General features: G+C 35.7%; 57 protein-coding genes and 1 pseudogene (1 of these 58 only partly in view). 31 read left to right on the top strand and 27 right to left on the bottom strand.

The features are described 5' to 3' along the window. The 5 genes from RTX21_RS16945 to RTX21_RS16925 form a co-directional block, all read left to right on the top strand. On the top strand, positions 1–624 hold the 3' portion of the coding sequence (locus RTX21_RS16945; RefSeq protein ID WP_312769555.1) for a PspA/IM30 family protein. It extends 69 nt beyond the left edge of the window; 624 of the gene's 693 nt are visible here — the last part of the coding sequence; the start codon falls outside the window, past its left edge; its stop codon occupies positions 622–624. A 17-nt stretch (positions 625–641) separates the two neighbouring features. After that, positions 642–848 carry a DUF4177 domain-containing protein gene (locus RTX21_RS16940; RefSeq protein ID WP_312769552.1) on the top strand — a complete coding sequence of 69 codons (207 nt, stop codon included), beginning with the start codon at positions 642–644 and terminating at the stop codon, positions 846–848. Positions 849–867: 19 nt separating this feature from the next. Next, complete coding sequence (locus RTX21_RS16935; RefSeq protein ID WP_312769549.1) at positions 868–1,542, top strand: hypothetical protein; 675 nt, start codon at positions 868–870, stop codon at positions 1,540–1,542. Between the two features lie 54 nt (positions 1,543–1,596). Then, positions 1,597–3,711 carry a flotillin family protein gene (locus RTX21_RS16930; protein ID WP_312769548.1) on the top strand — a complete coding sequence of 705 codons (2,115 nt, stop codon included), beginning with the start codon at positions 1,597–1,599 and terminating at the stop codon, positions 3,709–3,711. Between the two features lie 120 nt (positions 3,712–3,831). Continuing rightward, positions 3,832–8,667 (top strand): DNA repair ATPase, encoded by a 4,836-nt coding sequence (locus tag RTX21_RS16925; protein ID WP_312769547.1) that lies wholly within the window; start codon positions 3,832–3,834, stop codon positions 8,665–8,667. Between the two features lie 58 nt (positions 8,668–8,725). Here the strand turns inward: RTX21_RS16925 and RTX21_RS16920 are convergent, their stop codons facing one another. The 4 genes from RTX21_RS16920 to RTX21_RS16905 form a co-directional block, all read right to left on the bottom strand. Beyond that, the gene (locus RTX21_RS16920; RefSeq protein WP_312769545.1) at positions 8,726–9,316 is read right to left on the bottom strand and encodes a hypothetical protein; all 591 of its coding nucleotides are present in this window, start codon (positions 9,314–9,316) and stop codon (positions 8,726–8,728) included. Next, the gene (locus tag RTX21_RS16915; protein WP_312769542.1) at positions 9,300–9,797 is read right to left on the bottom strand and encodes a sigma-70 family RNA polymerase sigma factor; all 498 of its coding nucleotides are present in this window, start codon (positions 9,795–9,797) and stop codon (positions 9,300–9,302) included. Before RTX21_RS16915 ends, RTX21_RS16920 begins: the two co-directional genes overlap by 17 nt. A gap of 107 nt (positions 9,798–9,904) precedes the next feature. Next, on the bottom strand, positions 9,905–12,196 hold the full coding sequence (locus RTX21_RS16910; protein ID WP_312769541.1) for a T9SS type A sorting domain-containing protein: 2,292 nt from the start codon (positions 12,194–12,196) through the stop codon (positions 9,905–9,907). A gap of 101 nt (positions 12,197–12,297) precedes the next feature. Then, on the bottom strand, positions 12,298–13,854 hold the full coding sequence (locus RTX21_RS16905; protein WP_312769540.1) for a tetratricopeptide repeat protein: 1,557 nt from the start codon (positions 13,852–13,854) through the stop codon (positions 12,298–12,300). Positions 13,855–14,223: 369 nt separating this feature from the next. On the opposite strand from RTX21_RS16905, the gene RTX21_RS16900 reads away from it, so the two are divergent. Then, positions 14,224–15,237 carry a quinone-dependent dihydroorotate dehydrogenase gene (locus RTX21_RS16900; protein ID WP_312769539.1) on the top strand — a complete coding sequence of 338 codons (1,014 nt, stop codon included), beginning with the start codon at positions 14,224–14,226 and terminating at the stop codon, positions 15,235–15,237. Positions 15,238–15,386: 149 nt separating this feature from the next. Next, a complete protein-coding gene (locus RTX21_RS16895) occupies positions 15,387–15,614 on the top strand; it encodes a putative signal transducing protein (protein ID WP_312769538.1) in 228 nt (75 codons plus the stop codon). On the opposite strand, the gene RTX21_RS16890 is transcribed toward RTX21_RS16895, so the two are convergent. Continuing rightward, positions 15,609–15,932: a helix-turn-helix transcriptional regulator gene (locus RTX21_RS16890; RefSeq protein ID WP_312769535.1), complete on the bottom strand. Its 324-nt coding sequence runs from the start codon at positions 15,930–15,932 to the stop codon at positions 15,609–15,611. The genes RTX21_RS16895 and RTX21_RS16890 overlap by 6 nt on opposite strands. A gap of 67 nt (positions 15,933–15,999) precedes the next feature. Between RTX21_RS16890 and RTX21_RS16885 the strand changes: the two genes are divergently transcribed. The 3 genes and pseudogenes from RTX21_RS16885 to RTX21_RS16880 all read left to right on the top strand — a co-directional run bounded on the left by RTX21_RS16885 (position 16,000) and on the right by RTX21_RS16880 (position 16,913). Continuing rightward, positions 16,000–16,356: a hypothetical protein gene (locus RTX21_RS16885; protein ID WP_312769532.1), complete on the top strand. Its 357-nt coding sequence runs from the start codon at positions 16,000–16,002 to the stop codon at positions 16,354–16,356. A 14-nt stretch (positions 16,357–16,370) separates the two neighbouring features. After that, a pseudogene (locus RTX21_RS18035) lies at positions 16,371–16,484 on the top strand (hypothetical protein); the annotation flags it as partial. 93 nt (positions 16,485–16,577) lie between these two features. Then, positions 16,578–16,913, top strand: coding sequence for a hypothetical protein (locus tag RTX21_RS16880; RefSeq protein WP_312769530.1), 336 nt, complete (start codon positions 16,578–16,580; stop codon positions 16,911–16,913). Positions 16,914–16,978: 65 nt separating this feature from the next. Here RTX21_RS16880 and RTX21_RS16875 read toward each other — a convergent pair whose 3' ends face one another. From RTX21_RS16875 to RTX21_RS16865, 3 genes are all read right to left on the bottom strand, one after another. Continuing rightward, a complete protein-coding gene (locus RTX21_RS16875; RefSeq protein WP_312769587.1) occupies positions 16,979–19,300 on the bottom strand; it encodes a TonB-dependent receptor domain-containing protein in 2,322 nt (773 codons plus the stop codon). A gap of 43 nt (positions 19,301–19,343) precedes the next feature. Continuing rightward, positions 19,344–19,736: a heavy-metal-associated domain-containing protein gene (locus RTX21_RS16870; RefSeq protein WP_312769527.1), complete on the bottom strand. Its 393-nt coding sequence runs from the start codon at positions 19,734–19,736 to the stop codon at positions 19,344–19,346. Between the two features lie 601 nt (positions 19,737–20,337). After that, the gene (locus RTX21_RS16865; protein WP_312769524.1) at positions 20,338–21,219 is read right to left on the bottom strand and encodes a DUF4349 domain-containing protein; all 882 of its coding nucleotides are present in this window, start codon (positions 21,217–21,219) and stop codon (positions 20,338–20,340) included. Between the two features lie 385 nt (positions 21,220–21,604). On the opposite strand from RTX21_RS16865, the gene RTX21_RS16860 reads away from it, so the two are divergent. Next, complete coding sequence (locus RTX21_RS16860) at positions 21,605–22,963, top strand: acyl-CoA dehydrogenase family protein (protein WP_312769521.1); 1,359 nt, start codon at positions 21,605–21,607, stop codon at positions 22,961–22,963. Positions 22,964–22,966: 3 nt separating this feature from the next. Here RTX21_RS16860 and RTX21_RS16855 read toward each other — a convergent pair whose 3' ends face one another. After that, positions 22,967–23,848 carry a hypothetical protein gene (locus RTX21_RS16855; RefSeq protein WP_312769518.1) on the bottom strand — a complete coding sequence of 294 codons (882 nt, stop codon included), beginning with the start codon at positions 23,846–23,848 and terminating at the stop codon, positions 22,967–22,969. Positions 23,849–24,070: 222 nt separating this feature from the next. Here RTX21_RS16855 and msrB point away from each other — a divergent pair, with 222 nt between their 5' ends. The 5 genes from msrB to tsaB all read left to right on the top strand — a co-directional run bounded on the left by msrB (position 24,071) and on the right by tsaB (position 27,219). Further along, positions 24,071–24,514, top strand: coding sequence for a peptide-methionine (R)-S-oxide reductase MsrB (gene msrB / locus RTX21_RS16850; RefSeq protein ID WP_312082029.1), 444 nt, complete (start codon positions 24,071–24,073; stop codon positions 24,512–24,514). Positions 24,515–24,586: 72 nt separating this feature from the next. Further along, a complete protein-coding gene (locus tag RTX21_RS16845) occupies positions 24,587–25,336 on the top strand; it encodes an SDR family NAD(P)-dependent oxidoreductase (protein ID WP_312769516.1) in 750 nt (249 codons plus the stop codon). Between the two features lie 130 nt (positions 25,337–25,466). Then, on the top strand, positions 25,467–25,898 hold the full coding sequence (locus tag RTX21_RS16840; protein WP_312769514.1) for a nuclear transport factor 2 family protein: 432 nt from the start codon (positions 25,467–25,469) through the stop codon (positions 25,896–25,898). 20 nt (positions 25,899–25,918) lie between these two features. Beyond that, positions 25,919–26,485 (top strand): hypothetical protein, encoded by a 567-nt coding sequence (locus tag RTX21_RS16835; RefSeq protein WP_312769512.1) that lies wholly within the window; start codon positions 25,919–25,921, stop codon positions 26,483–26,485. Positions 26,486–26,532: 47 nt separating this feature from the next. Then, complete coding sequence (tsaB, locus tag RTX21_RS16830) at positions 26,533–27,219, top strand: tRNA (adenosine(37)-N6)-threonylcarbamoyltransferase complex dimerization subunit type 1 TsaB (RefSeq protein WP_312769509.1); 687 nt, start codon at positions 26,533–26,535, stop codon at positions 27,217–27,219. On the opposite strand, the gene RTX21_RS16825 is transcribed toward tsaB, so the two are convergent. Continuing rightward, on the bottom strand, positions 27,220–28,419 hold the full coding sequence (locus RTX21_RS16825; protein ID WP_312769506.1) for a PQQ-dependent sugar dehydrogenase: 1,200 nt from the start codon (positions 28,417–28,419) through the stop codon (positions 27,220–27,222). Between the two features lie 100 nt (positions 28,420–28,519). Between RTX21_RS16825 and RTX21_RS16820 the strand changes: the two genes are divergently transcribed. From RTX21_RS16820 to uvrB, 3 genes are all read left to right on the top strand, one after another. After that, complete coding sequence (locus tag RTX21_RS16820; protein WP_312769503.1) at positions 28,520–28,891, top strand: BlaI/MecI/CopY family transcriptional regulator; 372 nt, start codon at positions 28,520–28,522, stop codon at positions 28,889–28,891. Positions 28,892–28,973: 82 nt separating this feature from the next. Continuing rightward, entirely contained in the window at positions 28,974–30,242 is a 1,269-nt protein-coding gene (locus tag RTX21_RS16815) for a M56 family metallopeptidase (RefSeq protein ID WP_312769501.1), read from the top strand. A gap of 67 nt (positions 30,243–30,309) precedes the next feature. Beyond that, positions 30,310–32,301 (top strand): excinuclease ABC subunit UvrB, encoded by a 1,992-nt coding sequence (gene uvrB / locus RTX21_RS16810; RefSeq protein ID WP_312769499.1) that lies wholly within the window; start codon positions 30,310–30,312, stop codon positions 32,299–32,301. A gap of 1 nt (position 32,302) precedes the next feature. Here the strand turns inward: uvrB and RTX21_RS16805 are convergent, their stop codons facing one another. From RTX21_RS16805 to RTX21_RS16780, 6 genes are all read right to left on the bottom strand, one after another. Further along, positions 32,303–33,064, bottom strand: a complete 762-nt coding sequence (locus RTX21_RS16805) for a lipopolysaccharide kinase InaA family protein (RefSeq protein WP_312769498.1) — start codon at positions 33,062–33,064, stop codon at positions 32,303–32,305. Positions 33,065–33,103: 39 nt separating this feature from the next. Further along, on the bottom strand, positions 33,104–34,138 hold the full coding sequence (locus RTX21_RS16800; RefSeq protein ID WP_312769496.1) for a glycosyltransferase family 9 protein: 1,035 nt from the start codon (positions 34,136–34,138) through the stop codon (positions 33,104–33,106). 32 nt (positions 34,139–34,170) lie between these two features. Then, entirely contained in the window at positions 34,171–34,383 is a 213-nt protein-coding gene (locus RTX21_RS16795) for a DUF3820 family protein (RefSeq protein ID WP_312769585.1), read from the bottom strand. Positions 34,384–34,393: 10 nt separating this feature from the next. Further along, positions 34,394–35,485 carry an AI-2E family transporter gene (locus RTX21_RS16790; protein ID WP_312769493.1) on the bottom strand — a complete coding sequence of 364 codons (1,092 nt, stop codon included), beginning with the start codon at positions 35,483–35,485 and terminating at the stop codon, positions 34,394–34,396. Positions 35,486–35,498: 13 nt separating this feature from the next. Continuing rightward, positions 35,499–36,227, bottom strand: a complete 729-nt coding sequence (locus RTX21_RS16785) for a beta-carotene 15,15'-monooxygenase (protein ID WP_312769490.1) — start codon at positions 36,225–36,227, stop codon at positions 35,499–35,501. 70 nt (positions 36,228–36,297) lie between these two features. After that, positions 36,298–37,005 carry a hypothetical protein gene (locus RTX21_RS16780; protein WP_312769487.1) on the bottom strand — a complete coding sequence of 236 codons (708 nt, stop codon included), beginning with the start codon at positions 37,003–37,005 and terminating at the stop codon, positions 36,298–36,300. 246 nt (positions 37,006–37,251) lie between these two features. Between RTX21_RS16780 and RTX21_RS16775 the strand changes: the two genes are divergently transcribed. Further along, positions 37,252–38,223, top strand: coding sequence for an aminodeoxychorismate synthase component I (locus RTX21_RS16775; protein WP_312769485.1), 972 nt, complete (start codon positions 37,252–37,254; stop codon positions 38,221–38,223). Next, positions 38,207–38,833, top strand: a complete 627-nt coding sequence (locus tag RTX21_RS16770; RefSeq protein ID WP_312769482.1) for an aminotransferase class IV — start codon at positions 38,207–38,209, stop codon at positions 38,831–38,833. The genes RTX21_RS16775 and RTX21_RS16770 overlap by 17 nt, the downstream gene beginning before the upstream one ends. A 95-nt stretch (positions 38,834–38,928) precedes the next feature. Here RTX21_RS16770 and menD read toward each other — a convergent pair whose 3' ends face one another. The 3 genes from menD to RTX21_RS16755 form a co-directional block, all read right to left on the bottom strand. Beyond that, positions 38,929–40,593 (bottom strand): 2-succinyl-5-enolpyruvyl-6-hydroxy-3-cyclohexene-1-carboxylic-acid synthase, encoded by a 1,665-nt coding sequence (menD, locus tag RTX21_RS16765; protein WP_312769479.1) that lies wholly within the window; start codon positions 40,591–40,593, stop codon positions 38,929–38,931. Positions 40,594–40,735: 142 nt separating this feature from the next. Continuing rightward, a complete protein-coding gene (locus RTX21_RS16760) occupies positions 40,736–41,776 on the bottom strand; it encodes a PA0069 family radical SAM protein (RefSeq protein ID WP_312769476.1) in 1,041 nt (346 codons plus the stop codon). 228 nt (positions 41,777–42,004) lie between these two features. Next, entirely contained in the window at positions 42,005–42,199 is a 195-nt protein-coding gene (locus RTX21_RS16755) for a hypothetical protein (protein ID WP_312769474.1), read from the bottom strand. 152 nt (positions 42,200–42,351) lie between these two features. Here RTX21_RS16755 and RTX21_RS16750 point away from each other — a divergent pair, with 152 nt between their 5' ends. From RTX21_RS16750 to RTX21_RS16730, 5 genes are read left to right on the top strand one after another with little or no spacing between them, the layout of a single operon-like run. Next, a complete protein-coding gene (locus RTX21_RS16750) occupies positions 42,352–43,677 on the top strand; it encodes a 2TM domain-containing protein (RefSeq protein ID WP_312769471.1) in 1,326 nt (441 codons plus the stop codon). A 12-nt stretch (positions 43,678–43,689) separates the two neighbouring features. Next, a complete protein-coding gene (locus RTX21_RS16745; RefSeq protein ID WP_312769468.1) occupies positions 43,690–43,989 on the top strand; it encodes a 2TM domain-containing protein in 300 nt (99 codons plus the stop codon). Then, positions 43,976–44,278: a 2TM domain-containing protein gene (locus tag RTX21_RS16740; protein ID WP_312769466.1), complete on the top strand. Its 303-nt coding sequence runs from the start codon at positions 43,976–43,978 to the stop codon at positions 44,276–44,278. The genes RTX21_RS16745 and RTX21_RS16740 overlap by 14 nt, the downstream gene beginning before the upstream one ends. Position 44,279: 1 nt before the next feature. After that, complete coding sequence (locus RTX21_RS16735) at positions 44,280–44,855, top strand: isoprenylcysteine carboxylmethyltransferase family protein (protein ID WP_312769464.1); 576 nt, start codon at positions 44,280–44,282, stop codon at positions 44,853–44,855. Between the two features lie 4 nt (positions 44,856–44,859). Then, positions 44,860–45,609 carry a LytTR family DNA-binding domain-containing protein gene (locus tag RTX21_RS16730; RefSeq protein WP_312769462.1) on the top strand — a complete coding sequence of 250 codons (750 nt, stop codon included), beginning with the start codon at positions 44,860–44,862 and terminating at the stop codon, positions 45,607–45,609. Positions 45,610–45,670: 61 nt separating this feature from the next. On the opposite strand, the gene RTX21_RS16725 is transcribed toward RTX21_RS16730, so the two are convergent. After that, positions 45,671–45,979 carry a hypothetical protein gene (locus RTX21_RS16725; RefSeq protein WP_312769460.1) on the bottom strand — a complete coding sequence of 103 codons (309 nt, stop codon included), beginning with the start codon at positions 45,977–45,979 and terminating at the stop codon, positions 45,671–45,673. Between the two features lie 215 nt (positions 45,980–46,194). Further along, the gene (gene mnmA, locus RTX21_RS16720; protein ID WP_312769458.1) at positions 46,195–47,382 is read right to left on the bottom strand and encodes a tRNA 2-thiouridine(34) synthase MnmA; all 1,188 of its coding nucleotides are present in this window, start codon (positions 47,380–47,382) and stop codon (positions 46,195–46,197) included. Between the two features lie 113 nt (positions 47,383–47,495). On the opposite strand from mnmA, the gene RTX21_RS16715 reads away from it, so the two are divergent. Then, on the top strand, positions 47,496–48,020 hold the full coding sequence (locus tag RTX21_RS16715) for a hypothetical protein (protein WP_312769456.1): 525 nt from the start codon (positions 47,496–47,498) through the stop codon (positions 48,018–48,020). Positions 48,021–48,131: 111 nt separating this feature from the next. Here the strand turns inward: RTX21_RS16715 and RTX21_RS16710 are convergent, their stop codons facing one another. Both RTX21_RS16710 and RTX21_RS16705 read right to left on the bottom strand, forming a co-directional pair. Beyond that, the gene (locus tag RTX21_RS16710) at positions 48,132–48,749 is read right to left on the bottom strand and encodes a Crp/Fnr family transcriptional regulator (RefSeq protein WP_312769454.1); all 618 of its coding nucleotides are present in this window, start codon (positions 48,747–48,749) and stop codon (positions 48,132–48,134) included. Positions 48,750–48,765: 16 nt separating this feature from the next. Next, positions 48,766–51,291, bottom strand: coding sequence for an ATP-dependent Clp protease ATP-binding subunit (locus RTX21_RS16705; RefSeq protein WP_312769452.1), 2,526 nt, complete (start codon positions 51,289–51,291; stop codon positions 48,766–48,768). Positions 51,292–51,463: 172 nt separating this feature from the next. On the opposite strand from RTX21_RS16705, the gene RTX21_RS16700 reads away from it, so the two are divergent. From RTX21_RS16700 to RTX21_RS16690, 3 genes are all read left to right on the top strand, one after another. Further along, complete coding sequence (locus tag RTX21_RS16700; protein ID WP_312769450.1) at positions 51,464–51,679, top strand: uroporphyrinogen decarboxylase; 216 nt, start codon at positions 51,464–51,466, stop codon at positions 51,677–51,679. Between the two features lies 1 nt (position 51,680). After that, positions 51,681–52,787, top strand: coding sequence for a glycosyltransferase (locus RTX21_RS16695; RefSeq protein ID WP_312769448.1), 1,107 nt, complete (start codon positions 51,681–51,683; stop codon positions 52,785–52,787). A 69-nt stretch (positions 52,788–52,856) separates the two neighbouring features. Next, a complete protein-coding gene (locus RTX21_RS16690) occupies positions 52,857–53,372 on the top strand; it encodes a DUF4251 domain-containing protein (RefSeq protein ID WP_312769447.1) in 516 nt (171 codons plus the stop codon). On the opposite strand, the gene meaB is transcribed toward RTX21_RS16690, so the two are convergent. Further along, complete coding sequence (meaB, locus tag RTX21_RS16685; protein ID WP_312769446.1) at positions 53,373–54,359, bottom strand: methylmalonyl Co-A mutase-associated GTPase MeaB; 987 nt, start codon at positions 54,357–54,359, stop codon at positions 53,373–53,375. An 81-nt stretch (positions 54,360–54,440) separates the two neighbouring features. On the opposite strand from meaB, the gene RTX21_RS16680 reads away from it, so the two are divergent. Then, entirely contained in the window at positions 54,441–54,731 is a 291-nt protein-coding gene (locus tag RTX21_RS16680; protein WP_312769445.1) for a cytochrome c, read from the top strand. Positions 54,732–54,758: 27 nt separating this feature from the next. Here the strand turns inward: RTX21_RS16680 and RTX21_RS16675 are convergent, their stop codons facing one another. The 3 genes from RTX21_RS16675 to RTX21_RS16665 all read right to left on the bottom strand — a co-directional run bounded on the left by RTX21_RS16675 (position 54,759) and on the right by RTX21_RS16665 (position 57,472). Further along, complete coding sequence (locus RTX21_RS16675) at positions 54,759–55,298, bottom strand: hypothetical protein (protein WP_312769443.1); 540 nt, start codon at positions 55,296–55,298, stop codon at positions 54,759–54,761. Further along, complete coding sequence (gene prfH, locus RTX21_RS16670) at positions 55,285–55,983, bottom strand: peptide chain release factor H (RefSeq protein ID WP_312769442.1); 699 nt, start codon at positions 55,981–55,983, stop codon at positions 55,285–55,287. The genes RTX21_RS16675 and prfH overlap by 14 nt, the downstream gene beginning before the upstream one ends. Before the next feature lie 97 nt (positions 55,984–56,080). Next, positions 56,081–57,472 carry an RtcB family protein gene (locus RTX21_RS16665; protein WP_312769440.1) on the bottom strand — a complete coding sequence of 464 codons (1,392 nt, stop codon included), beginning with the start codon at positions 57,470–57,472 and terminating at the stop codon, positions 56,081–56,083. Positions 57,473–57,671 lie beyond the last annotated feature (199 nt).

Genomic DNA, 57,671 nt, shown 5'->3' with positions numbered 1-57,671 from the left:
GATCCGATCAAGATGACGGAACAAGGTATCCGAGAAATGAGAGAGGATCTTGACCAATCTTTAGAAGCTTATGCAAAAGTGAAAGCTTTGGCAATTCGAACCAAAAACAATGCAAATAAAAAAGAAGAAGAATCCGGCGAATTTGCAAACAAAGCGGTTTTGCTTTTACAAAAATTGCAGAATAATGAGCTGGATGCTGACAAAGCAGAATCACTAGCAAAAGAAGCATTGATGTTGAAAAAACAACTTATAGCAGAATCTGTAGAGCTTAATAAACAAGCTATTGTTCATGAAAATTCTGTTTTGGAATTGCAGAAGAATATTGATGTTCTGAAATTTAATATCAATAAGTGGGAAAATGAGCTTTCTACTCTTAAAGCAAGAGTAAAAGTTTCTAATGCTACAAAGGAAGTGAACCGCCAAATGGCAAAAATAGATTCCAATTCCACGATCAGCATGCTGGAAAGGATGAAAGAAAAAGTGGAAGAAGATGAAGCACTTTCACAGGCTTACGGGACGATGGCTTTAGGAAGTAAAAGTGTGACGGATGAGATAGATGAAGCATTGGGAACCCATTCTGTAGATAAAGATCTGGAAGAACTCAAAAAACAATTGGGAATGTAAATTCTAAAAACAAAAAAATGAAAAAGAGATTTGAATACAAAACATTGGTAATAGAGCCAAAAGGATTCTGGTCAACCCGATTCGAGCCTTCGGATATTGATAATGATCTCAATAAGCTGGGAATGGAAGGCTGGGAATTGGTAAGTGTTGAGAGCAGAAATTGGGGGCAAGGTTCTACGAGCAGTTTTTCTATACTTTTAAAAGAGAGATTTAAAATTGTGTAATCATTTAAAACAATAACTAATGGTAGAAATCTTTGATCTATTATTCAATCCACTCCCGAATGGAGTCATGACGGTGCTTACAGGCGTATCATTATTGTATTGGGTATTTGTACTGTTTTCTGGAGATGGCTTAGACTTTGGCCTAGATGGAGATTTGGATGCTGACGCAATTGGAGATATAAGCGATGCGGATGGAGATGCTGACGCAGGAGATGCTCAACCTGGATTTTTTTCTAAAGCATTAGATTTTATCAATATAGGAAAAGCGCCAATAATGGTAATTATTACCTTGTTCAAATTTATTGGATGGATCATTACCATTACAACATCATTGTTTATTTCTGTTGGCAGGTTCGGATATTGGTCACTTTTGATACTGATTCCTATTTTCATCGTCACTTATTTTTTGATGCATTGGATCACAAAACCAATTGCTAAGTTTTATGAAAATGTCGGTTATCACGGAGAAGAACCCTTGGACTTTTTAGGAAGGACGGGCGTGATGAAATCTTCTGTGGACGGAAGTAAAATTGGTTCCGCCGAGTTCAAGATCAACAAAGACGTTATCCGCTTGAATGTCAAAAGCGTTGATGGGGAGGCTATTGCTTACAACGATGAGATTATTGTGGTGGACGAAGATAAAAATCAAAAGATATATTGGGTAAAAAAAGAGATCAACATCAGGAATTTCTAATCAAAATATTAAAAACAAATCATTAATAATTAACAAATTAAATAATCATAAACTATGACACAGATGACTATTTTAGCGATTGGTGGAACCAACCTTATTTTCATTGCAATTGGAGTAATTGTATTTTTATTCTTCGCCTTCTTGGTGGTTTTGAGTTCTTTTTATAAAAAGATTCCTCAAGGTAAAGCAATCGTAAGAACGGGTTTTGGTGGAACCAAAGTGGCCTTTAACAAAGGGATGTATGTTGTCCCTATTTTTCACAAAATGGAAATCATGGATATTTCTGTTAAAAAGATAGATATTGCCCGTATGGAGAACGACGGATTGATCTGTAAAGACAACATTCGTGCAGATATCAAGGTTGCATTTTTCGTTAGAGTAAATAAGTCGGTTGATGACGTGATCAGCGTTGCGCAAAACTTGGGAACAGAAAGAGCAAGCGATCCGGATACATTGAAAAGTATTTTCGAGGCTAAGTTTTCCGAAGCTTTGAAAACAGTAGGTAAAAAATTTGATTTTATAGAATTGTACGAAGCTCGTAGAGAATTTCGTGATGAGATCCTTAATATCATCGGAACCGATCTTAACGGATATATCCTCGATGACTGTGCGATAGATTATCTTGAACAGACAGAACTAAAATTCTTAAGTCCTGATAACATTCTTGATTCTGAAGGAATCAAAAAGATTACCGAATTGACAGCTCAACAAAATATGAATGCCAACCTGATCCGAAGAGCAGAAGAAAAAACAATCAAAAAACAAGATGTAGAAGCCCGTGAAGCAATATTGGAATTGGAACGTCAGTTGGCAGAAAAAGAAGAACGCCAAAAACGTGAGATAGAAAATATTAAAGCACGTGAAAATGCAGAGATTTTGAAGGTCAATGAAGAAGAACGGCTTAAAGCTGAAACGGTAAGGATCTCCACTGAAGAATCTTTGGCGATCCAAGAAGAGAATAAGCTTCGTCAAATCATCATCGCTGAAAAAAACAAATTGAGAACCGATGCTGTGGAAACCGAAAGAGTGGAAAAAGACCGCGCTTTGGAACAGACGGAAAGAGAGAGAATCGTTACACTGGCTCAGATCGAGAAAGAAAGAACTATCGAAACGGAGAAGAAATCGATTCAGAATGTGATCAAAGAGCGCGTTCAGCTGGAAAAAGGCGTTGTGGAAGAACAGCAAAATATAAAAGATGTTGAGACTTACAGAGATGCAGAACGTAAAAAACAAGCGGGCGTAATTGCTGCAAGTCAAGAAGCGGAAGAAAAATTGGTTTCTACGGTCAAAGCTGCAGAAGCTGCAAGAATTGCTGCCGAGCAGGAAAAAGAGAAAAAAGTGATCGATGCAGACGCCCAGAAGCTAATTGCAGAGCGTAAAGCACAAGAGTTGCTGATAGATGCTGAAGCTAAAAAAGAAGCAGCAACAAAAGAAGCCGAAGCCAGAAAGATCATTGCAGAAGCTCAGGCAAAAGAAGAAGCGGCAATAGGTCTGTCAGAAGCGGAAGTGATGATTGCAAAAGCAGAGGCCGTAGAGATCCAAGGTACAAAAGAAGCCATCATTATAGAGAAAAAAGCTGAAGCCGTTCGTAAGGAAGGCTTGGCGCAAGCAGAAGTGGTTCGTGAAAAAGCACTTGCAGAAGCAAAAGGTATCGAAGAAAAAGCTGCTGCAATGAAGATTCTTAACGAAGCAGGACAATCTCACGAAGAGTTCAAACTACAGTTGCAGAAAGAGAAAGATGTAGAATTGGCTCAAATCAATATCCAAAAAGATATTGCTTCTGCTCAGGCTAATGTTCTTTCAGAAGCACTCAAAAATGCTAAGATCGATATTGTAGGTGGGGAAACAATGTTCTTCGAGAATATTGTAAAACAGATTTCCAATGCCAAAGGATTCGATCATTTGATCAATAATTCCCAGCACGCTTTGGATATCAAAGACTCACTTTTAGGGCCTGATGGAAAAGGAGATTTAGCTGAAAAGATCAAAGGTTTGGCGGATCGTTACGGAATATCATCCAATGATATCAAAAACCTGACTATTACAGCAGCTTTGATCAAGCTACAACAAGCGGCTGTATCTGCTGAGAATTCCGATGATACAAATTTTGTCAATTCACTTTTCGGGATGGCAAAAAATCTTGGGATCTCTAATAAAAAATTAGGATAATTTTCATTTAGATTGTTATACGATTGTCATTTTGAAATTTAGAGCTTGTTAAATTTTAAACTCTTAACAAAATGACAATCTGTATAATGGATTTCAAAACGCATTAATACATAAAATTAAATGCAAGAAGAAACAAAAAATCAAAATAATCAGTTGGATTCCGGAACTTACGACATCATCAAAAAACGTCTTCAGACGCAGAAAGACGAATTGATCCACCGTTTGCAGGATCTTAATGAAGCTCGAAAAGAAGTTTTCAGCTCTACAAGTTTTGTTCTGAAGGCCAACCAAAGAATTGATACGGAAAATACAGGCGTTGCAAGAGGAATCATTGCGATAGAGGATCTGTGTATTTTTGGCTACAATGTTCATTTCGGGCTTCGGACAGAGATTCAGTTGGAGGATGTTTTCAGCATCTATCAATTTGATGGAGGACAGTTTATTCCGCAATCTTTGGATCTGATCGATGACGCGAACTTCGTTACAGATTATCAGAATTTATACAAATATTACAGAGATTCTATATTCTCAAAATTCAGAAAGACAGAGAATTATCTCTATATGATCTTCCAGATCAGCAAAAATGCAGATGACCTCAAAGCATTCAAATGGCTGATAAAAAACGGGAAGTTGATCTATCAGGATGACAGAAGTATCCACGAAGTCAAAACGCCGCCGCAGTTGGATTTCGAATGGATAAAAACCTCTTTGGAAGATCGCCGCCTTGGTAAACATCCGCATGTTTCTATTCTGGATAAAGTTTTTATTGAGGCCATTGGTGGTGATATTACCTTCAAGATAGAAGATAATACAGATACCGGAAAAGGAATCTACTCAGAAAAAGTTGCGAACGTCGATCAGCAATTGGATGATGCCGAATACTATTACGCTGATCTCGGTAATCTGATTGCGATCAGGATAAAACCTTATCAGGAAAATTTCCGTGCTTTTGTTTTCAATGTCAGGACAAAAGAAGTGGTCAATCTTCCTGCGATGAATGAGGCTGCTATTTTGCTTCCGGATAATCAGGGAATTATTTTTTCCAATGGATATTATCTCCAGAACGGAACTAATAAGATTTTTGATGCACAACTGGAAAACATTCAGTTTATAAGAAAAGTAGCATCACCGAATGGAGAGGATTTTCTCTATATTTTTACGCAAAGGGAGACCAATACTTACATTTTGATGTCGTATAATATCATTCAGCAATTGGTAGAAACCCCGATCATCTGTAATGGATTTACGATTTTCAATGACGGAAGCATGATCTATTTCCGAACAGAGCCAGAAGCAAACAGGCATCATCAGGTTCAGATCTGGGAAACACCTTATATGGAACGTCTCATAGAGAATGATGAAAAAAAGGATGATCCTTTATACAAAGTAGGGAACAAACAGATAGTGCAGGCAATGGCAGAAGCACAGGAAGTCGTTTTACTCATCAACAAAGAAGATAGCTACGAAGGTCTGTATGAAGATATTTTAAGAAAATCCGGGTCGTTGATCGATTCTTATTTTTGGATAAATGACTCTTCACTTAAAAATTTAGGTGAACCTTTAAAACATATAAAAGAAGTTGCCAATACTGCTATTGATGAGTTTGTAAAAGTACAGACACAAAGGAAGTTTGCTCTGGAGATACTTCAGAAAACAGACAAGAAGCTGGAAGGTCTGATGTTCAGTATCAACAGTACATTGGTGGAAACATTGGATCAGATGGTACATCAACTAGCTGATACAAGACGTTTGCAAGGTGAAGTTATCGATTTGAAGAACATTCGGTATGTAGATGTTGAAAAGGCTGATGAGCTTTTGGAAAAGCTAGAGAAGCTTAATGCAGAGCTTTCTGCGAAAACAATTGCTTTTCTTCTGAGGGATGAAGCGCTGATTCCATACGAGAAAAAAGTAACCGAACAAAAGGAGAAAGTTGAGCAAATAACCAAAGTTTTTGATGCAAAGGAAATTGAGGAAACGAATTCTGCGATATCTTCTGAACTCGAATTGTTGATCGATATTCTCAATAGTTTGAAGATAGAAGATGCGACTCAAACGACAAAAATTGTTGAAAAGATTTCCTTGATCTTTTCTTCTTTGAATGAAGTTCGTGCGCAACTCACAAGAAAACTGAACTCTCTCAAAAGCAGTGAGGCCATTGCAGAATTTTCGGCTCAATTGACTTTACTGGAACAATCGGTAACCAATTATCTCGAGCTTTCTACTTCGGCAGAAAAAGTGGATGAGTATTATACAAAGATCATTGTCCAGCTTGAGGAATTGGAAAGTAAATTTTCAGAATTCGATGATTTTGCTTTGAAGATCGCTGACAAACGAGATGAGATCATCAAGGCTTTCAACACGAGAAGAGAACAGATCATTGAGCAGATCAATAAACGGACTTCTTCATTGGAACAAATTGGTTTGCGAGTCCTGAAAAACATCGAGAACAAGTCCAAAACTTTTACTACCAGAGAAGATGTACTGAGTTTTTATGCTTCGGATTTGATGGTGGATAAGATTCGCCAGTTGGTTTCTGAATTGAAATCGTTGAATGATGTTTCCAAAGCCGAAAACTTAGAAAATCTCATCAAAAAATCCCAGGAAGATGCACTGAGAATCCTGCGAGATAAAACCGAACTATATGTTGACGGTCAAAACATCATCGCATTAGGGAAACACAGGTTTACCGTTAATAATCAGTCTTTGAGCTTAACACTTCTCAACAGAAACGGAGAAATGTTTTATCATCTTACGGGAACGAGTTTTTATCAGAAGGTTAAAAACAACGAGATTACGACTTTTCAGGATATTTGGGAACAGGAATTGGTTTCTGAGAACAAAGAAGTTTATCGTGCAGAATATTTGGCTTACAAGACTTTTCTGGCTTCAAAGGGTGTGAAGGATTTTAATGCTGAGCAATTTATCACACAAACCGTTGAGCAGAATTATTCTGAAAATTACATCAAAGGCGTTCATAACTTCGATGCGTTGCAGATCTATAATGCGATAAAATCGATGGATGAGAAATTGGATCTGCTTAGATACAAAGGTGATCTTCGTGCAACGGCGCAATTATTTTGGCATCATTTGTCCGAGGAAAGAAGAAACAAAATCAATGCTTTAATCCATTCCACACATTTGATTTTAAAGACATTCCCAAACTCAAATCGGTATGCATCTGTCATTAATGAAATCACTACTGAGTTTTCTAATTGGAAAACGACTTTGGATTGTACAGGAATTGATTCGAGAGAAATTGCAACTTATTTATTTCAGACATTCACCAAATATGGGAAATTTTCTTTAAGTGAAATTTCTGATCATCTGAAACAAGAATTCATCAGATTATTAGAATCCAAAAAGGCATTGAAGGATTTCCAGACCGATTTGGAAAATGAGCAATTCTCTTTGGTTGACAGATATTACTTGGTTCTGAATTGGCTCAATTCCTTTATCGATGAGAATGAAAGTCTGGAACATTCCAGAAATTATATCGAAGAAACGGCAACATCTTTACTATTTCCAAAAGATGATTACGAATTGATTTTCGGGAAAGATGAAGCGGAAGTTTCTGACCTAAAAGGGAATCATACGATTTTAATTAACGGAACTCTCAAAATCAACTATTATGCTTTTATTCATAAGTTATCTTTTTTTGCGATTGTTAGCGTTCCTCGTTTCGATTCTTTCCTAAAGCTGAAAGAACAATTGAGTAAGAACTATGAGAAAGAACTTAAAATCAATGAGTTTGAACCAAAAGTTCTCACTTCTTTTGTCCGAAATAAATTAATAAACGAAGTTTACTTTCCATTAATCGGAAATAATTTGGCAAAACAATTAGGTGCTGCCGGAGACAACAAAAGAACGGCAAGAATGGGAATGTTGCTTCTAATCTCGCCGCCAGGTTACGGAAAAACAACTTTGATGGAATATCTAGCCAAAACAATGGGATTGCATTTTGTGAAAGTGAATGGACCAACAATCGGACATTCTATCACATCCATTGACCCGATTGAAGCGAAGACTTCCGGAGAAAGGGAAGAGTTGAAAAAAATCAATCTGTCATTTGAGATGGCGGATAATGTGATGTTGTATCTGGATGATATTCAGCATTTGAATTCGGAGTTTTTGCAGAAATTCATTTCCTTGGCTGATGGACAAAGAAAAATCGATGGAATCTTTGATGGTGAAAGCAAAACTTACGATTTGAGAGGAAAACGTTTTTGTATCGTAATGGCTGGAAATCCTTACACTGAAAGTGGTTCCAAATTCCAGATTCCGGATATGTTGGCAAACCGTGCTGATGTGTATAATCTGGGAGATGTGATTGGTGATACGGAACATCTGTTCAAACTCAGTTTGATAGAAAATGCAGCAATAGAAAATACGCATTTGGAAAAAATAGCTAGCAAATCGTTTAAAGATTTTTATGCCTTGATAGATTTTGTAGAATCCGGAGCAGAACAATTACCCGATTTGGAAGGCAATTATCTTAAACAGGAAGTTGACGGTTTTATGGCTGTTCTAAAGCATATTCTTAAAATCAGAAATGTCGTGGTGAAGGTCAATCAGAATTATATTCTGTCTGCAGCAATGCAAGATGCGTATAGAACCGAACCGTCTTTCAAGATGCAAGGTTCTTACAGAAATATGAGCAAACTGGTAACGCAAGTGGTTCCGATGATGAATGATAAGGAGATTGATGAACTGTTGTTAGCACATTACGAAAGCGAGTCTCAAACTTTGACGGCTGACACAGAAAGCAATTTGTTGAAACTTAAAGAAATTGCAGGATTGATTTCAGAAGACGAAACAAAACGTTGGGAGGAGATCAAAGAGATTTTCAGGAAAAACAACAAACACGGCGGACTCGGAAAAGACGACAAAGTCTTTGCAGAAATAATGAACCTTAATGAAAATCTGGAAGGTATTATCAATGCGATAAAAGGAAACTAATAACCATTAAACATATCAACAGAAAGTGCAGATATTGGTCTGCACTTTTGTTATAAAGCTATTCTTCAAAACCTTTTTCCAGACTTTCCAGAGAATTTATGACGTCCGCAATTTTTTCCTTTTGTTTTCTCACTTGTTTTGGACGAATGAAAAACCAAGTGACAGCCATCCAAAAAAATGTCAATCCATAAGATAAAACCACACCTAATAAAGACATTCGCAAAGCAAATTCATAAAAGTAAAAAACAAAGCCTACTCCCAGCAAAATGTAATAAATGCTGATTCCTCTCGTCTGCATATAAATTTGCTGCTTTTCCAGTTTTTTTATCGCTGATAAATATTCTTGGTTGCTTGTGGAAGGATTGATTTTACTGATGACATTGATATTTTGAGTAAATAGATAGGCATACATTCCAATCGCAATGAGAATTAGAATTATTCCTAGTCGTGTTGTGAACATTTGGAAATCAATCAAATTCCAGATGACGATGATTCCAGCAGCAGTTGCCAACATACAAGCTAGCATTCTGATATCAATCAAGAGCCGTTTTCTTTTGTAATTATTAGCTTTTTTGATGATAGATTGGCTGTCAGGAGCTATAGTTTCTTTCTGTTTCCAGATGTCCTGAAAATTATAATTGGTTTCCATACTTTCTGAATTGTTCTGTTAATTTTTCTTTGATTCGGTGGATTTTGACTCTTACATTGGCTGGCGAAATTCCTACGACTTCGGCAATCTCTGCTTGTTTCATTTCTTCGAGTTCTAGCGAAATAATGATTCTTTCGAGTTCGGGCAATTCTGAGATACATTCATAAAGAAAATCCGTCATTTTATCTTTTTCCAGCTTGTTATCTTTTTCTGAATTATCTTTGATCTGATAAGGTAATTCGCTTTTAGGCATTCGTTTTTCAAGATTGATTTGCCTAAGGCAGATATTCGTAGCGATTCTGTAGATCCAGGTTCCAACCGCTGCTTCCTGCCGGAATTTTGGCAATTGTTGAAACACGGCGACAAATGTTTCCTGACAGAGATCCTTCGCCAGATCATCATCATTCACATAACCCATACAAAGCCGAAATATCTTCTTCCAGTAATCGTGATAAATGTCTTCGAAGCTTAAGTTCTGCATTGGACCTTTTTAAAGTTTAGAGAAAGTTGAATGGAAAATGTTACAAATTAAAAATAAAAAAAGCTTCTCAAATTCTGAGAAGCCTTTCTGATCATTTTTATTAACTATTACTTTTTGATGATTTTTTTGCTGACAATATTGTTGTCAGAAGTTACGATTCTAAGAATATAAACACCATTTGGTAATTTAGAAACATTCATTTCGTTGGTCTTCGTTTCCAATAGTTTTTTTCCTTCCATATTGTAAAGAACAACAGATTTCAAATTTTTATCATCTATGTGAAGAACATCAACAACAGGATTCGGATAAACCAGGACTTTTGCCTTGTCTCCGGAAACTTCTCCGGTTGCTAAAACATCAAGGTTCAAGCTATAACCTAGCAATCCCAAGTCGGCAGATGCGATATAGATGTAAGCATTTTTGTCTGAGAAATCTATCGCTACAGAACTGGTTTCTGAGTACAAAAGGTCTTTTCTGTCGACACCTTCCCAATTGGCGCCATTATCCACAGAATAATAAACATTGAATTGAGTATATTGAGAAGAATAAGTTGTCGCAATCAGAACACCGGAATTGACATCAGAATAAGCCACTTTGTTGGCTACAAATTCTCCAGTAAGTGTCCAAGTTGCGCCTTTGTCATTCGAAACATAAACACCGCTCGATGTTCCAAGAGCTAATTGATCAGCATTTTTTGGATTCTGAACAATATCGAAAACAGCTGCTTCAAAAGGGAAAGAATTGTCTAAAGATACTGGCGTCCAATCTGTTCCGCCATTGTTTGTTTTATAAATTTCTGAACCAATAAGAATAAAAAATTCTTCAGAGATATTATTTGGATGCAAAATTTTGTAAACACTTGCTTGCGCAGGCAATGCAATATTAGTTGTCACAATATTATTTTGGTCGTTGAAATTGATTTTATCCAATTCGCCTTGTCCCCAATTATCGAAAGTGGCAAAGATCTGATTAGTCACCTGAGGGTCAGGAATAATATTGGTCAAACCACTCGTAAACGTTTCGAAAATAGTATCAGACGTCGCTCCGAAATCATCACTTACGGATAATGTTGACCCCATAAATCCGCCTTGGAAAGTATAGATTCTTCCTTCTTTCTTAGAGTCAGAAATATATGCTGGTCCACCATTGACGCTAAAAATATTAAGCGGTTGGATGTTATAGGCATTTTCTGCATTATCCGCCAAATTTCTATGAACAAAACCATTCTGAACACTGTAAAACAAATGTTTAGCGGTTGAACTTTCAAACAAATTCACTCTTCCTGTTGAGCTGAAAAAAGGTGTTTGTAATTGCGTTAAAGTTGCACCGTTATCTGTGGAAAACAAAGGTTTGTAATTCGCTGTAATAAACAATTCTCCAGCTTTGAAAGGATTAAAAGTCGCCTTAATTCCGTAATAATAACTGTCCAGATTGTCGTAAGGATATTCAACACTTTGCCAAGTTGCACCGCCATCTTTTGTAGAAACAATCTCGTCTTCTTCCAAAACAATCACGTGATTATTGTCCAACGGATTGAATCTGATATCGATAATGTCATTCAGGATTCCATTGGTTCCCCAAGTGATATTTTTATTTTCCCAAGTTTCTCCGCCGTCGGATGAATGATGAAGGTTCTCTGGTGCCATTCCAAAACTAATTCCCGTTCCAACATAGATATCGTTTGGGTTATTCGGATTGAAAGCCATAGTGCTCAAAACACTTCCAGCCAGTTTTTCTGTGAAAGTATCGCCACCATCAGTAGAAATTAATAAACCACCGTCGCGGTCTGTACTTCCGTTGCCGTTTGCGATGTAGATTTTGTTTTTATCAGTTGGGCTAAATGCTACATAACTTGTAATAATGTTATCGTTATCATCTACGGAATAATAGATTTCTTTCCAATTATTTCCGCCATCATTCGTCGTATAAACTCGGTTTGCTGTTCCAAAACCGAAAGGAAATTGTGAACTCACGATCAGGTTATCTTTGTCATCACCAAAGAAATTATAAGCCGAAACGTAAGCACCTTCGGAATAATTCGGCATCGAAAAGGTTTTCGTAATCGTTTTGGTGGCAATATCAAAAATATGAACTTCACCAATCCCGTTCTTCAAAGTAGAAAATGTTAGGAATGAGCCATTTTTGCTGATGTTCAGTTTGGTAATATTCCCGATTTCTGTTGGAACCGAATAAAATACTTCCCAGAAAACGCCATTATTCTTGGAAACCAAAATGTGATTGGTAATTGTTGTGGCGTAAACAGTATTTTGTTCTGTTGTACTGTATGTAACTTCGAAGATTCTTCCGAATTCGTTCTTGCCCAACACCTCAACTTGAGCATTCATTTTATTGGTAAAAAGAGCGAATAGTAATCCCGCAAAAAAAGTAATTTTCTTCATATATCTAATTTTAAAACCAAATGTTGTGATAAAAATTAGCAATACAAAAAAAACATGCGGAAATAGTAGGACGCAGTTTCAGAAATAAAGTGACATTTTCTCTAAATACTTGTAATATAATTATATAGGTCTAAGTTTTCATCATGTCCCATTTTCTTTTCGATACGTTCTTTCCTCTTGCGACAAGCCTCGGGAGTGATGTTAAAGATGGTAGAAATCTCTTTCATCGACAGATTCATATATACATAAGAAAGGAATCGAATATCGTTTGAGTTAAGGTCTGGATGAAGTTGTTTTAACTTAGACAAAAAACCTTGATTCACTTCTTCAAAATGGACGAGAAAACTCTCTTCTTCGTGCGTTTGTTTTTGAATGATTTTGAATTGTTTGATGATATTACTAATGTCCACATTCTGCAAATCATCAGATTCACGGGAAAGCGTTCTGATGAGGTCGTCTATCAATTCAATTTTTGTGGAAAGTTGTAAAGCTTTGGTCGTGAGTTTTCTGTTCTTGGCCTCGATTTCATTTTTGAATTTTTCTTGTTCCAAAAGTGCCAGAACTTCTTTTTCTTTTAACTGATTTTCAAGAATTTCCTTATTCTTTTTCTCTTTTTCAAGTTCCAGTTTGGCGATTTCCGCATTACTTTGTTCGATGATTTTCTGCTGTTTATTTTTGACAATGCTGTTTCGCAAAGCCCAGAAAATAATCAGAACAATGAAAATAGCGAGCAGAATTCCCTTGATGAAAAAAGACCGCTGAGTTGTCAATTTTCCTTGACTTTCCGCCAAATCTTTCTGAGAATTCTGAAGTTCGAATTTGATTTTACTATTCTCGAAAAGTTGTCCATTTTTTATTCTGTTCACCGAATCTTTCACCGCCATTATCGAATCTTTGTAAGACACAGCGCGGTCGATATTATTTGCTTTCTGGTAAAGTTTACTGAATCTCTCGAAAAGATTTTCCTTAAAATCGAAGTTGAGATTGTTTTTCTCGGCCAGTTGCAAAAATTGAAACGCTTTCTGAAGGTCATTTCTTTGCTCGGCTATCGTCGAAAGGTTATAGTAAACCTGCGTTCTATACTCGGCATATTCCACACCAGTCAGTTTCGGAAGTAGCTCTTTGGCTATTTTTTCAGCTGCATCATATTGTTTTAGATTCACCAACGTTTCCATATACGTGGATTTTGCCAATATATAATAAGGTGAATCAGCTGTGAGTTTCAGCGCTTCATCGATATATTTCTTGGCAGTTTTGTAATCGCCTTTTTCATTATAGACAATTGTGAGATTAATGGCGTATAAACCTTTGGAAGTGTTGTTGTTAACCTTTCCAGCCAATTCATAAGCTTTGGAAAAATAATCTTTGGCTTTATCAATTTTATTGTCACGGGAATAGAGAATCGCAATGTTGTTCAGAACTGTCATTTCCGATTTTTCATCCAAATGGGCTACTGCAATTTTGTAAGCATCCAAATAATTATTCAGCGCTTCGCCGTAATCCAGCATCATATAGTAATTGGCGCCAATGTTATTAACGGCTAGAAATTCCTCACGGTAAAATTTGTTGTCCTGAGCGATTTTTTTCGTTTTGAAAAGGATTTGAAGTGACTTTGCAAAATCCTTTTTATTCATCGCTTCCACACCTTCAATAATCATTTTTTCGCAATCTTTTGGTGTGATTGCAAATGCTTGAAAAGGCAGAAACAGAAAGAAAAATATATAAATTAAACTTTTATAAAAAGTATGTGGAATCATTTAAAATTTCGGATAAAATCTAAGTAAAGATATAAAGATTTTGGATTATTTTTCCTGAATTCTGAAATGTTATTGAAACCACAAAAGTCACAAAAGATTTTCCGCGAATTCCTTTTGTGACTTTTGTGGTAAAAATTTTTTAGAATTGCTTGAGTCTTTAAAGTACAATCAATTTTAAATTTACTTGTGCCTTTGCGTTTAACTCGTTATTAAATGATTTTTTTAATCAATTATCCTCGCAAAAACGTAAATTTGTAAAACTTTACTCCGATGTACAAAAGCCTAATTCGTCCACTTCTTTTCAAATTCGACCCCGAAGAAGTTCATTATTTTACCTTTTCTATTCTGAAGAATTTCGGATTTCTTGCCAAATTATTTTTACCAAAACCAATCGAAGATAAACGTCTCGAGCGTGAAGTTTTTGGATTGAAATTCAAAAATCCGGTTGGATTGGCCGCGGGTTTCGATAAAGACGCCAAACTCTTCAATGAGTTGTCTGACCTCGGATTCGGGTTCATAGAAATTGGAACTTTGACACCGAAACCTCAGCCAGGAAATGATAAAAAACGATTATTCAGACTGAAAGAGGATTCTGCCATTATCAACCGAATGGGTTTTAATAATGGTGGTGTTGATGAAGCGATTGAACGTCTGAAGAAAAATAAAAACGTTCTGATTGGCGGAAACATCGGAAAGAATAAAGTGACCCCAAACGAAGAAGCTGTCAATGATTACAAAATCTGTTTCGAGAAATTATTTCCTTACGTTGATTATTTTGTGGTCAATGTCAGTTCGCCAAACACGCCAAATCTCCGCGAACTTCAGGATAAAAAACCTTTGACAGAATTATTATCAACGCTTCAAAACTTAAATCTCGAAAAGCCAAAACCGAAACCAATTCTTCTGAAAATTGCACCAGATTTGACTGATTCTCAGCTTTTGGATATTATTGGTATCATTAATGAAACAAAAATAGCAGGCGTTATTGCAACCAACACGACTTTGTCAAGAGAAAATTTAACGTCAGAAAATAAATCCGAAACTGGCGGACTTTCCGGAAAACCTTTGACGAAACGTTCGACAGAAGTTATCCGATTTTTGTCTGAAGAAAGCGGGAAATCGTTCTCAATAATCGGCGTTGGCGGGATTCATACGGCACAAGATGCGTTGGAAAAACTGGAAGCTGGCGCGAGTCTCGTTCAGCTTTACACAGGATTCATTTACGAAGGTCCGGAATTGATTAGTGAAATCAACAAAGCTATTCTTCGTCAGAAGAAAAATTAAAATCAACACTTAAGTTTTTAAGAATTAACCACAAAAGTCACGAAAGAACACCTAAGTATTCAAAATCGAAGATTTTTTTTAACTCAAGTGAACTTTATCCTTATTATGATGATACTTAAGTGACTAAGGTGTTATACAAATGTCGACATATGGAATTAATTACACTGAAGATTTTCAATACAGAAATCGAAGCGGAAATGTTAAGAATTTTCTTAGAAACAAATGAAATTGAAGCATTTGTTTTCGGAAATGTTTTAGCAAATACTTACAATTTATTCAATAATACAAGCGGTGGTGTTCAGCTGAAAGTCTCAGAAAATGATTTCGAAAAAGCGAATGAATTGATGACTGAATTTTATAAAAAAGACAATTTATAAATTAATTTTTAATACTTCAGCTAATCTATCAATACTTTCCTTATCAGTCAGAACAAAAACAACCCCATTAATAGAATTATCTTTATTTTCTTTGCTCTCTTGATTGATTTGAATACTGCTTTTTGAATCCGAAAACAATTCTTTAATTTCTACATCAAAAATTTTTGCAAGTTTGGGAATATATTCAGATTTCACATCATTTTCTTCGTTTTCCCACTTAATATAAGTACGACGGTCTATTTCCAAGATATCTGCAATGTCTTGCTGAGACTTTTTAGATTTTATTCTAAGTCTTCTTAAGTTATTTCCAACTATCATCAGTTATGTTTTAAAACAAAGTTAAGGTTTTTGTGTAAAAATATACACCGATTTTGTGAATTTTTTTGTGAATATTATCAATGAAAACTTTGATAAGTTTGTAATTATTAATATTAAAATTTTATATGAAATTATTACTTTTATCACGTTGTTTTCACTTTTGGCAATTCAATCTTGTCGTTCATCATCGGATGAAAAAATGGACAATTATCGTGAAGAATTGCAATTAAAGACTGAACCAGCGCAAAAAGAAGCTTTTAGAAATCTTAGTACAGAAAATAAAGTAAGAATTTGGCAAAGTAAACTGAATCAAATTTTGAAACAGGACATAAGTGATAATCAGAGAGGATTAATTATTATTTTAAAAAACGAAATTGGAAATGCAACTTCACCGAATTATGATGGAGTAAAACTAATGAACTAAATAAATTACCTCCTTGTAATTGTCGCTGGACTTGTGGAATGTCTTATGGTCACACTGACTCTTGTACTCCCACAGAAGATGGTTGCGGATTTTTCGGATATCAATCTTGCACAGGCACTACTCTTTAAAATAAGATATTACGAAATCGCCATTAACAAATTTGCAAACAAACAAAGATTTGGTGATTCCAGATGACCTTTAAAAAAAACAACTATCTAAATATGAAAATTAAAATTTTAAAAATTCTATTAACCACAATTACTTATAATATCATTTATGTAATGTTTGGTTATAGAGATAATATTCAAGACACATTGATGCCTACATTTATGGTACTTTTTGTAGTAATCAATATTTTTATGATGGATAAAAACAAAGGATTCATTGAAAATTTTTTAACACTCTCTGGAGTTTTGTGTTTAGGTTTTATCATTGGATTTTTTCTAAAAGATTCTTATAAACCTGTTATTTTCCAATATTTAGGACTTATTTTTATAAGTAGTTGCCTAGGATATTATTTAAAAAAGAATTATAACTTAATTAATTCTCAAGAATAAGAAAAAATCAATAAAACAAAACCTCGTCAATCTGACGAGGTTTTGTTTTATTGATTTTTAAAAACTTAAAACTTAAAATCCACGCCAACATAGAAATTCTGTTTCATAATCGGAGCATAAACCATTCCGCCGTCAAAATAATTTCCAAACGGATTAGCTGCATCAAGAATTGCCACTTTTTGCTGATAACCGGTCAAATTTTCTCCACCCAAATAAACTCTGATTTTCTCAGAAAAGTTTCTGGAAATCTGAGCATTCAATGTAGAATAACTTGGCGAATAATCTCCAATCTGGAATTCTGCCGGATTTGATTTGGTGTTTGGAAGTCTTTGTTTTCCGACTAAATTTAAAGTTGTGTCAAAGCTCCAAAATCTACCTTTCTCCGTTTTATTGGTTGAATAAGCCAAGTTTGCAAATCCACGATGTTTTGCCATAAAAGGCACTTTTTTCAATCCACTTAAGTAATTCAAAGCCACATCATAATATTTGTAAGCCACTCGGAATTCCAAATTTTTCACAGGCTGGAAATCCCATTGCGTCTGGAAACTATTTGCAAAAGATTTTCCTTCAAGATTATAGAATAAAATTTTCTGTGCAGATTCATCCAAATCTGTCACAACCTGATTCTGGAAATCGGTTCTGAAAAAATCTGCCAAAATGATTGATTTTCTTCCAAACAATTTGAATTCCTGCTGAAGACTCACACCATAATTCCAAGCGATTTCCGGCTTCAAACCATAGATTTCGCCACCATTATCGATGATTTGGATTTGACGATTGGATGCAAAATAAGACTGACTTTCTGCAAAGATATTCGCAGTTCGGAAACCTCTTCCGGCTGAAATTCTGAAAATTGTTTTCGGAGTCAAATCATATTTGAAATTCATTCTCGGCGTAAACTGTGTTCCTGCAAGATTATGAAAATCAACACGAGCACCTGTTACCAAAGTGTATTTTTCGCCTGTCAAAGTATATTCTGCAAACAATCCCGGAACTGTTTCGGTTCTTTTGTAATTGTCCAAAAGATAATCTTCATCGTATTTGTCATAAAGGAAACTCGCTCCAACTTTATATTTGTTGTTTGTATTTCCGATGATACTTTCGAAAATCAAATTAGAATAATAAGAGGTTTCTTTCCCAAAATAATTTCTCAATCCAAAAAAGCTATCTTGCTGATGATAAGTCAATTGATTCATCCAGCCGAGACTTTGATAAGGTTTCCCTTTGAAAACATAACCTGTTTTGTTCCATAACTGAAATCTTGAGATATCAATTCCAACCCCATAAAGCGATTGGTCTTTCTGCGGAATCCTTTTATTGAATCCGATTTGCCCTGCTGTTCTTTCGTCTTTCAGATAATTAATCCCAAAATGCGAAGCAAAACCTGAGCTCTCCAAATCATTGTAATTCAGCAAATAAGCTACATTGAGCTGACTTCCTTTGGGTCTGTCAAGAAAACCGTCATCATTCATATCCGTATCGCCAAAAGTGCCGTTGCCGTGGAGCAAAACACTTTGATTCCACTTGTCGGAAATTGGAGAGGTACTTGTCACATTAGCTTCAACACGACCGTTGTTATCAGAAAACAAATTGATTTCCGTTTCCGATTTTTTATCATCGTCGTGGGACTTCAAAAGTTCAGTATTAATTTGTCCCGTGATACTTTCGTAACCGTTAACAACCGTACTTCCGCCTTTTGTCAATTGGATTCCGCCAATCCATTTTCCTGGAATGAAATTCAATCCATAAGGTGAAGCTAATCCACGGATTTCAGGCAATTGTTCCTTAGTCAAAAGTGTATATTTCTGGTCAAGTCCAAGCATTTTCAGCTGCTTAGTTCCAGTCACAGCATTGCTGAATGAAACATCAACAGTCGCATTGGTTTCAAAACTTTCGGAAAGATTACAACACGCCGCTTTCAGCAATTCTTTGGAACTAATTTTAAAAATCAATCCTGCTTCTTTTTTACTGATAGCCGTTGCTTCTTTTTCTCTCGTCAGCTTTACGCCTTCAATCTGATTGGTTTTTTTATCAGAATCTGAGTGATGTTCAAGCGTGTCATTTGGTTTTTCAAAATCAGAACCTCTTGTGTATAAACAACAAGGAGGTAGATTTTTGTAAGCATCTTCAGGCGCTTTGAATTTCTCGTTATCGTGACCAACTTCAGCAATTTGTTTCAGGATATCATCACATTTCACTTTCGATTCGTCAAGCGTCATCGTCAAAGTCTGATTTTCTGCGGTCCAGTTGGCAGTTTGTGCGCCTGCTTTCAAGGCTGCTTTTTCTATTCTGGCTTTGCATTGTCCGCAATTTCCTTTAACCAAAAACTGTTCTGTTACGGTTTGTGCAAAAGAGAATACGGAACAAACGAGCAGCACAGAAAACATAAGTTTTCTACTTAAATAATTCATCGTCAAAAAATTTAATTAATTACTTAAGCTCGCAGACTTGTTTTGTATTAGCGTTTTTTGCCAATTTTTTACTGTTGTCAGGACGGTCGTATTGACAGCAAGCATCTAAATCATCATAAACTTTGTCAGAAGCACGGAACATTTCGTTGTCGTGACCAACTTCTGCAACACTTTTCAGGATAGATTTTTTGTCAGTTTTAGACGCGTCATAACTTACAGTCAAGACTTTTTTGTTCATACTCCAAACCGCTGACTTTACGTTTTTGTCAGATTTAGCAGCAGTTTCGATGCGTTCTTTGCACATTCCGCAATTGCCTTCTACTTTGGCTTTAAAGGTTTTGGTTTGAGCAGAAAAATTGGAGAATAGAAATATAGAAAGGAATAGGATTCCTGATTTTATGATTGTATTCATTTTGATTAATTTTAATTGTTTGAATTAAGATTTTATAAAAATCTTGAAGTTTTACATTCTCGCAGATTTTACGGATTAGCAGATTAATTTTCAGAAAAAATCTGCAAGATTTGCTTAATCAGCGAGAGATTACTAATTAAAATTAACCAAGTTTAGGCGGCTGCCAAATATTGAAAGTTCGCGCAAGAGGCGATTGTGAATAGTAAGAAAATTGATTGTTGATTGTGAAAATCGGTGTTTTCAATTTGTTGTCGAAGTTATTCAAAACAACCGAAAAAACGAATCCAGAACTGCAGGTTTTGCAAGTCGTGCAATTGTCTTTGCAGTCTTTTTCTTTTTTGGAATCATGATGACAGGAATCTGTTTTTTTCTCTTCTTTTTTGCAACAATCAGAATTTGATTTCTGAGCTTCACAACAAGAACTCTGAGCAACTTGAACATTAAAATTCTGCTTCGGAAATACAAAAATTCCCAAACAGAAAATCATTAATATCAATTGAAACTTTCTCAACATCGTTTTGCAAAATTATGAAATAAAAATAACATACAATTTGTCATTCCGTAGGAATCTCAACGGCTAGATTCCTACGGAATGACAAAATTATGGTTTGATAGTCATTTTTCTTCTTCTCAAAAAATAAAATACCAAACCTCCAATCAAAACAATCGGCCAAATAGAAATCAGAAAAACAAATATTTGCTGAATCAAATAGAATCCTTCCACAAAAGCATTTTTCACATCATAGAAGAAACTGTATTTGTACTCGTTGTCAATATTTTTGGTGTTTATGATAGGGATTTTTGCTACACTCATTTTCGGTTCTTTTATGAAAATATCAACGGTTGAGAATTTTAAATTATCGGCAAGAATTTCGTCAGAATATTTCTGCATATTCGCTTCCGACATATTGTTGTCATCAAGATTCACTTTGTCTTTTCCGGCTTTCAATTGAGAAATATTGGATTGAGTTTTAGCCTGTCTTTCAGATTCCATTTTTGCCAATCGGATACCGGCAGAAACATCTTCCGCAGAAATAATTCTGGAATTGAGGAACACTTTTTTGTCATTAATAAAATCCAAAAATTCTCCTAATTTCTGAGTCGGAACTCTAACCTGCATTCTGTTTTGATTCTGGAATTTTCTAATCAACATCGCCGATTCATCCGACGTATTGTAAGTATCTTCCGACAAAGTTTGGGCTTCCATTCTACTTTTGGTAACAAATCCGCCAATTGTCTGCAACTGTTTCTCAATCGAGATTGTCGCGTCATAAACATCCTTCACTTCCATATCCACTTCCGCCGTTCTCACAAATTGTCGGTCTTTCACATTTTGTGTCGCAGCCATAGAAATGCTGTCGGAAACTGATGCGCTGTCAACAGCATAATCTGAAGAAGCGTACGCAGATTCTACCCCTTCTCCTTTTTTACATCCGATTAAAAGTAAAGCGAGTAAACTGATTGATAAGAATTTAGTTTTCATGATGTTTTTTTTAAGATATTAATTATTGATATTAATTTGGGCAGCTTAATCCGCCTTCCGCTCCCAATCTTTTTTGCAGACGATTTCAGTTTAAATAGAACTTGAAGGTTGGCAAAAAAGGATTTCCGCTCAAGTCGGGCTGCAATCGTATGACGTTCCAAAAAACTGGTTAAAATATCTTTTGTTTCTGTCTGACTCAAAATTGATAATTAAGATGAAAGCTATTTTGCAAATCAATCCGAAACTCTTTGTAAACAAAATTGAAGTTTTAACTAATTGATTTTTAATTTTTTGTAAAATTAATTTTCAAAAAAAAAGTAGATGATTAGCTATTTGTAAAAGCGTTTTAGGAATATTAATTGCATTCTACAAGAAAACAGAATCTATGAATAGCACTATTTCCAAAATCAAAGGAATTTTCAATCTCCTGAAACATATCGATATAGACCAAATCGCAAAAATTTCTGAAAAAGTTGACCTTCCAAAACTGATGAATCAGTTCTCAAAATTGGACGAAAATCAAATCAAAGGTTTGACGAAAATGCTGGATTCTTCCGCAAAGAAAAGAGAATTGCCGCCCATCAACGGCGATTTTTATGAGCTGCATTTGAAACTGACGGATGAGCAGAGAGCAATTCAGCTAAAAGTCCGTGAGTTTATGGAAAAAGAAGCAAAACCTTTGGTCAACGATTATTGGCTTCACGATGATTTCCCACACGAACTCATCCCAAAATTCAAAAAACTGAATCTCTGCGGTGTCACTTACGAAGGTTACGGCTGCCCAAATTTACCATTCCTAATGGAAGGCGTTATTGCAATGGAAATCGCCAGAGTGGATGCGTCATTGGCGACATTTTTCGGAGTTCAGTCCGGATTGTCAATGGGTTCGATTTATATATGCGGTTCCGAAGAACAGAAACAAAAATATTTGCCGGGAATGCAGCAATTCGATTTGATTGGTGCTTTTGGATTGACTGAGCCGGAAGTTGGTTCCGGAGCAGCTGGCGGATTAACGACAACTTGCAAAAAAGTAGAAGGCGGTTGGATTCTGAACGGACAAAAGAAATGGATTGGAAATGCCACTTTTGCTGATGTCATTATCATTTGGGCAAGAGATTTAGATGATAATCAGGTCAAAGGTTTTATTGTTGAAAAAGATACTCCCGGATTTTCTGTCGAAAAAATAAAGGGAAAAATGGCACTCAGAATTGTGCAAAACGGACTCATCACAATGAAAGATTGTTTCGTTGCCGATTCGCAGAAAATGGAACATGCCAACAGTTTCAAAGACACCGCAAAAGTCCTTCAAATCACAAGAGCCGGCGTTGCTTGGATGGCGACAGGCTGTGCAAGAGGTGCTTATGAAAGTGCACTGGATTACACAAGGAAACGTAAACAATTCGGAAAGCCGATTGCAGCTTTTCAGTTAATTCAAGGACATTTAGTAGAAATGTTATCAAATCTTACGGCAATGCAAACTTTAGTTTTTAGATTGTCCGAGATGCAGGATGCCGGTATTTTGAAAGACGAACATGCATCTTTAGCAAAAGTTTTCTGTAGCTTAAGAACTCGTGATGTTGTTGCACAGGCAAGGGAAGTGATGGGCGGAAACGGTATTCTTTTAGAACACGATGTTGCCCGCTTTGTTGCGGATGCAGAAGCCATTTATTCTTATGAAGGAACCAAGGAAATCAACTCTCTTATTGTCGGTCGTTCAATTACCGGAATGAGTGCGTTTGTTTAAAAATTATTCCAAAATAATTTTACCAGAATACATTTTATCATCGGTTATCTTATAGAACAAAAGGCCTTTAAAATCTCGATTTAAATAAAATAACTGATTTGTTTTTGTATCAACTTTCTTGATTAATTGTCCTGCAGAATCAAAAAACTCAACATTAATATTCTTATTTTCTGGTGTAATTACTTTGAAAGATTTATCAGATTTGGAAAAATATAATTTTGGATTTGAAGATTTAAAAACAGATTCAGAATTCGCTAAAATACTATTGCAGGAAATTCCAGAAGAAGTTTCGAAACAATTCAACCAATGACCAGATTCGAAAGGTTGCTGTCTTGGCGCTTCCAACAAACCGTTGGACGAACCGATTCCTTCATAGATGTAACCATCATTAACAGCAAATGCTTTTACGTTTTTATTGAAAACGTCACCAGTTACAATAGATGTAACAGTTGGCTCTCCATAGGCATCAAAATCATAGCCTAGATTAGGGATTGGATTATTTATGTTTAGTGAAAAATCGTACAATACTGTTTCATCATTGGTTCCATTAATATTTCTGTAAACTTTTTTTTCATTGATGTCTTCTCTTAAAATTGCGGCCAAAGTATTTGGTTTAATAACCCAAGGCTCGCCACATGCTCTGATAGGTGGATATCCAATAAAATTAAAAACAATTTTTTTGTAAGTTTTACCGTTCACGATGCTGTCTCCATCTATCTTGTAAGCATAAGATGTTTGTTGGGTGATATTGAGACAATTAGAATTGATTTCACCATCGTAAAATCCAACTTGCCACTTGTTTCCCTCAACGAGCAAAGGCGAATAATTTTGAGCAAAAAGATAACTTGTAAAAATGACTAGAATAAAAAGATAGAATTTCGGCATAGTTTTTTGTTTAAAGTTACAAATTAATATCATATGCTAATGTAATTCAACATTAAGTTTTGTAATTTTACTCAGATGAAACGCTTACGTTCTATCTGACCTTTTAAACAATAAAATGTACAGATGAAAAATGTATTTTTTTTAATATTAATCAGCTTATTTTTGCAGCAATGTGCGCAGAAAAAAGTGGATTTAACCAAATCTCAACAACCTAAAACAGCAATGGAAGATAACACACACGCCAACAATCCGTACTATTCAAGAACCGACAAAACCAAACTGAATGTTTCTAACGAGGAATGGAAAAAAATCCTTCCTCCTGAAGTTTATGCCATTGCGCGAGAAGCGAATACAGAATACCCATTCACTGGGAAATATAATGATTTTGATGAGGTCGGTGAATATTATTGTGCGGTTTGCGGGAATCATTTGTTCCGTTCAAGCTCCAAATTTGCAAGCACTTGCGGCTGGCCGAGTTTCTTTGAAGCAGACAAAGATGGCGTGATTTACAAACGAGATTCTTCTCACGGAATGGAACGCATCGAGGTTCTATGCAAACGTTGCGATTCGCATTTGGGGCACGTTTTCAACGACGGACCGCCGCCAACAGGAACCAGATATTGTATGAATTCAGTTAGTCTGGATTTTCAACGAGATAAGAAATAAATCAGTCCCGAATTATTCGGGATTTTTCTTTGATATCGATTAAATTTGTAAGAGACTAAATCTAATTTAAAATTGAAAACAATATTCATCACCGGAGCAACTTCAGGAATAGGGAAAGCCACAGCAATTATATTAGCACAACAAAAAAACAGATTGATTCTTTGCGGGAGAAATAAAAATGTTCTCGAAGAACTCAAAACCGAACTATCAAAAGAAACTGAAGTGTTTACATTGAGTTTCGATGTCAGAAATTCTGATGAGGTTTTTTCAGCGATTGATTCACTTCCTGAAAATTTGAAAAATATTGATGTTTTGATCAATAATGCCGGAAATGCGCACGGACTCGACCCTATTTCTGATGGAAATATCAATGACTGGAACGCCATGATGGACGGCAATGTAAAAGGCTTGCTGTATGTTTCTCAGCCAATCATTAAATTAATGAAAGAAAAACAAAACGGACAGATCATCAATATCAGCTCCGTTGCAGCAAGGCAGACTTATGCGAATGGCGTTGTTTATTGCGCCTCAAAAAAAGCAGTCGATGTGATTTCTGAAGGAATGAGAATCGAGCTGACAGAATTTGGAATCCGTGTTACAAATATTCAGCCGGGCGCTGTGGAAACCGATTTTTCAAAGGTTAGATTCAAAGGTGATTCTGAAAGAGCTGCAAAGGTTTACACTGGTTATGAAGCTTTGAAAGCAGAAGATATTGCGGATACGATCGCTTATTGCATTAATGTTCCGGAAAGAGTTTCAATTGCAGAAATTGCTATTTATCCAAAAGCTCAGGCAGAACCAAGAACAATCTACAGAAAGTAAAAAAGATATTTTATTTTCGTTAAAAAAACAAAATATCTTTGATTTTATGATAATAATCAATCCCGACCTGTTCGGGATTTTTCAATTTTAAGGTGTATTTTTGTAAAAATAATATTTCATAATTATTGTAATGAGATTGTTGCAGGCTCTATTGTTCTTCGGTTTTGTGCTGGGATTTTCGCAGAAATATTCTAAGACAGAGAAAGCATTATTAATGCAGGTTTCAAAGTTGGATTCGTTGATGCAAAATAACAATTCCAAGATATTAGAATTATTTTGTGATGATATTTCTTTTGGACATTCCAATGGCTGGGTCCAGAATTATGAAGATTTCAAAAAGGATTTCGAATCTGGAAAAGTGAAATACGAATCGGTAAAACAAACTGAACTTAAAGAATTGAAAATCAAGAGTAGATTTGCTAACGTCAGAAGAGTCATTGCTGTGAAAGGACTTTATAAAAATGATTTATTTGAAATGAAGCTTTCCGTTCTCGAATTCTGGATTCGGCAAAAAGGAATTTGGAAATTATGGAGCCGGCAAGCTGTGACATCAAAATTGTAACCCATCATAAAACAAAACATATGGAACGCTTTTTTCTCAGATCAAAACATTGGAATGTCTTTCTATTGTTTTTTATAACTTTTATCGTAGTTATCGGCCTTTTTTATCTTGCATTGACTTATTCTCAAGATACAATATATACCGGATTTGCGATGGCAATAGGATGCGCAGGTTCTTTGAGCTTGTTATTAAGCTGGTATTACTTTCTGAATCATGGCATGAATCAGAAAATAAAAGACCAAAACCTGAAATCTTCTTCTAACGGTATTTGGTTTTTCATGATCTTTCCTGTAGTATATATGTTTTTGGCATTTCTCGTTTTCCCGACAGGATTTGTTTTGACTACAACCGAACGCAATTTCCATATTTGGTGGATAGTTCTGATTTTTCCGATACATCTGTTTGCTGTTTTTAGTTTTTTCTATGTTGTGTTTATCACGGCAAGATCGATCAAAACGGCCGAATTGCAAAAAGATGCAATGTTTGTAGACTTTGCGGGTGAGTTTTTTCTTCTTTGGTTCTTCCCGATTGGTATTTGGTTTCTACAACCGAAGATCAATAGAATAATAGAGAAAAATAATTATTAGATAATTCTAAATTTTAGAAAGGATTTTTTAATTCATAACTTTGGCAAATGAAAATCCTTCACATAGAAACCTCGTCCAAAAACTGTTCTGTCGCCATTTCTCATGGCGAAAAATTATTATGCCTTTGCGAGGAAGTTTCCGATAATTATAAACAATCCGAGAGTCTGCACAGTTTTGTAGAATGGGCTTTGGAAGGCGCAGAAATTTCTTTGAAAGATCTGGATGCTATTTCTCTTGGCAAAGGCCCGGGCTCTTACACAGGACTTAGAATTGGAGCAGCTTCTGCCAAAGGTTTTTGTTATGGTTTAAAGCTTCCTCTTATTGCCGTTAATTCTTTGGATTCCATGGTTGAGGAATTCATAAACCAAGGATTTGGATTGATTATTCCTTTGATTGATGCAAGAAGGATGGAAGTCTACACCGCTATTTTCGATGGAAAATCTGGCGAATTGATCTCTGAAACCGAAGCCAGAATCCTCGATGAAAATTCTTTTGCTGAATTAATAGACAAAAAAATTCTTTTTGTCGGCGATGGCGCAAAAAAAGCTCGGGAAATAATGAATCTCCCAAATGCAGAATTCAGATATGATATCTATCCATCTGCAAAAGGTTTAATTAAAAAATCGGTCGAGAAATTCAATCAAAAAGATTTTGAAGATGTTGCTTATTTTGAACCTTTTTATCTAAAAGATTTTCAGGGAATTAAAAAAGCTGATAGAGTTAAAAAGCAATAATTATTTCCTAGAGATCCGATACAATTTCCCACTATCTGTAACTGCATAAAGATTCCCGTCTTTCCCGTCAAAAACATCACGAAATCTCTCGTTTTGGTCTTCTAACAAACGTTCTTCTCCAACAACTTTATTATTTTCAAGGATAATTCTGTTGATTTTTTCACCACTGAGACAGGCAATAAACAGGTTATTTTTCCATTCGACAATATTTCCCGTGTAAAATGTGATTCCACTTGGAGAAATAACAGGGTCCCAATAATAAATCGGCTGTTCCAAATCATCTTTTTTTGTCAATCCATTATTGATTTTCTGTCCAGAGTATTCGATTCCATAGGTGATGGTTGGCCAGCCGTAGTTTTTTCCAGGCTGAATGAGGTTGATTTCGTCACCGCCTCTCGGTCCCATTTCGGTCTCCCAAAGTTCCCCGGTTTCAGGATGAATAGCAATTCCTTGTGGGTTTCGATGTCCATAAGAATAGATTTCTGGCTGTGCTTTGTTACTTCCAATAAAGGGATTTCCTGCGGCAGGTTTTCCGTTTTTATCGATTTTAATGATCTTTCCCAAGTAAGCTTTTAGATCCTGTGCCAAAGGTCGTGTTTCCAGGTCTGACCTTTCTCCCGTACTTACAAAGAGATTGCCGGATTTATCAAAAGCCAATCGACTTCCGTAGTGCAATCTTCCATCATAAGAAGGAGTTGCTCTGAAAATGATTTTGACATTTTCAATTTTGTTTGTAGAAAGAACACCTTTTCCAACAGCCGTCAGATTTCCTTTTTCATAAGGTTCTGAAAATGACCAATAAATGGTTTGATTATTTTCAAAATCCGGGTCAATTACAATATCGAGAAGACCGCCTTGTCCACGGCTATCAACTTTAGGCAGGCCGCTTATTTTAGTTATATACTTTCCGTCTGGGGAGACAAGATTAATAAATCCCGTCTTTTCTGTGATCAAGAAATTTTGATTTGGCAATTGTGCAATTCCCCAAGGTCTTCCGAGATGTTTATTGATGACATCTACCTTATATTCTGTCTGGGTTTTATAGCCTTGGATTCTGGTTTGTCCGGCAAAAGCTGGTTTGTAGTCCGAATTTGGCTTTTCTTTTTCTACAGGTAGAAGATTTTTGACGGATTCCTTTTCCTGGCAGGAAATTAAAATCGTTGAAAAACAGAATATTGGAAGAATTATCGACTTCAGCATAACAGATAATTTTTTTTAACGAATGGAAAAATAATGCCAGTAATATTTGTTAGTTGAAATTTTAATTCTACATTTGTAGAATGTATTTTATGTTTGTAGAATGAAAGAACAAAAATTAACAGATACAGAAATTGTTTTGATGGAAATTCTTTGGCAAAAAGAAAAAGTTTTTATGAAAGATATTTTGGAAGAATATACTGAGCCAAAACCTGCTGCAACTACAATTGCAACACTTCTCAAAAGAATGCAAAACAAGGATTTGATAGGGTATAAAACTTATGGAAACTCGAGAGAATATTTTCCAAAAGTGAAGAAAGAAGATTATTTCCAGGAAGAAATGTCTTCGATGATTGACCGTTTTTTTAATAATTCTGTAAGTCAGTTTGCATCATTTTTCACTTCGAATGCAAAATTGTCCCAGAAGCAATTGAAAGAACTTCGAGATATCATTGACAAAGAAATAACAGACTAAAATGTTAACCATTATTTTCAAAATAATTCTCTGTTCATCATTATTGATAGGAGTTTATTATTTGTTTTTACAAAGAGAGAAAATGTTCGGCTTTAACAGGTTTTACCTTTTGCTGGCTTTGGTTTTCTCTTATACGATTCCGTTTGTGAAAATCAACCTTCCTGGAATTTCTCAACAGAAGAACCAATTGATTTTTGAAGAAATCCCAACACAACAATTGATTCAGAATGCCAATCAAACCTCACAATTTGATTGGATGAATTCCATTCTTGTAGCTTGTATTTTGGTTTCTGTTGTTTTGATTATCAAGTCAATCATTTCAATTATGAAAATTATTAATCTGAAAGGAATGGATATTATTTATCATAATCAGAAAGTGAAACTGGTTGATAAAAATCTACCGCCTTTCAGTTTTTGGAACAAAATCTATTTGAGCAAAAGTTATTTCGAAAATCAACAAATAGATAACAGGATTTTCCTTCACGAGAAAACGCATATTGTTCAGAAGCACTCTTGGGATATTCTGTTTTTAGAGATTTTGAAGGTCATTTCTTGGTTCAATCCAGCTTTATATTTTTATAAAAAAGCAATGACAGATAACCACGAGTTTCTGGCGGATGAAAGCATTATTCAGCAAAAAAATAATGTGAAAGATTATCAGACATTGATTCTTTCAGAAATTCTCCAAACACAAAATCTAAGGCTGACACACCAATTCAATTACAATAACACCAAAAAACGATTTATTATGATGACAATTAAAAAGTCAAAATTTGAAGCAACAAAAAAACTAATTGCAGTTTCAGCTTTTGCCGGACTGAGTATTCTTTTTGTACAGAAAGTTTATGCTTCAGAAGCTAAACCTCAAGTCAAAACTAATATTCCGGAAATTGCTACAAATGATTCTGTAAAATTAGATACAATCCCTGGTAAAAAAGCAATTCAAACCAATGTAAAAATCAAAGAAAAGAAAAATATGCCGCCTCCACCGCCTCCAACAGAGATGAAGGAAAATGAATTGCCGATTCCGCCACCGCCGCCTCCAGCAAGAAATTTAGCTCCTGCGGAGTTTCCCGAAGGGTTGACCGCATTGAGAACGAATTTTATGAATGTCTTTGATTCATCATCTTTAAGTGGAAAAGGAACCCTAAAAAGCAACTTGTATATTTCCATCGATGAAAATGGAAAAACTACCAATATAAAAGCAGATGGACCAAATTCAAATTTTAACAATGAAGCGATTAAAGCGCTCAAAGCTGTTACTCAAGATAAAGTGTGGAAACCGGCAACGGAAGATGGAAAAGCGGCTGCAACTGTTTTTCAGCTTCCAATTACAATGAAATTTGAATAAACGATTTTGTTATAAACTTAAAACGTTCCACATTCCGGAACGTTTTTTTATTTCGTATTTTTGTTAAATGCAATTCAAACTTCAATCAGAATATCAACCTACCGGAGACCAGCCTCAAGCGATTGAGAAATTGGTAGAAGGTATTAATATTGGCGAAAAATATCAAACCCTTCTCGGAGTTACCGGTTCCGGAAAAACATTTACCGTTGCCAATGTGGTTGCCAGTGTTCAGCGACCAACGATTGTGATGGCGCACAACAAGACTTTGGCGGCTCAGCTTTTTATGGAGTTCAAAGAGTTTTTTCCTGATAATGCGGTAGAATATTTTGTAAGTTACTACGATTATTATCAGCCGGAAGCTTTTATCGCTTCTACGAATACTTATATTGAAAAAGATTTGAGCATCAACGAAGAAGTTGAAAAATTGAGACTTTCAGCTATTGCAAGTTTACTTTCCGGACGCCGAGATGTTTTGATCGTTGCTTCGGTTTCCTGCATCTATGGTGTTGGAAATCCTACTGAGTTTCATAAATCACTTATTACTATTGAGAAAAACGAAAAATTATCAAGAACCAGATTGCTTCATCAATTGGTTAGTGCGCTGTATTCTAGGGCACTGAACGAGTTTCAGAGAGGTACGTTTCGTGTGAAAGGTGATGTAATAGACATTTATCCGGCTTATGCCGATACTGCGATTCGGATTCAGTTTTTTGGAGATGATGTGGAAAAAATTCAAAGTTTTGACCCAGTTTCCGGAAATGTGATTTCGAATTTTGATTTGATCAATATTTATCCGGCCAATCTTTTCGTAACAACGCCTGAAACGATGCAAAGTGCCATTAAACAGATTCAGGATGATATGGTAAAACAGGTAGATTTCTTCCGGGAGATCGAAAAACCGTTGGAAGCAAAACGTTTGGAAGAAAGAACTGAATTGGACCTTGAAATGATTCGGGAACTTGGTTATTGTTCTGGGATTGAGAATTATTCCAGATATATGGATGGGCGTTTGCCTGGTTCGCGACCTTTCTGCCTGCTGGATTATTTTCCGAGAGATTTCCTGATGGTCATCGATGAAAGTCACGTAACCGTTCCACAAGTTCACGCTATGTACGGCGGTGACAGAAGCAGAAAAGAAGTTCTGGTAGAACATGGTTTCCGCTTGCCCGCTGCGATGGACAATCGACCTTTGAAATTCAATGAGTTTGAGGATATGCAGAATCAGGTGATTTATGTTTCAGCAACTCCTGCAGATTATGAATTGGAAAAATCCGGCGGAACTTACATTGAACAAATTATTCGTCCGACTGGACTTCTTGACCCGATTATCGAAGTTCGTCCGACGATGAATCAGATTGATGATCTGATTGAAGAGATTCATAAAAGAGTAGAGCTGGACGAAAGAGTTTTAGTTACAACCTTAACAAAGAAAATGGCTGAAGAGCTGACGAAGTATTTCACAAAGGTTGGAATCAGGACTCGATATATTCATTCTGATGTAGAGACTTTGGAAAGGATCCAGATCATGCAGGATTTGCGTCTGGGATTGTTCGATGTTTTGGTTGGTGTCAATCTTTTGAGAGAAGGTCTGGATTTGCCAGAAGTTTCCTTAGTTGCGATTCTGGATGCAGATAAAGAAGGAATGTTACGTTCTAGAAGGTCAATGATTCAAACTGTTGGTAGAGCTGCGAGAAACCTGAATGGTCGAGCGATAATGTACGCTGATAAAATGACGAAATCTATGCAGGCGACAATCGATGAGACCAATTATCGTCGTGAAAAGCAAATGAAATATAATGCTGACAATGGCAAAGTTCCTCAGGCTTTAAACAAAAAGATCAGTGAAAATCTGGTTGGTAGAAGCAAAGATTTCCCGGATGAAAAATATACGCACAAAGAAATTTTAAGAGAAGTTGCAGAAACCAAAGCCAGCTACGGAAATGAAGATATCGAAAAAATCGTAGCTCAGAAACAGAAAGAAATGGAAAATGCAGCGAAAAATCTTGATTTCATAAAAGCTGCAAAACTGAGAGACGAAATCGCAGCTTTGAAAGCGTAATTTATTTTTTCAAAAAGTATTTGTAAAACTTCAGAATCTTTTTGATCTTACGTTTTCTTACCATCTTTTCGGACGCTTCATTGATTTTTTGAAGACAATATTCTACGGGAACTCCGGATAGTTTGGAGTATTCTGCGCTGATGATTTTCATAGTTTCGGTATCATCCGTCAATCGTGCAAAGTTCCTAAGTCTTTTGTCGGTCGGAAAATCTGTGTGGAAATTCATTCTGTTGAGGTCTACCAAATAGAAATTATACGTCTCGTTTTCTTTTTTTATCAAGAAATTTCCAGAAGCATTATCTATAAACTCAATCCCATTTTCGTGAAGATTGTAAATGAGAGAAGCATAACTTTTGAAAATCGTATCTCTATCTGTAAATTCTGGGTTATGAAGTGCGTCGGTCAATGGAAAACAATTATCCAACTGCTCACTGACGTAATAGCTGGACGTCAATCCCCAAAAATCATAAAACTCAACGTACGCAATAGGAGTGGGCGTGTAAAAGTTCTTGTTTAGAAGCAGATTCGCATACTCATAAGAACGTCTGGCTTTAGATTTTCTGTAATATTTGTAAACATGGCGATTGATAAAATTATGCTGTTTAAATGACTTGAAATTGAATTTCAATTGATCAACATTGAAAAACTTAACCGTATTTCTATTGCCGTGACCAACAATAACACCATCAGTCTTAAAATTATCTAGAATTCTCAGAATATCATTTTTATACTGGGAATAAGCTTCTGAAAGAATAAAGTTCATAATAATATTACTTCAAGGTTAAAGTTATTGATTCTAATATTATTTTAAAGACGTTTTGATCAGCTCCATTACTTTATCATTATCAATATTATTAGTATTAATTGATAAGCTTTTGTGATTGTAAGGCTTATACATATTTTCATCCGTCACGGAAAACAAACCGATAGTTGGAACTCCGGAAGCACTAGCCAAATGCATTACACCATTATCAGCCGCAATGAAAACAGCACAATTAGCAATGAAGCCTCCCATTTCACGCACATCTTTGCTATAAAAATTCGGGATTTTGAAGTTTAATTTCGAGATGTTTTCTACTGGCAAAAGTTCGATGATGTTGTAATCCGGAAAAGCTGTTTCCAATTTATCATAAAAACTTGTCCACCAAGACTCTGAATAGCATTTGTCACCAGTTGCGTTCGTAAAAAGGCAGATGGTTTTTTTGTCATTTTTTACAATGTCATAGAGTTTTTTCTTTCCATCTTCTATTTCTGATTGATCTAATTTCAAGTCTAAAAAAGGAACTTCAGATTTATTTTCATCAAGTCCGATCTGAGTCAGATAGTATCTGAGATTATAAATGGTATTTTTTGCAATATGATTATAATCAGAATGTTGAGTTTTGATATTTTCAACTTCTTCACCAAAAAATTTGTAATCCGCTTTTGCAAACGATATCGATAATCTTCCGGAAGAAGAACCTTGAGTTGCGTTGATGGCCAGATCATATTTATTCCATTTCAAAGCAAACCAGCCTTTTATGTATTGAAATAAATTACTGAATGGTTTTTTCGGAAGTTGATAAATGTTGTCAACACTTTTATAATTCTTGAAAATAATCGGCGTTACTCCACCTTTTACGAACAAATCGATTTTTGCATTTGGAAATGTATTTTCTATCTCCTGAACCAGTGGCGTGAGCAAAAGAATATTTCCAAGCCTGTGATTGGGTCTGGAAATCAGAACTCTTTTTACTTTGAAATCTTTATTAAGTTTTCCCTCAGCATGCGACTTACCAATATTTTTGGTAAGGCTTTTCATAACAGACCTTCTTACGGCGTTTATCTTTTTCTTCATAAAACTTTATTGTTGCAAATTTACCGAAAAAACTAACGTCTCAGAGGTTTTAATAGATCCATCAATCCATTGAGTTTGATTTCGTAAATTGTTGACAATTGCATTCCCAATTTTCCTTGTGGGAAACCGCCATTTCGAATAAACCATTCGAGATAAGAGATGGGTAGATCGGCTAAAATTGTTTCTTTATATTTCCCAAAAGGCATTTTGACTTCGCAGATGTCTTTCAGTATTTGAGGATTGATGCCTTCCATTTCAAATTATAAGGTCGATTTTATTTTCCAGAACATCATTTTGATCGGGCGGTAGTTCCAAAGGTGGTGTGTCATCTTCAGAAAACTCATCTCTGTAAACTTGGATCAGCATTACGGTGATTGACATCAGAATCGGACCAAATATCAATCCCATGAAACCAAAAATATTCATCCCGAGAATAATCCCGAAAACTGTTACCAATGGATGGATGTCTTCTAATTTCTTCAGCAAAGTAAATCGCAGAAGATTATCTGTCAAACCAACTACTACCAGTCCATAAATCAAAATCCCAACACCCGGACCAGTTTGTCCTTCGGCAATCATAAAAATTCCGACCGGAACATACACGATTGCTGCACCAACAACTGGTAGCATAGACGCAACTGCGGTCAAGGCGAATAGAAGCATTGGACTTGGACATCCAAAGATCCAATAACCAATCAATGCTACTAAACCTTGTCCCAAGGCAACAACCGGAATTCCGATGGCGTTTGCCATTACCAATTTTACAAATTTATCGCCAAGAAGCTGAATGTTTTTTCTTTTAAAAGGCATTGCTCTCGCCACAATTCTTTCAAATAACCGAGCTTTTACAAACATAAAATACAGAATGAAATACATCGACATGATTACCGTAAAAGTATTCACGGTGGTGTTCAAAGCTTTTGTAGAAAGGGTTCCTGCAAAATTGGTGACTTTTGCGATATTCTCTTTGCTTAGAATATCAAATCCTACTTTTTGGAAAACAAATTGATGAATCTTCTCCAAAAAAATGTTGAACTTTTCCATGTAAACTTGTGCATTTCCTGCTTTTGCAACAAGCATATCTACAATGAAGTAAACGGGAAGAATCAAAATAATCAGTGATGCTAACATCAGAACAGTAGCCGATAACCAAGGTTTCCAGTTTTTTTCTTCGATGAGGTAATAATTGAATTTCCTACAGACAATGTAAAGCGTAACCGCTCCTAAGACTGAAGGAATGAATAATGCCAGATTCCAGCAAATTAGCCCAACTAAAACACTTATAACAAGAATTAATGCAACCTGTTTGATGACAACAGAATCTATTGGTTTACCGGAATCTGACATAGTTTATTTTTTGTTATTCTAATTGTTTAGGTGCTCCGAAATAAGCACAATATGTTGAATACATTGCAATGTAAGCGAATGGCATTGTGAGATAGACTCCTACACAACAAAGCACAATACCTGCTATACTTACAAGTCCTGCCAAAACAGCAGTAAACAAAATCGTGCCATAGTTTTCTTGAGCTATGTTGAATGATTTCTTTAATGCATCAAACGCACTTGCTTTTTCAAAAATTAAAATAGGATAACCAAGTAGGAAAAACGGCATAACAAAGAAAATAGGTAAAATGCACATTAAAAACGAAATTGTTAAAACAATTTGAGCAATCAATGCGTAAATAACGATGTTGATGAAATTCTGTTTATAAGCAAAGAAAATATCAGAAACAGTAATGGATTGCTTAAAATTAGACTTGTTAGCAACATAAATCAGACTTACAAAAATAGGTGCTAGAAGAAGTGTGACAAAAAAATTTGCACCACTATAGGCGGCAAATCCTGGTGCTGCGATGATGTCTTGATAATTGATATTGCCACCAGAATCTTTTATTTGTTCAACCAGAATCTGTGAATTAAATCCCGTTATCATTTGTATGATGAAGCCTAATAAAAAATAAATTACCACTGCCAGAAAGCAGTATAAAAAAGTGTTTTTGAAAATCTCCAGAGCGTGAGAGATTATTGCTCCTGCTTCCCTGTTCGGAGATGTAGCTTGCGAATCGAATTCATTAAAATTGTCCATTGAGTTTATTTTTATAGTTGATTATCAAATCTACACAAAAAAACTCTGAAAAGAATTAACTCAAAGACAATTATTCCTCAAAATCCGCAATCAGATGTTTGTAAAGAACATAATTTACAGCATTCCAAAAAGGGAAAGTCACAAAAAGTCCAAAAAAGAAAACAATAACTCCCGAAAAAGAAATAATAATAGAAGCCAAAACAACCACAATCATCAGCAGAGCATGCTTGTTGAAAACCTGAAAACTCAGTTTAAAAGCATCAAAGAAATTATAATTCTTGAAGAAAATCAAAGCCGGAACCAGCAAAAACATAGGCATCCAGATGAGAGAAATGATGAACAAATAGTTATTGATAAAATTCCAAATAAGCGCAAAAGCCACAAAAATTAAAAAATGATAACCTCTGAATCCGGCAAACAAATCCGCTAACTCCAACGGTTCGCCAATATCCAGCTTTCTATAAATTTTCAAAAAGCCAATATTCAGAGGATAAATCACAGATTTGATAATCAAAACTGCAATAGAAAAATTCACCGCATTTTCTGTCTGCATCAATTCTGCATATTTTGTTAAGAATGCTGAACTGTCGGAATAAAAAAGATTTTGGAACTTCTGGATTTCTTCAAAAAGTCCGTAATATCGGAACGCATACATCGCTGCAAACATATAAATGCTGAAGTATATTACCGTAAACAACAGCTGGAACGGCAAAGTTCTCATCCAATATTGATAGGCTTCTGTCAGTATTTTTCCAATTTCCGGTTTTTGCGTCGTCATTCCTCAAACTTTTTTGCAAAAATAAAGCATTGAAACGGATAAGCATAATAATTTGGGCAGCTATTTCCGCCTTCCGCTCCCAAACCTAACGTAGTGGTTCGACGAAGTCAATCTTTTTGTTCCGCTTTGCTCCACAAAAAGGATTTCCGCTCAAATCGGACTGCAATCGTATGGCGTTCCAAAAAACTTCAACAACTTTAGGGATTTTAACTTTTAACTATCATCTTTTCTCTTATTTTTGTTTTTATGTTTCAGAATCCAGAATTTCAAAAGATGGACGAATTGTCAGAGAGAAAAGAACCTTTCTTTTTTCTGATTAATTTTTTGATGGATGAAGTCAGAATATTCACAAAAAACGAAATTGAAAATAAAGTTTTGTTGATTGATTTTCCGAATAATACGAACGTTAATTATCAACAAGCGACAATCCCTAGTTTTGAGTGGAAATCATTTCCAGAAACTTTGGAAGATTATCAAAAAGGATTCGAAATTGTTCAAGAGAATCTCAGAAAAGGAAATTCTTATTTAACAAATTACACTACAAAAACGGAAATCGAGACTGACTTAAGTTTGGAAGATATTTTCAAATTTTCAAAGGCAAAATATAAAGTTCTGGTTCCAGATGAATTTGTATTTTTTTCACCGGAAACATTTGTAGAAATTGTTGACAACAAGATTTTCACACATCCGATGAAGGGAACAATCGATGCAGAAATAGAAAATGCAGAAAATATTCTGAAAAATGACCCGAAAGAAAAAGCGGAACATTACACTGTGGTTGATTTGCTTCGAAATGATTTGAGTATGGTTGCAGATAACGTTCAGGTGAAAGAATTTCAAAGAATCGATTATATAAAAACCAAGCAAAAAAATCTCTTGGCAATGAGTTCCGAAATCGAAGGCGAAATCAAACCGGAATTCAAGAATAAGATTGGAACTATTCTTCAAAAGTTGTTACCGGCAGGTTCTATTCTCGGTGCGCCGAAACTAAAAACTTTGGAAATTATTTTGGAAGCCGAGCAATATGACAGAGGATTTTATACAGGAATAGCAGGTTATTTTGACGGCGAAAACTTGGATTCTTGCGTGATGATACGTTTTATTGAAAAAGAGAATGAGAAACTGTTTTTCAAAAGCGGAGGTGGAATTACCCATCAAAGTGACCTAATCAGCGAATACGAAGAAATGAAAAACAAAATCTATGTCCCGATTTATTGAAAGCATTAAAGTTGAAGACCAGAAAATTTTCCTGAAAGAACTTCATCAGAAAAGAATGAACGACACTTTTTCGTATTTCGGAAAAGAATGTAAGATTGATATTTATAGTCAATTTTTAAATCTGGAACACGATGAAGACGGACTTTACAAATTTCGAATCGAATATGATTTGGAGAACAATTTCAAGACGCAGATTATTCCTTATGCAATTTTAGAATTAGGTGATTTTGAATTGGTTATTGATGATGAAATATGCTATAGCTTTAAGTCTGCTGACAGAAATCAATTACAAAGATTGAAAGACAAAAGTCATGCTGATGAAGTAATTATTGTGAAAAATAACCAGATTACAGACACATCATACTCCAATCTTTTGTTCTTAAAAGACAAAACTTGGTTCACACCAAAAAGCTATCTCCTGAATGGCGTAATGAGGCAAAATCTTTTGCAAAGAAGAGAAATAAAAGAAACCGAAATCACCTTAGATAATATCAAAGAATTCACACATTTTCAGTTAATCAATGCATTGAATGACTTCGATGATATGTTCATTTACCCGATTGAAAAAATCATCAATCTTCCGAAAGAAGAATCGGATTTGGAGTTTTAATTAAATTTTCAAGTCTTCGACTCCGCCCAGACTGACATATCTTAAAATAAGCTGTTAGTATTAGAACTGTCACACTGAGCAGAGTCGAAGTGTTCTTACTTCAGAGCTTCAAAATATTGCTTCAAAATATCCGCATTATTACATTCCGAAGTCATCACCTCCAATATTTTGGGTTTAGAATCTGGTTTGAAATAATTTGGTAAAACACGGTCAAGAGAAATCTCATCTTCAACTCGTGTATAATCAAAACCAAAATTCTTGGCTAATAATTCAGCATTTCTATGATGCTGTGTTGCAATGAACTCGTCCAAAGCATTCGTTCCACTTGGTCCGGGAATGATTTTGAAAATATTCCCTTCACCATTATTGAAAATCACGATTCTTGTGTAAGGTGGAATGTACTGATTCCAAAGTCCATTGATATCATAGAAAAACGATAAATCACCGGTAATCAAAATCGTTGGCTCATCTTCCATCATCGCAAATCCCATTGCGGTAGAAGTACAGCCATCGATTCCGCTGGTTCCGCGGTTGCAATACACATCATATTTCTGATATTCAAATAATTGTGCGTATCGTATTGCCGAAGAATTTGAAAAATGAACCCTATAATTTTCAGGAATATTATTCGATAATTGATTGAAAAGATAAAAGTCCGAAAAAGGTGCTTTATTGAGATATTCCTCGTGTTTCGCATCTTTTTTATCTTTCAGAACATCCCAAAGATTGAAATAAGCTCTTGGTTCCAGATTGATAGATTTCAATAATTTTGAAAAGAAAATTTCAGGTTTTGTTTCAATCTTTTGACTCAGAACATAATAAGTATCTGGCTGCCAATATTCATCAATATGCCAATGCCGTTTTGGTTTTGCTTTTCTCAGGAATTGCTTCACTCTTTTGGAAACTACATTCTGCCCGATTGTAATCAATAAATCTGGCGCATAAGTATGATAATCTTCCTCAGAAAAATCGGTGATATAACGGTCGATATGAGCGAAAAATTTATCGTGATGAAGATTAGAATTCATTTCCGTCAAAACGACAACGGTGTGATTTTTAACTAATTGCGAAAGCTGAGCTTCCAATTCAGGATTTGGAGACAATGTTCCAGCCAAAATCATAATTCTTTTGGAAGTATGCCAATCCGCAATCAGATTAGATGGAACATCATAATTCTTTTTCTGAATCGTTTTCTCAACAACTGGCATCACAGGCAATTCGTCTAACAAGTTGTAAAGTGGCTCTGTTAAAGGAATGTTGATGTGAACCGGACCGCTTTTTTCGATGCATAATTCAACCGCTTTTTTTATCGTCTCGAAATTATAATCATCAGCGCCGTCTTTTTCATCTTCCAACAATTCGAAATCACCGTAAGAATGCTGCTGGAAAATATTTTTTTGACGAATCGTTTGTCCATCAAAAATATCAACAAAATCTGCAGGTCTGTCTGCTGTTAAAACCAAAAGAGGTACATTCTGATAAAAAGCTTCCACTACGGCAGGATAATAATTCGCTGCGGCAGAACCGCTTGTACAAGTTATGGCAACAGGTTTTTTAATCGATTTTGAAATTCCCAAACCTACAAAAGCAGCGGCTCTTTCGTCCACAATACTGTAACATTGGAACGCATCAATCTCAGAAAAATGAATTGCCAAAGGCGCGTTTCTGGAACCTGGAGAAATGATGATTTTATCGATGCTGTATTGTTCAAGAATATGTGCTAGAATTTGGATGCTGCGTTTTGCGGAATATTGCTTCATTTTGGAAAATTACTGAGAAATAAATCAGTTTGCAAATTTAATGAAAGCTTTTCAACTCCTTAATAATATTTCTCGCTGATTATGCAGATTTGGCAAATTTCTATCTGCAGAATTTGCTCTATCTGCGAGAGATTTTTTGAATTTAAAACAATCGCAATTGCTGCGTCCTGCTTCCCGTGAAATGTTCGGTCGTCAAAACGGCTCTTTCCCGGTTATTAAAAAATTTCTTCTTCCCGATTTCAAAAGTTTTATGAATCATTTCGGCGATATTGCCTTCGCCCTGGTAACGCTGGAAAAATCGCTTTTCGCCCAGATTTCCACCACGCATTGAGCGGATGAGATTCAGAACTTTATCTTTTCTGTCTGGGAAATGTGCTTCCAGCCATTGGACGAAAACGGGTTCAACCGTGTCATTCAGTCTGACCAAAGTGTAACCGCAGCTTCTTGCGCCGGCCTCGGAAACAGATTTCATAATGAATAAACTTTCGTCACTTGTCAATGCAGGAATAACTGGCGCAATCATCACATTCACGGGAATGTTTTTATCGGATAAAACTTCAATCGCTTTCAGTTTGTTTTTTGCAGTAGAAGTTCTTGGTTCCATAACTCGTCTCAAATCTTCATTCAAAGTTGGAATACTCATATTCACAGAAATCAGATTTTTTTCTGCCATTTTTTCAAGAATATCCAAATCTCTCAGAATCAAAGCATTTTTAGTAATGATAGAAACCGGATGTCTGTAATCCAAACAAACCAGAAGCAGTTTTCGGGTAATTTCAAATTGTCTTTCAATTGGTTGATAACAATCCGTATTTCCGGAAAGCATAATCGGTTTTGGAACATAAGATTTCTTTTGAAATGTTTTTTCCAACAATTCCGGCGCGTTTTTCTTGACCATCAATTTTCTTTCAAAATCGATTCCCGCGCTGTAACCCCAAAATTCGTGAGTTGGTCTTGCAAAACAATAGGAACAACCGTGCTCGCAACCTTGATAAGGATTCATTGAGTAATCCATTGAGAGGTCAGGGCTTTTGATGACGTTAATAATTGTCTTCGGAAATACTTCTGTAACCTGGGTCTTGATTTTGTCCAATTCATAGTCTTCCGGCTCGAAAGTATATCTATCGAATCGGTTGATGACATTACGTTGTGCACCTTGACCTTTTGGAATTAAATCTGACATTTTAATTTTAATATTGATGACGAAAAACTTTGTTGTAAAATTTTCATTTACAACAAGTTATGTGGATTGGCGAAATTAAATTTCGCTTTACGACAAAAATTCGTTTGGATTTCTGTTTCAAAATTATCACATGAAAAATGAAAAATATCTTAAAATTTCGGAAAGTTTTCCACAAAAAAATCCGGCTCATAAGAACCGGAGATTTGTATAATATAAATAGTGTTGGTGTTAAAGGAAAGCGTCCAATTCTACACCGTCATTCGGATTGGCATACGCTTTTCTTGGCGAACCAAATAGCAAATGATGGTCAGAATAATCGCTGTTGTAAAGTTTGTTCTTAAAATATTTTCGGGCTGCAAAAATTCCCAGAACAGCAGCTGTTCCAAATAGTCCTGCAACTATGATTTCTAAACTATTCTTCATAAATAAAATTTTGTCCAAACACATAAGCAAATAGTGTTCCTTTTTATTTTCAAGACGGATTTTTACAGTTCAGTCGAATTTTTTTACAGTTCAGTAACTAATAATTGTTTAACTTCTATGATTGAAATAATTTTGAACCAAGAAATTAAGAAATGAAAAGAAAAAATATCATATCACTGCTTTGGGTCGGTTTCGGCGTCAACCTTTTTTTCTTTATCGTGGATACAGATGAGAAAACAGTGGAGAACTTTTTCTACGGATTATTGGTTTGTCTGATGTACTCATTATTCATCGGAGTCAGTAATGGATTGACCAATGAATTCCTGAATAAGAAATTCCCCTGGGCAGAACAAACCAGAACCCGAACTATTTTCGGAATCATTGCTTTAGTTATTGTAAATGTTGTGGTGAGTTATCTATGCGGCTATCTCAATTTCGTAGTGATTCAGAAAACGGCGACTGCAGAAACTTTCTTTTCGAGTAAATATAATTTTATCAATTGGTTCACAATCAATATTGCTTTGATGATTTCGGCTTTCCTTCACGCCAAAGGTTTTATGGAAGAGCTGAAAAAGAACACCAAGAAGGAAGTTGTAGAACAGAAACTGATTGCAAAATCTGCCAACGCTCAGTTCGAATCGTTGAAGAATCAATTGGACCCGCATTTTCTTTTTAATTCTCTGAATGTCTTAACCGCATTGATTGATGAAAATCCGGAGCAGGCACAGAAATTCACGACATCGATGTCAAAGATTTACAGATATGTTCTGGAACAGAAAGACAAAGAAATGGTAAAAGTGGAGGACGAAATAGAATTTGCTAAAATCTATTGCAATCTTTTGAAAACCAGATTCGAAGACAGTGTGAATTTCACGTTTGATGTTAATCCTGATGATTTACAAAAATTCGTGGTTCCGCTTTCCTTGCAATTATTATTAGAAAATTGTATCAAGCATAATTTCGCTACCTCATCAAAACCGTTGAATATCAGAATCTTCACAGAAGGGAAATTTCTTTGTATCGAGAATAATATCCAAGTGAGAGAACAACTGAAAGAAAGTGCTGGAATCGGTCTGGCCAATATCGTTCAGCGTTATGCACTGCTTACCAAAGAAAACGTTTTTATAGAAAAATCAGAACAGACCTTTAAAGTCAAAATCCCCATATTAATAGAAAAAAAATCTCAGACAATGACAACTTATACATCAGAAACCACAGAAAATGTCGCTTACGAAAGAGCGGTAAAAAGAGTAAAAGAACTGAAAGGATTCTACGGAAACTTGATTTCCTACTGCATAGTCATTCCTTTTTTAGTTATCATCAACCTATTGACTTCGCCTGAACAAATTTGGTTTTATTGGCCAATGTTAGGCTGGGGAATCGGACTTTTGGCACACGGGATGACTGTCTTCGCCATCGGTAAAAACTGGGAAGAAAAGAAGATTCGTGAAATAATGAACGATCAGAAATCAATTTAAAAATCAATAACAATGGAAAATATTAACAAAGACAATCCACGTTACGCAATGGCTGTGGAAAGAGTACAAAAAATCAAAAAATTCTATACCGGAATCCTGGTTTTTGCCATCGTATTTGGCGTTGTTTACGGCGTCAGATTTTTCAAAAACGGATTTCCGCAGAACCTTGGCGAGATGCACGTTTCCTGGGTTTTTATCATCTGGGGACTGATTCTGGCCATCAAAGGCGCGAAACTGTTTTTGTTCAACTCCGATTGGGAAAATGATATGATCAACAAAGAAATCAAAAAGCAAAACAATGGAACTTATTAAAGATAAAAACGATATCCAATATCGTGAAGCCGTAAGAAAAGTAAAACGCCTCAAAAGCTTTTACACGCATTTGACAATCTATGTCTTAGTGAACCTATTTCTTATTTTTGCCAACTGGAGCGAGATTCGGGATGAACACAGCATTTGGACTTGGCAGATTTGGGCAGTACCTGTTTTTTGGGGAATTGGATTGATAGCGCAAGCTGTAGGTGTTTTCTGTCCGGGATTCTTCTTTGGAAAAGATTGGGAAGACAAGAAAATCAAAGAATTGACAGAGAAGTATAAATAAAATGATACAGATATTTTTTTATATTCTAATGGGAGCTTGGCTTTTTACCGAGGTCTTTTATAAAAGCCAAATGTCCTCCAATAATTCTGATCAAAAAGGAAAGGATAAGTCTTCTCTCAGCTTGCTTTGGATTGTTATTATTTCATCAATATCATTATCGATTTTTGTTTCATACGTTCATTTTGAAGATTTTAGTTTGATGATAACAACGCAGAACTGGATAATCTATCTCGGACTCATCGTTTTATTTATAGGGATTTTCACAAGATTTTTAATCATAAAATCCTTAGGCAAATATTTTACTGTGGATGTGACTATCCGCCAAGACCATAAAATAAAAAAAGACGGAGTTTACAGTCTCCTGAGACACCCTTCATATTCTGCTTCTTTGCTAACGTTTCTGGGTTTGGGTTTGTTTTTGGATAATTGGATTTCACTAATTATTGCTTTTATTCCACCATTTTTAGCATTTTTGTATAGGATTAAAATTGAAGAAAAAGCTCTTATAGAGCAATTCGGACAGGATTATATCGATTATAAAAAACAGACAAAAAAGTTAATACCATTTATTTATTAAACCAATGAAAATTAGAACGATAATCATCGAGGACGAAAAACCAGCAGTCAGACGACTTGAGAAATTATTAGGTTTATTCTCTGATTTAGAATTAGTTGCAAGCGTTAATTCTGTGGAAGAAGCAGTCGATTGGTTTCAGGAAAATGAACATCCGCAACTGATTTTTTCGGATATCGTTTTAGGTGACGGATTATCGTTTGATATTTTTGATAAAGTCTCAACCAAAGCTTTTATCATTTATACGACGGCTTTTGACCAATACACCTTGAAAGCTTTCAAGCTTAATAGCATTGATTATCTTCTGAAACCGATTGAAGAAGAAGATTTAGCAAAAGCCATTGAAAAATTCAAGTCATTTTTGCCGGAAGAAGGAACTGTTAATTCGCAGGAAATCAAACAGATTGTTCGAAAAGAAAAATCCACGCTTTCAAGAATTTTAGTAAAAATCGGATATAATCTGAAAGTTGTTTCCATCAACGAAGTCAGTTGTTTCTATAGCGAAAATAAAATCGTTTACTTACAAACTAAAGAACGAAATTTTCCAACAGATTTCACATTAGATGAATTGGAAAATGTATTGGACGAAACAAAATTTTTCCGCGTGAACAGACAATTCATCATCAGTTCAGATTACATCAAAAACATCCACACTTCCCCGAATTACAAAGTTGATTTGGACTTCCAACCGAACGAAGAGATTACGGTTAGCAGGGAAAGAGTGAAGGATTTTAAAGATTGGCTGGCAGGAAACTAACATAAAAACGCCCGAGATTACCGGGCATTTTATTTAAAATATAATGAGTGCGAAATTGAGTTTATCTCCTTGGACCATTCATTGCAAAATCTCTGTCTTTTTTCCAGTCTTTATGCTGGTAAGCCATATAATTCTCATATTGTTGTTTGTTCAGGATTTTTCTGATTCTGGTGTCATATTCTCTCTGGCTCAATCTTTCTCTTGAAAGGTTGTCGATTTTCTTTTGCTGAGCCGGTGTCAAACGGATTCCGGCAAAATCTTTTTGATATTGATGCGTTTCAACTTTTACGTTTCTCATTCCGTTTTCTCTTTTCTGTGCACTAGCAGCGAATGCAATAAATAAACTTGCTGCTAAAACTAACTTTTTCATAATACTTGATTTTTTAATGTTAATATTAATTAGCGTTCTTGTTTAGTAAGATTCAATATTAATGCCTGAAAGTACTATTATTAGGGCATTATAGACAAATGGAAACTATTTGCCGATGAAGAAATCAAATGTATAGATGAACCGTTTTATTTGAGACATTTGAATAAAAAAACCATTCAAAATCTTGAATGGTTTTATTTAAATACATTTTTAATTTAACTGATAACGCCACTTCCAATCAACTCATCCTCCAAATACCAAGCTGCAAATTGTCCTTCAGCAATCGCAGATTGAGGATTTTCAAATTCCATAAAAAATCCATCTTCGAATTGATAAATCTTTGCTTTTTCTAAAGTTTGTCGGTATCTGATTCTGGCCAAAACGTCCATAGATTCTCCGTTTTTCAACCTCAAATCTTCCCGAACCCAATGAACTTCTGAATTGTCAATTTTCAAAGCTTTTCTGAAAAGTCCGGGGAAACTTCTTCCTTCACCAACAAAAATGATATTGTTTTCCATTTCTCTCGAGATGATGAAACAACTCTCTTTGTGTCCGCCGATTCCCAGACCTTTACTTTGTCCGATGGTAAAAAACTGTGCACCCTGATGCTTGCCAATCACTTTGCCATCTTCTCTTTTATAATTGATTTTAGCAGACAAATATTCCAGTTCTTCCTGTTTAGAATTGAAAGTTGGTTGAGGTTTAGAATATTCAGCAAAATCATTGAAGATTTCTACAATTTCGCCTTCTTTCGGAACCAATTGTTGCTGGAGGAAAATTGGTAAACTCACTTTCCCGATGAAACAAAGTCCTTGCGAATCCTTCTTGTCCGCCGTTACCAAACCTTGTTCTTTCGCGATTTCACGAACTTCAGGTTTCGTCAATTCCCCAATCGGGAACAACGCTTTTGATAATTGGTCTTGGCTCAATTGGCAAAGAAAATAACTTTGGTCTTTGTTGTTGTCTTTCCCAATCAAAAGATGAAAAATCTCTTTTCCATCTTCATCAATTGTTGAATGAACTCTGGCATAATGTCCAGTCGCAACTTTCTCAGCGCCAAGCGATAAAGCTGTTTTCATAAACACGTCGAATTTCACTTCCCGGTTACAAAGAACATCGGGATTGGGCGTTCGTCCTTTCTGATATTCATCGAACATATAATCTACAATTCTTTCTTTGTAGAGTTCACTCATATCGATAACCTGATAAGGAATTCCTAATTTTTGTGCGACCAGAAGCGCATCATTACTATCTTCTATCCAAGGACACTCGTCCTCCAAAGTTACCGACGCATCATTCCAGTTGCGCATAAAAAGTCCGATAACCTCGTGACCCTGCTGTTGCAAAAGGTAAGCGGTCACGCTAGAATCTACGCCTCCGGAAAGGCCAACTACTATTTTCATTTGATTTCAATTTTACGAAACTCTTGACGGGAGTTCTTAGTTTGAGGTTGCAAAAATACGATTAAAACATTCGAAAAAAAACCATAATTTTAAGCATCGATAAAAACAATCTTATGAAGAAAATATTTACTTTAAGTTTAATTGTATTGAATGTTTTTTGCTTTTCTCAAATCGCAATGAGTTCCGGAACTCAAACCAACCGTTGGACTTTTGGTGGTGGTTTAGGCGTAGGATTCGGGAGCAATTCTTATTTCAATCTTCAGGTTTCTCCGAGAGTTGGTTACAAAATCACAGACCAATTAGAAGGCGGAATCATCGGAAATGTTTCCTGGCAAAAAGATAATTATTACATTTCTACAATGTTTGGTGTTGGACCTTTTGCCAATTATTACTTTGCCCGTACGTTTTTCGTAGGTGCGATTCTTCAGCAATATTTCATCAATTCGAAAGAAAAATTCTCAGGCTATAAATTTAATACTGACGAAACTGCGCTCTATCTTGGTGGTGGTTATATGCAGAGTCTGGGCAATAATGCTTTTGCACAGTTCGGGATAATGTATAATGTGCTTTGGAAAGAAAACGAAAGTATTTTCAGTACAGGATTCATTCCAAGTATCGGCTTTGTAGTGGGATTATAAAAAATAAAGCCCTCTCAATTTGTTATCATTCGTGTTTGGGTAGATTTTTCAGAGGACCTTATTGGGAATCGCAAAATTAAAATGATTTTATGGATTAAAAATTTATATTTGTTAATTTCCCTTAAAAATTCTTTTTCTTATTCTGCTGAGAGATACTGGCGTGATTCCCAGTAAGGAAGCAATATATTTTGACGGTACTTTTTGAAGAACATTGGCGTTTTCTTCAAGATGTTTTTGGTACCTTTCTTCAGGATTCAGAAGTACAAAGTCCTCAATATTTTTCAATAAGATACCGATCATCATCAGAAACATATTACCTCTTAGATTGTTAAGTGTGATGCTCTTCTGAGAGCCTTGGTTTATAGAATCATAGGTCAGTTCAAAAACCTCGGTTTCTCCAATGGATTGATAAAAATATCTTGATGGGCGATTATAAATAATACCATCATAATTACCAACAAAGCTTTTTTTATTATGAAAAAGAACAGTTTTTTCCGTTCCGTTATCCAGGAGATGATACACACGGACAATACCACTTTTAATATAGTAGACTTTTGTATTATTCTCACCCGGCTGTATAAAAATATCCCCAGAATTACATTTTCTGAAAGATACATTAGGTAAAAGTATTTTCAGGTCGTCTTTATTAAGTCCCGGAATATTTTTCAGTAGATATTCTTTTAATGTTTCCTCCATAATATAAAAAAGACCACCTAAAAAGGTGGTCATATTAATTTGATGTAATTTATTTTACACTTTCTTTTTTTTCTTTATGGGCTTCCCCTTCCAAACCATCTTTCGCTTCATTGACTTTCAAAACAACCTGTTGACCTTCGCTGAATTGCTTATTGACAAGCATTTCTGCTAATAGATCTTCGATGTATTTTTGGATGGCGCGTTTTAGCGGTCTCGCTCCGAAGTCTTTATCCCAACCTTTCTCAGCAATGAAATCTTTGGCTTCGTCTGTCAATTCAACTTTATAGCCTAATTTTTCTAATCTGCTGTAAAGTTTTCCTAACTCAAGGTCAATGATCTTTCTGATATCGGTCTGTACAAGAGAATTGAAGATAATGATATCATCGATTCTGTTCAGGAATTCTGGAGCAAATGCTTTTTTCAAGGCACTTTCTATCGTTGATCTGGCTCTTGCGTCCGTATTGGTTTTCTTTGCAGAAGTTCCAAATCCTACACCATCTCCGAAATCTTTCAAATCTCTGGTTCCGATATTGGAAGTCAGAATGATAATTGTATTTCTAAAATCAATTTTTCTTCCAAGAGAGTCCGTTACGAAACCTTCGTCCAGAATTTGCAATAAGATATTGAAAACATCTGGATGTGCTTTTTCAATTTCATCCAAAAGTACAACAGCATAAGGTTTTCTTCTGACAGCTTCAGTCAATTGTCCGCCTTCTTCATAACCAACGTATCCCGGAGGCGCTCCAACCAGCCTGGAAACCGCAAATTTCTCCATATATTCGCTCATATCGATTCTGATCAAAGCTTCGTCAGAGTCAAATAATTCGCGAGCCATTACTTTTGCCAATTCGGTTTTACCTACACCAGTTGTTCCAAGGAAAATGAACGTTCCGATAGGTCTGTTCGGATCTTTGAGGCCGGCTCTGTTTCTTTGAATGGCTTTTACCACTTTTTTCACAGCGTCTTCCTGACCGATTACTTTTCCGTTCAGCTTATCATCCATTTGAGCCAGTTTATCCAACTCGTTTTTGCCAACTTTGGTTACTGGAACACCACTCATCATTGAGACAACTTCCGCAACACTTTCTTCTGTTACTTCTTCTTTTTTCTCTTTGACATCTTTGTCCCATTGTTCTTGGGCAAGATTCAATTCGATTTGAAGTCTTTCTTCTTCGTCCTTCAGTTTTCTTGCTTCCAGATAATCCTGAGCTTTCACCGCTTTTTGTTTCAATTCCTTCACTTCTTCGATACGGGATTCGTGGTCGATGATTTCTGTAGGAACTTTCATATTCTTGATGTAAACTCTAGACCCGGCCTCATCCATCGCATCAATTGCTTTGTCCGGTAAGAATCTGTCTGTTATATATCTGGCTGTCAAATTAACACAAGCATTAATCGCTTCATCACTATAATGAACATTGTGATGGTCTTCGTATTTATCTTTGATCTGATGAAGGATTTGAATCGTTTCTTCAATAGAAGTCGGTTCAACCATTACTTTTTGAAAACGACGTTCCAAAGCTCCATCTTTCTCGATGTACTGGCGATATTCGTCCAAAGTTGTAGCTCCGATGCATTGGATTTCTCCCCTTGCCAAGGCAGGTTTGAACATATTAGAAGCATCTAAACTTCCGGTAGAACTTCCAGCACCAACAATGGTATGTAGCTCATCTATGAAAAGAATGACATCTCTATTTTTCTCCAATTCTGTCATTATCGCTTTCATTCTTTCTTCGAACTGTCCACGATATTTGGTTCCAGCAACAAGACTTGCAAGGTCCAAAGTGATTACACGCTTACCATAAAGAACTCTGGAAACTTTTTTCTGCTGAATTCTCAAAGCTAAACCTTCTGCAATTGCGGATTTACCTACACCAGGCTCACCGATCAAAAGAGGATTGTTTTTCTTTCTTCTTGACAAGATCTGAGAAACACGTTCAATCTCTTTTTCACGCCCAATAACAGGATCCAATTTTCCATCTCTTGCAAGAGCCGTCAAATCACGACCAAAGTTGTCCAAAGTAGGCGTTTTGCTTTTCTGAGCACCAAGATTGCCTGAAGGTTTTTTCATCTGGCTGTATGGCTCTTCTTTTTCTTCGTCATCATCATAAGCGCTGTTTTGTGGCAATTGGTCGGTGTTTTTCAACATTGTCCTATATGCTTTTTGTACAGCATCGTAATCGATATCATAAGCCTGAAGAATGCTTGATGTAGGATCTTCCTGTTTATATAATACGCCTAACAAAAGATGCACAGTATTGATATCCGCAGATTGATACTGGCGGCATTCCAATTCTGATCTTTTAACAGCTTGATCGGCCATTTTTGTAAAAGAAATGCTTCCCATATTTGCAGTGAAAGGATTGCTGTTCACAGCGCTCAGGGTTTCTATTTTTCGCTTTATCTGGGTGAGGTCTGCATTGAGATTTTCCAAAATCTCTTTTGCAGAATTTTCAGTTTTGATAATTCCTAAAAGGAAATGTTCAGTATTCAGAAACTCACTCTGCAAACGCCTTGCTTCATTTTTGCTTTGCTTGAACACGCGGTTCAAACCGTCTGAAAATTTATAATCCATAATTAAAATTATACACTAAGTTATGTTTTTTATGATCAATCCTACAATAAATTATTGTAAAATTTCAATATTTGGTTGCAAATAGGTTGCCATTAGAAAAAACAGGACTTTCTGACATTATTTTTTTATCTATGTAAAATTGATTAGGTTTGTAATCCTTAAAAAAATGTTAATGGATAATTGGTCAGAATATGTTGGTTATTTAGCTTCAGCTTTTGTGGTTGCAAGTTTTTTGCTGAAAGATATTAGAACGATAAGAACCATCAATTTATTGGGCTGCATCTGTTTTGTAATCTACGGAATCTATAGCGGGATGCTTTGGCCCATCATTATTCCAAACGGAATTCTTGCGGTAATTCAGATTTATAACATTTTAAAAAAGAATTAAAATGAAAGTTATTGTAAGTGTTTTCAATAATCTTTACACGGATCAACGAGTGGAAAAGGTCTGCAAAACACTTTATGATAGCGGATATCAACCGATTCTTATTGGTAATAATTGGTTGGGTGCTCCAAAAATGGAAAGACCTTACCCGTTTTTCAGGATTTCTTTGAAGTCAAAAGTTCTCCGTTTTGCTTATATAGAATATCAGCGGAAATTGTATCACGAGATTAAAAAGAATGCTGACAATAATACCATTTTATTAGCCAATGACCTGGAAACATTAATGCCAAATTATCTTATTTCCAAAAAACTTGGGATTCCTCTGGTTTTTGATAGTCACGAGATCTTTACAGAAATGCCCACAATACAGGGACGCTGGGTAAAACATATTTGGAAAAAGATAGAAAAGACCTTCGTTCCAAAAATCAAAAAAATGATTGCTGCCAGCGAGTCATATGCTAACTGGTTTTCCAAAGAATATGGAATTGATAAGCCTGTAGTTTTAAGGAACTTGCCTCGAAAATTAGAATTTAACGGAACAAAAGAAAACGAGACCAAAATAATACTTTATCAAGGGTGGCTCAACTATTCCCGAGGAATCGATAAAGCCATTCTGGCAATGCAATCGATTGAAAATGCAGAACTTTGGATTGCTGGCGGCGGTCCAATGGAAAACGAATTTCGAAATCTTGCAAAACAGGCGAATGTTGAGAATAAAATCAAATTTCTTGGGAAACTCTGTCCTGAAGATCTTCGCAAAATTACGCCGAAAGCAGATGTTGGATTAAGTATCGAAGAAAATAACGGATTAAGCTATTATTATTCTTTACCCAACAAGATCTCTGATTATATCCAATCCAGAGTTCCTGTTGTTGTTTCCGATTTTCCAGAAATGTCGAGCATTGTAAAGACTTTCGAAGTGGGAGAAATTACTGAAAATCATTCTCCAGAGCATCTTGCTGAGAAATTAAAAATAGTTCTGGATAAAGGAAAAGCTGCTTATCTTCATAATTTGAATGTAGCCGCAGATGAACTTTGTTGGGAAAATGAGGAAGACAAAATTCTTAAAATATTCTCAGACTGCAAAAAAGAATTGGAGCACAGCCATTAACTTTTCCTTTTTTATCGAATCTAAGGCTTGTACGATTTTTGATTCAATAACTTCCTAAAAATAATGAATATGAGAGCTTTTATATTAATGATAAGTGTTGCGCTGATGACAATGAGCTGCGGAAGCCAAATTTATCTTGACCCGGTAACATTAAATTCCTCGATAGAAAATAAAGAATTTGATTTCAATGCAACGAGGGCGTTTCCAACAAATTATGATGTTATTAATGTTTTGAATTCGATGCCTGGTTCAACTTCCACACGGCTTTTGAATCTTGACCCTGGTTATGGATTCAATCTCAAAAAAGATTTGTTCAGTGTTGCTTTACCGTATTTTGGAAGAGCTTTTAATGTAAATCCTGGTGATACTACAAAAGGAGGCCTGACCTTTGAATCTAAAGAATTCTCAGTAAAACAATCGAAAAGTAAAAAAGGAAATACACTTTTTGTGATCACGCCAACAGATCAAAGGGAAAATTTTATTTTCAGTCTGGAGATCTTCAAAAACGGTAGTGCTTTTTTGTCTGTCCAATCCAATAATAGGCAGCCAATCAGTTTTGACGGAAATATTTCTGCTGCCAAATAATTAATTTCCAAATAACTTTTTTACAAAATCACTCGCTTCGGAACTTGGATTAGACAAGAGTTCTGAAACATTTTTTTTATGTTCCAGGAAAGAATTTTCTAACGAGTGGTCGTTTTTAGCTCTTTCAAGAATATATTCTCGAACCCAGAATTCAAATCGTTTTTGAGCCTGATTTTTTCTAGTTTCCAGGAAAGTTCCATTCTCAGTTTTCAACGAAATATATTCCTCTATTTTATTAAAAACTTCATCCAATCCAGTTTTCTCCAACGCAGAACCAAAAAGAACGGGGATTTTCCAGTTTTTTTCTTTTGGTGTAATGAATTGTAAAGCTCTCGAAAGTTCAGTTTTGGTCATTTTCGCTTTAGAAAGATTCTCAGAGTTGACTTTGTTAATGAAAATCAAATCGGCCATTTCCATTATTCCGCGTTTGATTCCTTGTAATTCGTCACCAGTTCCAATGACTTTCAGAAAAAGAAAAACATCTGTAATATCATTGACCAAGGTTTCACTTTGACCAACACCAACGGTTTCTATCAAAATATGGTCAAAACCAGCTGCCTCACAAATCAAAAGACTTTCAAACGTTGTATTTGCAATTCCACCTAAAAATCCGGAACTTGGACTTGGGCGGATAAACGCATTTGAATCTTTAGCCAGTTCTTCCATTCTGGTTTTATCGCCAAGAATACTTCCTTTGTTGATAGATGAACTCGGGTCAATCGCCAAAACTGCTACTTTTTTTCCTTGCTGGATCACATATTTTCCAAAACTTTCGATAAAGGTCGATTTTCCCGCGCCCGGAACACCCGTAATTCCAATCCGAATAGATTTTCCTGTAAAAGGCAGAATCTCCTTCAATAATTTATCAGCCAATTCCCGATGTTCGGGCTTTTTGCTTTCAATCAATGTAATGGCTTTTCCCAAAATCCTTTTATCAGAAGATAGGATTCCTCTGATATAATCCTGCAAGCTAAGTTGTTTTGTCATTTGGAATTGTTACAAATTAGGATTGGGGTAATTTTCGGATTCTTATATTTTCTATTTTTGATAAGAATAAAATTCAAAAATATGAAAAAAACAATATATGCCTTATGTTTTGTAGGCGCAATTATCTACTCATGTACAACAAAAACAGTGGCGACCTCAACAGCTTCTATCAACACAAGCGCAGAATATGTGACCAAAGGAAAAACGGTTTTCGATGCCAATTGTGGCAAATGCCACGGACTTCCGGAAGCTTCTGACCATACTCCGGAACAATGGAATAAAATCATTGCTAGAATGGCTCCGAAAGCAAAACTCAATCCGGATGAAACCAATTGGGTTTTGGCTTACGTAACGGTTAATGCAAAGAAATAATATTGAAATTAAAACAAAAGGAAACTATTAATTGGTTTCCTTTTTCTTGTTGCTTTTACCTTTACTTTTGGTTTTTGTTTTCGAGTTTTTCGGAATTTTCTCTTTGATGAATTTTTCTTTACTCTTCAAAAAATCAACCATCGATTGGTCGTAAGCAAAACTTTTAGCTTCTTTCAAAGTTTCCAATGCCTTTTTGAAATCCGTTTTTATCTCGAACAGATAAGATTTCTGGATTAAAATTCTGCATTTATCGATTCCTTTTATTTTCAAAGAATACTCGATGAGTTTTTCTGCTTCGTCCAAATCCTCATTATCTAAAAGACATTTGATGTAATATCTTGGCGTGTTGAGGTTTGTAACGTCACATTGCATCGCTTCCTCGAAATAGAGTTTTGCTTTTTCATAATCGATGAGCATTTCGCTATAGATTCTTCCCATCAAACAAAGCGAATCCGCATCTTCCGGGTCGTAAGAAAGTGCGTAATTCAATGCTTCCAGACAATCAGGCAAATTGTAAGGATAATTATCCAGCGCTTCGAAATAATATTTACTTTTAGTTAAGGTCATTTTTGTGGTTTTTTAATTCGTTTTTCAGTTTGTTTCTTTCTTTTTTGAAAGATTTTTTCTGATGATTCTTTTTAAAATCGGTTCCCGAAAATGTTCTGACAGGATTTCCTCTTTGAACATTCAAATGATTGTTCCAGGTTTCCTGCATTTGTTTTTCCAATTGCTGAATGTGGAATTCCATCACTTTTTCCTTTAATCTGATGATCGAAAGTTTCTTATTCTCCAATTGCGAACGGGAATCCTGCACGAATACGCTTTGTCCGGTTTTTAGATACGTTGCACGAACTGCGGTTTCTACTTTATTCACATTTTGTCCGCCACTTCCCTGACTTCTCGTCGTCTGAAACTGAATATCTTTCTCATTAAACTCAATTTTCTCCAAACCTTCCAGTTCGAAAATCCCAACAAACCAGTTGCTCCTTTTGTGAAATTTTCTAAAAGTACTTTTCCCAATCCAAAGAATACTTCCGAGCCAGTTTTTTAGAAATTCATTGGTTTCTTTTCCTTTTAAAATTAAAGTCGCAGATTTCAAAGTCAGATTTTCATCGCCACTTTCACGGTGTATGATTTCGTAATCGATTTTGTTTTGTTTTGCTTCCTCAAGCAAGACCTTCAGAACTTTGGCAACTACCCATTGACATTCCAAAGGTCCTCTTCCCGAGGTTATTTGTATTATTTTGTCCATTGTTTTTCTTAATTTATATTTGTCATTCCGACGAGGGAGGAATCTCTATTGAACTTTTGAGATTATTCACTCCGTTCAGAATGACAAACTGTAAAGTTTATTTATCCATCCGCACAATTCTCGGTTGAAAAGTTCCTAGAATGTCCACCAAATCCCTTTGAGCGTTCATCACTTCATTGATGTCTTTGTACGCCATCGGTGCTTCTTCGGCATTTCCGCCCATTAATGTGACATTTTTGAGTTTTAATTCTTTCTTGATGTCATTTTGAGTGAAGCGGTTTCTGCATTCTCCTCTTGAAAATTCCCGTCCAGCTCCGTGTGAAGCTGAGTTCAGCGAATCCGGATTTCCTTTTCCACGAACGATAAAACCTTTTGCCGTCATCGAACCGGGAATCATTCCCAATTCTTTTTCATTGGCCAGAGTTGCACCTTTTCGATGAACAATCACTTCTTTTCCGTTGTGGATTTCTTTCCACGCAAAGTTGTGATGGTTTTCGATTCTGGCTTTTACTCTTCCGCCGACCGCTTTTACCAATCTTCTGTGAATATCGTCGTGACAGGCGGAAGCGTAATCTCCTGCGAGGTTCATTGCTGTCCAATATTCTAATCCGAGATGTGTGTTCAAATCCAGCCAGGCAAAATTTTGTGCTTCTTTTGGCAACGGACATTGTACTGTCGCAACTCTCGAATAATATTGAGCGATTTCCGCTCCCAATCCACGCGAACCGCTGTGTGAAAGGATTCCGAGATATTTCCCTTTTGGAAGACTGATTTGCTCATCTTCTTCCGTAATTTCCACTTCCCCGAATTCTACAAAGTGATTTCCACCGCCGGAACTTCCCATTTGTTTGATGGCCTTTCCTTTTAATCTTCTCAATATTGGAATCAAATCGAACGTACCTCTGTCGAAAATTTCGTGTTCGATGTGGGATTTGTGCGTTTCGTACATTCCGAATTTCGTGTGTTCGGCAAGAGCTTTTTCATATTTGTCTCTTGCTCCGTCGAGATATGAAATTGGCGTATCCAAAATACTGAGCGACATTCTGCAACCGATATCCATCCCTACTCCATAAGGAATTACGGCATTTTCTACGGCCAGAACTCCACCGATTGGAAGTCCGTAACCGCTGTGTGCATCGGGCATTAAAGCTCCCTGCATTGCAATCGGCAGTTTCAAAGCGGTATACAGTTGGTTTTTTGCTTCATCTGAAATGTTATTACCAAAAATATTGAAATTTGCTCTGTTGGTATTGAGCATTCTTTTTTCGGTCTTCTTCGATGAAAGCAAAGCTTCTGCGATTTGTCCGAAGGTTAAATCTTTTTCGAAGTTCTCCGGATTTTGCTGGATTTCCTTTAAAAGAGATTTTACATAATGAATATTTTTGGTTGCGAAGTTTCTTTTCATAACTTCCAAAGCGATGTTGACGCTCTGATTATTTGGATACCCTAATTTTAATATATCTTTTCCTTTAAGTTTTAAATTTCCCATTGTTTTATATAATTGATAAATGATGAAAGATGATTGATAATCTTGCATCGGATTTTTTTTCAACAAATATTTTAGTTGAATTATTTTTTGTCACAATGTTTTTATGACAAATGTTGATTTGGAGACGAAATCCCTAGCCCCGATTGCAGTGGAAATCCTTTTTTGCTTGGGCTTCGAGAGCCTCAGCCTGACAAAACGT

Origin of the sequence: Epilithonimonas sp., from assembly GCF_032054305.1 — a bacterium.
Taxonomy (GTDB): Bacteria; Bacteroidota; Bacteroidia; order Flavobacteriales; family Weeksellaceae; genus Epilithonimonas.
This window is presented reverse-complemented; position numbering and strand designations above follow the sequence as displayed.

Coding starts and splice junctions, on each gene's coding strand:
- uvrB (WP_312769499.1), top strand. CDS start 30,310: ATGCAATTCAAACTTCAATCAGAATATCAACCTACCGGAGACCAGCCT.
- RTX21_RS16755 (WP_312769474.1), bottom strand. CDS start 42,199: ATGAAGAATAGTTTAGAAATCATAGTTGCAGGACTATTTGGAACAGCT.
- RTX21_RS16775 (WP_312769485.1), top strand. CDS start 37,252: ATGTTTCAGAATCCAGAATTTCAAAAGATGGACGAATTGTCAGAGAGA.
- RTX21_RS16840 (WP_312769514.1), top strand. CDS start 25,467: ATGAGATTGTTGCAGGCTCTATTGTTCTTCGGTTTTGTGCTGGGATTT.
- RTX21_RS16920 (WP_312769545.1), bottom strand. CDS start 9,316: ATGGAAACCAATTATAATTTTCAGGACATCTGGAAACAGAAAGAAACT.
- RTX21_RS16855 (WP_312769518.1), bottom strand. CDS start 23,848: ATGCCGAAATTCTATCTTTTTATTCTAGTCATTTTTACAAGTTATCTT.
- RTX21_RS16910 (WP_312769541.1), bottom strand. CDS start 12,196: ATGAAGAAAATTACTTTTTTTGCGGGATTACTATTCGCTCTTTTTACC.
- RTX21_RS16860 (WP_312769521.1), top strand. CDS start 21,605: ATGAATAGCACTATTTCCAAAATCAAAGGAATTTTCAATCTCCTGAAA.
- prfH (WP_312769442.1), bottom strand. CDS start 55,983: ATGGACAAAATAATACAAATAACCTCGGGAAGAGGACCTTTGGAATGT.
- RTX21_RS16915 (WP_312769542.1), bottom strand. CDS start 9,797: ATGCAGAACTTAAGCTTCGAAGACATTTATCACGATTACTGGAAGAAG.
- RTX21_RS16730 (WP_312769462.1), top strand. CDS start 44,860: ATGAAAATTAGAACGATAATCATCGAGGACGAAAAACCAGCAGTCAGA.
- RTX21_RS16695 (WP_312769448.1), top strand. CDS start 51,681: ATGAAAGTTATTGTAAGTGTTTTCAATAATCTTTACACGGATCAACGA.
- RTX21_RS16680 (WP_312769445.1), top strand. CDS start 54,441: ATGAAAAAAACAATATATGCCTTATGTTTTGTAGGCGCAATTATCTAC.
- RTX21_RS16940 (WP_312769552.1), top strand. CDS start 642: ATGAAAAAGAGATTTGAATACAAAACATTGGTAATAGAGCCAAAAGGA.
- RTX21_RS16875 (WP_312769587.1), bottom strand. CDS start 19,300: ATGTTTTCTGTGCTGCTCGTTTGTTCCGTATTCTCTTTTGCACAAACC.
- RTX21_RS16820 (WP_312769503.1), top strand. CDS start 28,520: ATGAAAGAACAAAAATTAACAGATACAGAAATTGTTTTGATGGAAATT.
- RTX21_RS16900 (WP_312769539.1), top strand. CDS start 14,224: ATGTACAAAAGCCTAATTCGTCCACTTCTTTTCAAATTCGACCCCGAA.
- RTX21_RS16665 (WP_312769440.1), bottom strand. CDS start 57,472: ATGGGAAATTTAAAACTTAAAGGAAAAGATATATTAAAATTAGGGTAT.
- RTX21_RS16815 (WP_312769501.1), top strand. CDS start 28,974: ATGTTCGGCTTTAACAGGTTTTACCTTTTGCTGGCTTTGGTTTTCTCT.
- RTX21_RS16745 (WP_312769468.1), top strand. CDS start 43,690: ATGGAAAATATTAACAAAGACAATCCACGTTACGCAATGGCTGTGGAA.
- RTX21_RS16880 (WP_312769530.1), top strand. CDS start 16,578: ATGAAAATTAAAATTTTAAAAATTCTATTAACCACAATTACTTATAAT.
- RTX21_RS16710 (WP_312769454.1), bottom strand. CDS start 48,749: ATGACCACCTTTTTAGGTGGTCTTTTTTATATTATGGAGGAAACATTA.
- RTX21_RS16715 (WP_312769456.1), top strand. CDS start 47,496: ATGAAGAAAATATTTACTTTAAGTTTAATTGTATTGAATGTTTTTTGC.
- RTX21_RS16870 (WP_312769527.1), bottom strand. CDS start 19,736: ATGAATACAATCATAAAATCAGGAATCCTATTCCTTTCTATATTTCTA.
- RTX21_RS16770 (WP_312769482.1), top strand. CDS start 38,207: ATGTCCCGATTTATTGAAAGCATTAAAGTTGAAGACCAGAAAATTTTC.
- RTX21_RS16735 (WP_312769464.1), top strand. CDS start 44,280: ATGATACAGATATTTTTTTATATTCTAATGGGAGCTTGGCTTTTTACC.
- RTX21_RS16935 (WP_312769549.1), top strand. CDS start 868: ATGGTAGAAATCTTTGATCTATTATTCAATCCACTCCCGAATGGAGTC.
- meaB (WP_312769446.1), bottom strand. CDS start 54,359: ATGACAAAACAACTTAGCTTGCAGGATTATATCAGAGGAATCCTATCT.
- RTX21_RS16905 (WP_312769540.1), bottom strand. CDS start 13,854: ATGATTATTGAAGGTGTGGAAGCGATGAATAAAAAGGATTTTGCAAAG.
- RTX21_RS16805 (WP_312769498.1), bottom strand. CDS start 33,064: ATGAACTTTATTCTTTCAGAAGCTTATTCCCAGTATAAAAATGATATT.
- RTX21_RS16700 (WP_312769450.1), top strand. CDS start 51,464: ATGGATAATTGGTCAGAATATGTTGGTTATTTAGCTTCAGCTTTTGTG.
- tsaB (WP_312769509.1), top strand. CDS start 26,533: ATGAAAATCCTTCACATAGAAACCTCGTCCAAAAACTGTTCTGTCGCC.
- RTX21_RS16725 (WP_312769460.1), bottom strand. CDS start 45,979: ATGAAAAAGTTAGTTTTAGCAGCAAGTTTATTTATTGCATTCGCTGCT.
- RTX21_RS16790 (WP_312769493.1), bottom strand. CDS start 35,485: ATGTCAGATTCCGGTAAACCAATAGATTCTGTTGTCATCAAACAGGTT.
- RTX21_RS16740 (WP_312769466.1), top strand. CDS start 43,976: ATGGAACTTATTAAAGATAAAAACGATATCCAATATCGTGAAGCCGTA.
- RTX21_RS16760 (WP_312769476.1), bottom strand. CDS start 41,776: ATGTCAGATTTAATTCCAAAAGGTCAAGGTGCACAACGTAATGTCATC.
- menD (WP_312769479.1), bottom strand. CDS start 40,593: ATGAAGCAATATTCCGCAAAACGCAGCATCCAAATTCTAGCACATATT.
- RTX21_RS16675 (WP_312769443.1), bottom strand. CDS start 55,298: ATGACCTTAACTAAAAGTAAATATTATTTCGAAGCGCTGGATAATTAT.
- RTX21_RS16865 (WP_312769524.1), bottom strand. CDS start 21,219: ATGAAAACTAAATTCTTATCAATCAGTTTACTCGCTTTACTTTTAATC.
- RTX21_RS16890 (WP_312769535.1), bottom strand. CDS start 15,932: ATGATAGTTGGAAATAACTTAAGAAGACTTAGAATAAAATCTAAAAAG.
- RTX21_RS16750 (WP_312769471.1), top strand. CDS start 42,352: ATGAAAAGAAAAAATATCATATCACTGCTTTGGGTCGGTTTCGGCGTC.
- RTX21_RS16835 (WP_312769512.1), top strand. CDS start 25,919: ATGGAACGCTTTTTTCTCAGATCAAAACATTGGAATGTCTTTCTATTG.
- RTX21_RS16895 (WP_312769538.1), top strand. CDS start 15,387: ATGGAATTAATTACACTGAAGATTTTCAATACAGAAATCGAAGCGGAA.
- RTX21_RS16930 (WP_312769548.1), top strand. CDS start 1,597: ATGACACAGATGACTATTTTAGCGATTGGTGGAACCAACCTTATTTTC.
- msrB (WP_312082029.1), top strand. CDS start 24,071: ATGGAAGATAACACACACGCCAACAATCCGTACTATTCAAGAACCGAC.
- RTX21_RS16925 (WP_312769547.1), top strand. CDS start 3,832: ATGCAAGAAGAAACAAAAAATCAAAATAATCAGTTGGATTCCGGAACT.
- RTX21_RS16825 (WP_312769506.1), bottom strand. CDS start 28,419: ATGCTGAAGTCGATAATTCTTCCAATATTCTGTTTTTCAACGATTTTA.
- RTX21_RS16800 (WP_312769496.1), bottom strand. CDS start 34,138: ATGAAGAAAAAGATAAACGCCGTAAGAAGGTCTGTTATGAAAAGCCTT.
- RTX21_RS16785 (WP_312769490.1), bottom strand. CDS start 36,227: ATGGACAATTTTAATGAATTCGATTCGCAAGCTACATCTCCGAACAGG.
- mnmA (WP_312769458.1), bottom strand. CDS start 47,382: ATGAAAATAGTAGTTGGCCTTTCCGGAGGCGTAGATTCTAGCGTGACC.
- RTX21_RS16705 (WP_312769452.1), bottom strand. CDS start 51,291: ATGGATTATAAATTTTCAGACGGTTTGAACCGCGTGTTCAAGCAAAGC.
- RTX21_RS16780 (WP_312769487.1), bottom strand. CDS start 37,005: ATGACGACGCAAAAACCGGAAATTGGAAAAATACTGACAGAAGCCTAT.
- RTX21_RS16690 (WP_312769447.1), top strand. CDS start 52,857: ATGAGAGCTTTTATATTAATGATAAGTGTTGCGCTGATGACAATGAGC.